At 47.8% G+C, this 42,555-nt stretch carries 37 protein-coding genes and 1 riboswitch; of the genes, 19 read left to right on the top strand and 18 right to left on the bottom strand.

What is annotated here, in order from left to right; genetic code table 11:
• Positions 1 to 63 precede the first annotated feature (63 nt).
• A complete protein-coding gene (locus tag DWW52_RS19900) occupies positions 64 to 1,194 on the bottom strand; it encodes a tyrosine-type recombinase/integrase (protein WP_172884490.1) in 1,131 nt (376 codons plus the stop codon).
• 277 nt (positions 1,195 to 1,471) lie between these two features.
• On the opposite strand from DWW52_RS19900, the gene DWW52_RS19895 reads away from it, so the two are divergent.
• The 5 genes from DWW52_RS19895 to DWW52_RS19875 all read left to right on the top strand — a co-directional run bounded on the left by DWW52_RS19895 (position 1,472) and on the right by DWW52_RS19875 (position 7,234).
• The gene (locus tag DWW52_RS19895) at positions 1,472 to 2,992 is read left to right on the top strand and encodes a DUF4099 domain-containing protein (RefSeq protein WP_118717632.1); all 1,521 of its coding nucleotides are present in this window, start codon (positions 1,472 to 1,474) and stop codon (positions 2,990 to 2,992) included.
• Between the two features lie 89 nt (positions 2,993 to 3,081).
• Positions 3,082 to 5,184, top strand: a complete 2,103-nt coding sequence (locus DWW52_RS19890; protein ID WP_118717630.1) for a type IA DNA topoisomerase — start codon at positions 3,082 to 3,084, stop codon at positions 5,182 to 5,184.
• Positions 5,181 to 5,657 (top strand): hypothetical protein, encoded by a 477-nt coding sequence (locus tag DWW52_RS19885; protein WP_008627641.1) that lies wholly within the window; start codon positions 5,181 to 5,183, stop codon positions 5,655 to 5,657. Before DWW52_RS19890 ends, DWW52_RS19885 begins: the two co-directional genes overlap by 4 nt.
• A gap of 109 nt (positions 5,658 to 5,766) precedes the next feature.
• Positions 5,767 to 6,849: a type II toxin-antitoxin system RnlA family toxin gene (locus tag DWW52_RS19880; protein WP_009040055.1), complete on the top strand. Its 1,083-nt coding sequence runs from the start codon at positions 5,767 to 5,769 to the stop codon at positions 6,847 to 6,849.
• Position 6,850: 1 nt separating this feature from the next.
• Entirely contained in the window at positions 6,851 to 7,234 is a 384-nt protein-coding gene (locus tag DWW52_RS19875) for a type II toxin-antitoxin system RnlB family antitoxin (RefSeq protein ID WP_005647599.1), read from the top strand.
• Between the two features lie 248 nt (positions 7,235 to 7,482).
• Here the strand turns inward: DWW52_RS19875 and DWW52_RS19870 are convergent, their stop codons facing one another.
• The 8 genes from DWW52_RS19870 to DWW52_RS19830 all read right to left on the bottom strand — a co-directional run bounded on the left by DWW52_RS19870 (position 7,483) and on the right by DWW52_RS19830 (position 14,342).
• The gene (locus tag DWW52_RS19870; protein ID WP_008627633.1) at positions 7,483 to 7,974 is read right to left on the bottom strand and encodes a dihydrofolate reductase family protein; all 492 of its coding nucleotides are present in this window, start codon (positions 7,972 to 7,974) and stop codon (positions 7,483 to 7,485) included.
• A gap of 410 nt (positions 7,975 to 8,384) precedes the next feature.
• Positions 8,385 to 8,744, bottom strand: coding sequence for a helix-turn-helix domain-containing protein (locus DWW52_RS19865; RefSeq protein WP_004327328.1), 360 nt, complete (start codon positions 8,742 to 8,744; stop codon positions 8,385 to 8,387).
• Complete coding sequence (locus tag DWW52_RS19860; RefSeq protein WP_032854687.1) at positions 8,719 to 10,818, bottom strand: bifunctional DNA primase/helicase; 2,100 nt, start codon at positions 10,816 to 10,818, stop codon at positions 8,719 to 8,721. The genes DWW52_RS19865 and DWW52_RS19860 overlap by 26 nt, the downstream gene beginning before the upstream one ends.
• Positions 10,781 to 11,209, bottom strand: coding sequence for a helix-turn-helix domain-containing protein (locus tag DWW52_RS19855; RefSeq protein ID WP_004327326.1), 429 nt, complete (start codon positions 11,207 to 11,209; stop codon positions 10,781 to 10,783). Before DWW52_RS19855 ends, DWW52_RS19860 begins: the two co-directional genes overlap by 38 nt.
• A 229-nt stretch (positions 11,210 to 11,438) precedes the next feature.
• On the bottom strand, positions 11,439 to 12,275 hold the full coding sequence (locus DWW52_RS19850) for an RteC domain-containing protein (RefSeq protein WP_004327325.1): 837 nt from the start codon (positions 12,273 to 12,275) through the stop codon (positions 11,439 to 11,441).
• Positions 12,276 to 12,422: 147 nt separating this feature from the next.
• Positions 12,423 to 13,268, bottom strand: a complete 846-nt coding sequence (locus DWW52_RS19845) for an AraC family transcriptional regulator (RefSeq protein WP_029427377.1) — start codon at positions 13,266 to 13,268, stop codon at positions 12,423 to 12,425.
• Between the two features lie 222 nt (positions 13,269 to 13,490).
• Complete coding sequence (locus tag DWW52_RS19835) at positions 13,491 to 14,009, bottom strand: hypothetical protein (RefSeq protein ID WP_008627612.1); 519 nt, start codon at positions 14,007 to 14,009, stop codon at positions 13,491 to 13,493.
• A gap of 30 nt (positions 14,010 to 14,039) precedes the next feature.
• Positions 14,040 to 14,342: an immunity 17 family protein gene (locus DWW52_RS19830; protein ID WP_118717628.1), complete on the bottom strand. Its 303-nt coding sequence runs from the start codon at positions 14,340 to 14,342 to the stop codon at positions 14,040 to 14,042.
• A gap of 259 nt (positions 14,343 to 14,601) precedes the next feature.
• On the opposite strand from DWW52_RS19830, the gene DWW52_RS19825 reads away from it, so the two are divergent.
• The 3 genes from DWW52_RS19825 (at position 14,602) to DWW52_RS19810 (ending at position 17,895) form a co-directional block, all read left to right on the top strand.
• A complete protein-coding gene (locus tag DWW52_RS19825; RefSeq protein ID WP_224262758.1) occupies positions 14,602 to 15,228 on the top strand; it encodes a WG repeat-containing protein in 627 nt (208 codons plus the stop codon).
• A gap of 962 nt (positions 15,229 to 16,190) precedes the next feature.
• A complete protein-coding gene (locus DWW52_RS19815) occupies positions 16,191 to 17,195 on the top strand; it encodes a sensor histidine kinase KdpD (protein WP_158582680.1) in 1,005 nt (334 codons plus the stop codon).
• 7 nt (positions 17,196 to 17,202) lie between these two features.
• Positions 17,203 to 17,895 carry a response regulator transcription factor gene (locus DWW52_RS19810; RefSeq protein WP_118717622.1) on the top strand — a complete coding sequence of 231 codons (693 nt, stop codon included), beginning with the start codon at positions 17,203 to 17,205 and terminating at the stop codon, positions 17,893 to 17,895.
• Between the two features lie 440 nt (positions 17,896 to 18,335).
• Here DWW52_RS19810 and dnaG read toward each other — a convergent pair whose 3' ends face one another.
• Positions 18,336 to 20,261 (bottom strand): DNA primase, encoded by a 1,926-nt coding sequence (dnaG, locus tag DWW52_RS19805; RefSeq protein ID WP_118717620.1) that lies wholly within the window; start codon positions 20,259 to 20,261, stop codon positions 18,336 to 18,338.
• Positions 20,262 to 20,653: 392 nt separating this feature from the next.
• Here dnaG and DWW52_RS19800 point away from each other — a divergent pair, with 392 nt between their 5' ends.
• The 5 genes from DWW52_RS19800 (at position 20,654) to DWW52_RS19780 (ending at position 27,329) form a co-directional block, all read left to right on the top strand.
• Entirely contained in the window at positions 20,654 to 21,286 is a 633-nt protein-coding gene (locus tag DWW52_RS19800; RefSeq protein WP_158582679.1) for a TetR/AcrR family transcriptional regulator, read from the top strand.
• Between the two features lie 104 nt (positions 21,287 to 21,390).
• A complete protein-coding gene (locus DWW52_RS19795; protein WP_233556997.1) occupies positions 21,391 to 22,677 on the top strand; it encodes a TolC family protein in 1,287 nt (428 codons plus the stop codon).
• 33 nt (positions 22,678 to 22,710) lie between these two features.
• Positions 22,711 to 23,748: an efflux RND transporter periplasmic adaptor subunit gene (locus DWW52_RS19790; protein ID WP_118717615.1), complete on the top strand. Its 1,038-nt coding sequence runs from the start codon at positions 22,711 to 22,713 to the stop codon at positions 23,746 to 23,748.
• A 66-nt stretch (positions 23,749 to 23,814) separates the two neighbouring features.
• Positions 23,815 to 26,967: an efflux RND transporter permease subunit gene (locus DWW52_RS19785; protein ID WP_118717613.1), complete on the top strand. Its 3,153-nt coding sequence runs from the start codon at positions 23,815 to 23,817 to the stop codon at positions 26,965 to 26,967.
• Positions 26,968 to 27,032: 65 nt separating this feature from the next.
• Positions 27,033 to 27,329 carry a PG0541 family transporter-associated protein gene (locus DWW52_RS19780; protein WP_118717611.1) on the top strand — a complete coding sequence of 99 codons (297 nt, stop codon included), beginning with the start codon at positions 27,033 to 27,035 and terminating at the stop codon, positions 27,327 to 27,329.
• A gap of 133 nt (positions 27,330 to 27,462) precedes the next feature.
• Here DWW52_RS19780 and DWW52_RS19775 read toward each other — a convergent pair whose 3' ends face one another.
• The 6 genes from DWW52_RS19775 to DWW52_RS19750 form a co-directional block, all read right to left on the bottom strand.
• Positions 27,463 to 28,377: a YitT family protein gene (locus DWW52_RS19775; protein ID WP_118717609.1), complete on the bottom strand. Its 915-nt coding sequence runs from the start codon at positions 28,375 to 28,377 to the stop codon at positions 27,463 to 27,465.
• Positions 28,378 to 28,627: 250 nt separating this feature from the next.
• A riboswitch (cobalamin riboswitch) is annotated at positions 28,628 to 28,815 on the top strand.
• A gap of 162 nt (positions 28,816 to 28,977) precedes the next feature.
• Positions 28,978 to 30,525 (bottom strand): sialidase family protein, encoded by a 1,548-nt coding sequence (locus DWW52_RS19770; protein ID WP_118717607.1) that lies wholly within the window; start codon positions 30,523 to 30,525, stop codon positions 28,978 to 28,980.
• 3 nt (positions 30,526 to 30,528) lie between these two features.
• Positions 30,529 to 31,128: a nicotinate (nicotinamide) nucleotide adenylyltransferase gene (nadD, locus tag DWW52_RS19765; protein WP_118717605.1), complete on the bottom strand. Its 600-nt coding sequence runs from the start codon at positions 31,126 to 31,128 to the stop codon at positions 30,529 to 30,531.
• A 2-nt stretch (positions 31,129 to 31,130) separates the two neighbouring features.
• A complete protein-coding gene (gene gmk, locus DWW52_RS19760) occupies positions 31,131 to 31,694 on the bottom strand; it encodes a guanylate kinase (protein WP_118717603.1) in 564 nt (187 codons plus the stop codon).
• Between the two features lie 39 nt (positions 31,695 to 31,733).
• On the bottom strand, positions 31,734 to 32,078 hold the full coding sequence (locus DWW52_RS19755) for a four helix bundle protein (RefSeq protein WP_118717601.1): 345 nt from the start codon (positions 32,076 to 32,078) through the stop codon (positions 31,734 to 31,736).
• A 39-nt stretch (positions 32,079 to 32,117) separates the two neighbouring features.
• Positions 32,118 to 32,996: a YicC/YloC family endoribonuclease gene (locus DWW52_RS19750; protein WP_118717599.1), complete on the bottom strand. Its 879-nt coding sequence runs from the start codon at positions 32,994 to 32,996 to the stop codon at positions 32,118 to 32,120.
• A 116-nt stretch (positions 32,997 to 33,112) separates the two neighbouring features.
• Between DWW52_RS19750 and DWW52_RS19745 the strand changes: the two genes are divergently transcribed.
• From DWW52_RS19745 to lepA, 4 genes are all read left to right on the top strand, one after another.
• Complete coding sequence (locus DWW52_RS19745; protein WP_118717597.1) at positions 33,113 to 34,300, top strand: uracil-xanthine permease family protein; 1,188 nt, start codon at positions 33,113 to 33,115, stop codon at positions 34,298 to 34,300.
• Between the two features lie 111 nt (positions 34,301 to 34,411).
• Positions 34,412 to 34,657 (top strand): hypothetical protein, encoded by a 246-nt coding sequence (locus DWW52_RS19740; RefSeq protein ID WP_148315415.1) that lies wholly within the window; start codon positions 34,412 to 34,414, stop codon positions 34,655 to 34,657.
• A gap of 459 nt (positions 34,658 to 35,116) precedes the next feature.
• Positions 35,117 to 36,178 (top strand): phosphate ABC transporter substrate-binding protein PstS, encoded by a 1,062-nt coding sequence (gene pstS / locus DWW52_RS19730; protein WP_118717591.1) that lies wholly within the window; start codon positions 35,117 to 35,119, stop codon positions 36,176 to 36,178.
• Positions 36,179 to 36,359: 181 nt separating this feature from the next.
• Complete coding sequence (gene lepA, locus DWW52_RS19725) at positions 36,360 to 38,147, top strand: translation elongation factor 4 (protein ID WP_118717589.1); 1,788 nt, start codon at positions 36,360 to 36,362, stop codon at positions 38,145 to 38,147.
• 107 nt (positions 38,148 to 38,254) lie between these two features.
• On the opposite strand, the gene DWW52_RS19720 is transcribed toward lepA, so the two are convergent.
• Both DWW52_RS19720 and DWW52_RS19715 read right to left on the bottom strand, forming a co-directional pair.
• On the bottom strand, positions 38,255 to 39,700 hold the full coding sequence (locus tag DWW52_RS19720) for a DUF4365 domain-containing protein (RefSeq protein ID WP_158582678.1): 1,446 nt from the start codon (positions 39,698 to 39,700) through the stop codon (positions 38,255 to 38,257).
• Between the two features lie 198 nt (positions 39,701 to 39,898).
• Complete coding sequence (locus tag DWW52_RS19715) at positions 39,899 to 40,687, bottom strand: nitrilase-related carbon-nitrogen hydrolase (RefSeq protein WP_233556996.1); 789 nt, start codon at positions 40,685 to 40,687, stop codon at positions 39,899 to 39,901.
• A gap of 269 nt (positions 40,688 to 40,956) precedes the next feature.
• On the opposite strand from DWW52_RS19715, the gene DWW52_RS19710 reads away from it, so the two are divergent.
• On the top strand, positions 40,957 to 42,252 hold the full coding sequence (locus DWW52_RS19710; protein ID WP_233556995.1) for an amidohydrolase family protein: 1,296 nt from the start codon (positions 40,957 to 40,959) through the stop codon (positions 42,250 to 42,252).
• A 132-nt stretch (positions 42,253 to 42,384) separates the two neighbouring features.
• On the top strand, positions 42,385 to 42,555 hold a 171-nt coding region (locus DWW52_RS21330; RefSeq protein WP_199692024.1), incomplete at its 3' end, for an arginase family protein.

Genomic DNA, 42,555 nt, shown 5'->3' with positions numbered 1-42,555 from the left:
TTCATTTCTTGTTCTTTTCAGGTCGATAACATGTAATTATCAGCGGTTTTCGCTGTTATTTTCTTATTTAACTATCTCATTATCACCTTCAAGAATATCATCCAATGGAGTGCGGATGCTGCTCTTGAAAGTGTCGGCTATATGCACGTACATTTCCGTCGTTTTCAGTTGGTTGTGCCCCAACAGCTCTTTTACGATTTTCAAGTCCGTGCCTTGCTCGATCAGATGCGTGGCGAACGAGTGTCGCAACAGGTGGGGGTACACCCGCTTGGTGATTCCGGCTTCCTTCGCCGCCTCTTTCAGCTTCTTCGACACGATGCTCTCCGTGAACGGCTCGCCCTTGTACCGCTCGAACAGCCATTCCTGCGGCTTGTACAGCTTGGCGTACTCGGTCAGCTTCCTGACAAGGGGCTTCGACAGCAGCGTGTAGCGGTCTTTCCTCCCTTTGCCCTGCCGTACCCGTATCAGCGAACGGCTCACGTTGATGTCGTGGGGCTTCAAGTCCAGCAGCTCGCTGATTCTCAACCCGGCGGAGTAGAGCAACGAGAACATGCAGAACAGCCGGATGTCCGGACCGGTTGCGTCAAGGATGGATTTTATCTCCTCCTTGCTCAGCACGTCGGGCAGCGTCCGTTCCCGTTTGGCTCGCTTTACCTCGTAACATTTCCGTTCCTGTCCCAGCACCTTCTCGAAATAAAACTTGATCGAGTTGATGCGCAAGTTCTGTTGGCACGACGAGATCCTCCGTGTGTCAATCAGGTGTACGATGTAGGCGTTGATTTCTTCCGGTCGGATGTAGCGAAGGTTTCTTCCCGCAAAGTATTGCTGGAACTCCCTGAAATAGACAGTGTACGCACGGACGGTATGCTCGCTGTACCGCAGTTGCCGCAGCGTCTCGGCATAGCCGGGCGGGATGGCGGGGCTGGTTTTCCCGCTCTTCTTGGGCAAGGTGTTTTTCAGGGCGGAGTAATTGATATACGCCGTTTCCACATGGCGGTCGAAAAAGCCGGACAGGTCGAAGCCTTCTTCCGGCAGGTAGGCTCTGTCCCCCTCGAACCGCACGCCCTTCTCTTTCGACAGCGACAGCCGGATGGCATCGTCCTCGTCGAACTCCACTTCCACGTATTTCTGCCCGTCACGGATGGCAGGTGAAAGCGTTATTCTCGGTTTGCTCTGATAAACTTTCATACGCATCGCATGGGTGGCAATGACAGACCGTGTCCCTCATTACCCATATTTTACAAATATAGAGAAAACAACGAATTATCGCCGTTTTCCGGAGGAGAAAAATGCGTGTGGGGCATGATTTTTTTGTATTTTTCACAGGAAAGGGCTGCGACAAACCTGCGAACCGGACGACAAGTGCGGACAGCCCGCCCCGGACTTGCACGTTCCCCGTGTTTCTCCCTCTATATTTACGCCCGGTTTCACTTGAGAACCAATAGTATTCACCATTTAAAAACATTAGATTATGGACGAACGACCGGACAGCAGCCAGCAGTTGATGGACATCCTGCTCGTCATGGACGAGAAAGGCACGCTCCAAGCCGTCAGCGGAGTAAAGGACGGCGAGTTACAGACCAAGAACCCGCTGGAGGACAACAACGACCTCCTGCGGGTGGATCGCCACGGCGATATGTTTTCGAATTTCTTTTCCAACCTCTGGAACCAGTTGAAAGACCCGACCCGCTTCCACTTCTTCCGTGTGCCGGAAGAGGAGGTGCAGCGGGTAGCCGCCGATTTCCGGCAACGGGAGAGCCAGTCCGTCAAGACGGGCGAGCCGCTCGTTGCGCAGTACGAGGTGCAGCCGCCCGTGCAGGCGCAGCAGCAGACCCAAGCCGGGCAGCAGCAACAGCCGGAGGGTGCGCCGCAGCAGTCCGCCGGGCAGACCGAACAGAACCCGCAGTACAAGTACCGCCCGGAGGACATCGACTGGAACAGCCTCGCCGCCCTCGGCGTGCAGCGGGAGCAGATCGAGGGCAACGGGATGCTCGACCAGATGCTCCGGGGCTTCCAGACCGACAAGACCGTCCGGGTGCATTTCCACTTCGACGGCATCTCGCACAGCAACGACAGCCAGCTCTCGCTCAAGCCCGGCACGGACGGCAGGCTGACCGTGTGCAGCCACGGCATCCTCGACCCGGAGAAGATGCAGAAGCAGTTCTTCGGCTACGACATCACCGACTCCGACAAGCAGGTGCTCCGGCAGACGGGCAACATGGGGCATCCGGCGACTGTCACCAACCGGGCGGGCGAGCAGGTCGAAGCCCTTGTCAGCCGCAACCTCAAGACCAACGAGCTGGTCGCCTTCCCGCTCTCCAAGGTCAATATCCCGGCGGAGAAGAACGGGCATACCTTCACCCCGGACGAGATAGCCCGGCTCAAACAGGGCGAGGCGGTGGTCTGCCAGTTCCTTTCCAGAGCCAAGGAGGGGGAGCAGCCCAAGCTCTACCCGGCACCCGTGCAGTTCAGCGCAGCCAAGATGCAGCTCGAATTTCTCTTCGGCGACCGGGGCAGGCTGGCGATGGATGCGTACAAGGCGAACCTGAAACAGACCGCCAATCAGGAGGTGCCGAAGACCTTCCGCAAGCAGGAGCTTACCGAGAAGTCCCGCCTCGAACTCGAAGCCGGGGGAACGGTCAAGGTCTCCGGCTTGGTGGACAAGAAAGGAAAAGCCTACCAAGGCTACATCACATGGAAGCCCGGCGAGAAGCCCGCCTTCATGTTCCCCAAGGACTACAAGGCGGCGCTCGAAGAGGGGTGTGTCAAGCCCGCCGTGGAGAACGAGGTGCAGGTGGCGGTCAATTCCGAGGGCAAGACCGTCGAGGCTACCCGCAACCTGAAAGAAGCCCTGCAATCCGCACAGCAGCGCCCCACCGGGGAGCAGAAACAGCAGCAGGAGCGCAGGCAGGAGCAGAAAGAGGACCGGAAACAGGCACAGAAGCAGGAGCAGCCCGACAAGCCCAAGCGCAGCCGGGGTGTCCGCCGATGATTTCCCCCGCCATTCTGTAAATGAATTACCCGGTTATCCCGTCCGAGCGGCGGGATAACTTTTGTCAAACCGTTAAAAATTAAAGAAATATGATTACAGCAGTCATCGCTGAAAAGCCTTCCGTAGCGAAGGATATAGCAAACGTGTTGAATGTCCGGGAGCGGCACGATGGCTACCTCTCAGGTAACGGCTACCTCGTTACCTGGGCGTTCGGCCATCTCGTCCAGCTCGCCATGCCCGAAGCATACGGCTACACGGGCTTCCGGCGTGAGAACCTGCCCATTCTGCCGCAGGAGTTCAAGTACATCCCCCGCCAGATACGGGAGGGCAAGGAGTACAAGCCCGATCCCGGTGTGCTCAAACAGTTGAAGGTCATCAAGGAGGTTTTCGACCGTTCCGACCGTATCGTCGTGGCGACCGATGCCGGGCGTGAGGGCGAAGCCATTCATCGGTACATCTACAATTACCTTGGCTGCCGCAAGCCCTGCCTGCGCCTCTGGATCTCCTCGCTGACCGACCGTGCCATCCGGGAGGGGCTGGATAACCTCAAGCCCGGCAGCGACTACGACAACCTCTACCGTGCCGCCGAAGCCCGTGCCATCGCCGACTGGGAGATTGGATTGAATGCGACTCAAGCGCTTTCCATCGCCGCCGGGCAGGGCATCTACTCCCTCGGACGGGTGCAGACGCCCACCTTGATGATGATCTGCTCCCGTTATCTGGAGAACAGGGATTTCACCCCGCAGACCTATTTCCGGCTGAAGGTTACGGCGGAAAAGGACGGCACGCCCTTCGCCGCCATCTCTGAATTGCGTTACGAAACCCTTCCGGCGGCAAACGCCGCCCTCGCCGCTGTTACCGCAACGGGGACGGTGCAGGTTGCCGACGTGCAGCGCAGGGAAGTGAGCCAAGAGCCTCCCTTGCTCTACGATCTGACCGCCTTGCAGAAAGAGGCGAACGGCAGGTACGGCTTCTCGGCGGACAAGACCCTCTCCGTCGCCCAGTCGCTTTACGAGAAGAAGGTGTTGAGCTATCCCCGTACCGGCTCCCGCTACCTCTCGGACGATGTGTTCGACGAGATACCCGACCGCATCGCACTGCTGAAGCGGTACCCGGCTTTCGCCGCCCATGCCGCCGCCCTGAAAGGAGCTTCGCTCAACCGCCGCAGCGTGGATGCGGGGAAAGTTACCGACCACCATGCGCTCATCATCACCGAGTGTCTGCCCGGCGAGCTGTCCGCCGACGAGCGCACGGTGTACGACATGGTAGCCGCCCGCCTGCTCGAAGCCTTCTCCGCCCGTTGCCTCAAGGATGTTACCACCGTCTCCTTCACGGCGGGAAACAGCGTGTTCACCGCCAAGGGAACGGTCGTCAGGTCTGCCGGATGGCGTGCCGTGCGGAACGAGCGGGACGAGGACGACGAGGGTACAGCCGCTTTGCCGCCCTTGCAGCCCGGCGAGGCTTTCCCCCTGCAATCGGCGGAGTGCGTGGAGAAACAGACCAAGCCCCGTCCCCTGCACACCGAGAGCAGCCTCCTTTCGGCGATGGAGCATTGCGGCAGGGAGTTGCGAGACGACGAGCTGCGGGACAGCCTGAAAGGGAACGGCATCGGCACGCCCGCCACCCGTGCCTCCATCATCGAGACCCTCTTTGCCCGGGACTACGTGCGCCGGGAGAAGAAGAGCCTCGTACCGACCGGCAAGGGGCTTGCCGTGTATCAGATAGTGAAGGACAAGCGCATCGCCGATGTCGAGATGACCGGGCAGTGGGAGACCGCCCTCGCCAAGATCGAGAGCGGGGAGATGAATCCCGACACCTTCCGCAAGGGCATCGAGGTCTATGCCGCCCAGATTACCGAAGAACTCCTGCAAGTGCAGGTATCGGTGGCGGACGGCGGACATATCCCGTGTCCCAAGTGCCGTTCCGGTCGCATCCTCCTTTACCCGAAGGTCGCCAAGTGCAGCAACGTCGATTGTGGGCTTACCGTCTTCCGCAACAAGGGGGAGAAGCAGCTCACCGACAGCCAGATTGCCGACCTCGTGACCAAAGGCAAAACATCCCTTATCAAAGGCTTCAGGAGCAGGGACGGCAAGCCCTTCGATGCGTACCTCACCTTCGACAAGGACTTCCGCACCGTGTACGGGTTCCCGCCCCGCACGGACAAGCCCAAAGGAAAGGAGCGCAGGCGATGAACGGCATCGGTTGGATCACCGTGGCGGAAGCCGCCCGGCTCTGCGGCACGGACGAGCTGCGCATCACCCTCTGGATGAACGGCAACCACATCGCCTACGCCCGTTTCGACGGCATCCTGATGATCGACGGCGCATCCCTTGCCGCCCTGTTCAGCCGCAACCGGGTCGCCACCATCTACGAAGACGTGGCGCAACAGCGGGGCAAGCCCGGCAGACCGGGCAGGCTCCGCCGCCTGCTCGATACCCCGCTCGACACCTTCGGCTTGTCGCAGCGCATCGTCCGGGCGTGCCGGGAGTTGGGCGTCTTCACCGTGGAGCACCTGCTCGTCCACCTCCGCCGCTTCCGCTTCTCCCGCCTGTACTGTGTCCGCAACTTCGGCAGCGGATCGGCAGCCGAGACCCTCCGGCGGCTCCGGCAGGACGGCTTGACAGACGGCGGCAGCCCACGGGATTTCAAGGTCTTGTACCCGTAAAGGCTTTTAAGCACAATTGTTAAAAAACAACCATGTAGTTCTCTTGTAAATTAATAATATAGTTAATAATATACTGATCTACATTGTAATATAAATAAAATGTATAACTTTGCAGACCAATTTGAATGTAATGGCGACTAAAAAATACTCTCTGGCTATTGAGAAAATAGATGAAGTAGCAAAAGAATTTATTGCTGCCCGCCCTGCTTATACGCTTCACATAAAGGAATGTAACCAAGGAAAGCAAAAGCAGATAGAGATTATCAATATAAAAAATCAGGAAAAAAGCACATTAAATTGTTTTATTACTGGTGGACAAGTTTCTCATAATATACAAGGCAAAAATGGAACTTTGAATGGAATTTGCAAGGATTGTTGGGAGTATATTGTGGAACAGACTGCGATACCGGATATGGATCAAAAATGCTTCAAATTGAAAGGTGTAAGGAGCGATGATTTTGATACATTGATTTCAGCGGTAAAAGAATATAATAATGTTGTTGTTTCCGAAGTAAACACGGATAAGAGTCCGAACATCCGGAACCAATATCATCTGAAAGGGAAATACGATGCTAAGGTTTCTGTTATCTTTTATAATAACGGAACATTAATGGTACAAGGATGTATCACATCATTTTATGTGGAATTTATAACCGAAGTGTTGCAAGCTATATCTTCCATTCCTTCCGAAGCTATAGAAGAAGTGTTTGCTATCCAAGCACGTGCTGGCTATGCATTAGACAACGACCTTAGCAAGTATATTGGAAACAGAGAGCATATTGATGGAAGTGTGATAGAAAACTTTATCAATACTTCAATCAATTTGGCTAACTCTGCGGTTAAGGTGGATGATTATGGATGTTATACTTTTGGCATTTTGAAAGCGTTAGATGCGGTATTGCGCACTCGTCTTTTGGAAGATGCGCCTGATTTTGACGAATACGGGACATATTTTCAGAAAAATAATAGTGGGGCGTATTGCTTTAAAAGTGGTATCGGAACGTATGACAACAATCTACATTTGAAGCAGGCTTTGGAACAAGGATATTCATTCTTCAATCAACATAGGCACTCGACATTCCATGTGGACAGTTTTAATGTGGAAACAAGTAGAACCCTTGAATACGATGAAGCCGTAAACATTATTAAGGACTGCCTTGTTATTATTAATAATATATGTAATAATTGGTAAAATGGAAAATAAAGAATTTCAAATAATCCCCTTGCAAGGACGGAGCTTGTTAGTGGTTATTTTATCGTCAGAAATGACGAACTACTACTGGAAAGAGCTTCAGACTGAATTGGCAAATCTCAACATTGCCGATGCAGAGGTCTATTTTGATTTTCTGTACCGCAATGGATTAAAAAATAGATTCTTTAAGTCTAAACTTAAAGGGATGATGTTAATTTCCAATTCATTAAGAAAATGTGAGGCACCCAAAGAATATATCAAGGTTGCCGATACTTTTTTTGCTTCACATTCTAAATGGATTGACAGTAGTGTATTGTCTTCTTTCCAAAAAATCTTTTATAAAAAGAGAATTATTGACACTCAGTCATTGCCAACGGCATTGTAATGTTTGTCAGTTACATATTATACAACAAAGGTGCATCATTGATGCACCTTTGTTATTTTGTACCTCAAATTTAGGCAACGGTATTACCTAAATTTAATATTCTTTTGTCTTTCAAAGAATTTACCTTATCTTTGCACCAATAGAACCCGCCAAGCCTCTTGATAATGCTCAAATCGGCGGGTCGTTTTTTTATAACCCGTCATCCTTTCCTGAATGACCCAAGCCACTTTTCAGTGGCTTTTTGCATTTCATGGGCATACCCTTCCGTACACCGTCCGGATTTTCCCGTCCTCCAATACCTTGCTCGACCGCACGACCCACGTCCTGTCGTCATTCAGCCCGCACTCCAGTGCCTTCTCACCGCCGCCGACCAGTACCGGCACGGTTATCACCACGATTTCGTCCGCCAGCCCGTTATCCAAGAGCAAAGCCCCGGTTTCCGCTCCGTAAGCCGTTACCGTACCTTCGCCGTCCGCTTTTATTCCCCGCAGTTCCGCTGCCGCATCCCCTGTAACAAACCGCACCCGTTCCTTCTCCGTCAAATCAATACAGCCGTCCGTCACGACCAAAGTTTCTTTTGCCGTGAGCGGCCAGCCCAGATGGTTCAGGTAAATGCGCAGGTAGGTTTCCTCGTCGATCAGCACGCAGCCGGAGGCGTCCACCGCCGCATCGAAATACTTGTCCGATCTGACCGGACAACCGTCAATGGATTGGTACACGTGCAAGGTAATCTGTTTCATATCAATGTGTTTTTAAGGATTATGTCCGCCTCGCACCCAAAAGAACAGCGTGAACTCACGCTATTCCGAAGTAAAGGTACTGGTATTACCCGATAAGCAGAATAGGCAAGCCCACGCCGTATAAGCATACAGCATGAACATTGCGCCATTCGTCTTGCTTATCAAAAATTACCAGTTTTTTACTTCAAGACGTTCAGCGAACGTACAATATGTATATCAATCCCCGCCTGCTTCCAAGCCGGGCATGAATCTTCTATGTCACGACAGCGACCGTGCCCGAGAGCACCGCCTTCTGTCTTCGTGCGAACAAAGATAATGAAACTTCCCGAATAACAAAACAATAGCCCCGCCTAATCTCACGATCCGGCAGGGCTTCATCCACTAAAAGCACCGTCAGAAAAATGTCATTCTCACGGGAACAGCCCCCTTTTCCTGCGCCTTTCCTCTTTCCGGGCTTCCTTCTCCTTGCGTTTCGCAGCCCGTTCCTCCACGTCGGCGAAACGGGTGCGGATGAACTCGTGCACGTCCTTCGTGCGGTAGAACACCTTGCCGCTGATGGTGAAGTACGGCAGCACCCCGATGGCACGGTAGCGTTGCAGCGTGCGGATGCCCACCTTCAGCAGCAGGCACAGGTCTTGGTTGTCCAGCACCTCCTCGCCGTCGAGCGTGTTGTTCTTCTTCAGCACCCTTTCCAGCAATTTCTCCGTCCGGTCGAAGCGTTCCATGATGCGCTCCATCCAGCCCTCAAACTCTTCCCTGTCCGTGTACATAGCAGTCGCCCTCCTTTTCGATGATTTCCTTTTCCCGCATATAGCGGATGTAGCCTTTCGCCGTCCGTTCCTTCACTTCCAGCATCTCCTGTATCAGCTCGCACAGTTCGATGTAGCCGTACTTCTCCTGCCGGGCGAACGCCTCCCGTGCCATCTCCGCCAGCTCCTTTTCCTTGCGCTTCTCTTTCTCCGCCCTCGGCTTCTCGCCCACATAGACGGGCATCCCGGCTTGCTTGTCCCATCTGAACTGCATCAGCGGAATATCCAGCGGGCTGCCGTCCCTGACCTTCAACGCCTTCACCACCGACACCTCCGGGTTCTCGTCCTTCTCGATGGAGAGGATGGCGGCGGACTTGCGTTGCAGCTCGCTGCCGAGGTGTCCCCGCAGCTTCAGTCCGTTCGGCACGAAATGCACCACGGCGGCGATGCACGTGCGGTAGATTCCCGCCAGCCGGTAGATCTCGTCAATCAGCGCCACGCTCTCCGCCTCGTCGTTGGCGCAGCGGATCAGGTCCGCCACCCCGTCGATGACGACCAGATGGATGCCCCCGTGCAGGTAGTGGTACCGGTCCATGCTCTGCACGATGGCGGTCAGCCGCTCGCTTCTCGACATCCCCGTCAGGCAGTACACGTGCAGGTACTCCGGCATCCGCTCACGCCCGGCACGGCGCAGCAGCCGCCCCGTGTTCTTGTGGAGCTGTTGCTCGCTCTGTTCCGTGTCGTAGAGCAGCACCGCACGCCCCTTGCGGTTCGGCTCCACCCGCACCCCCAAGAGATCGGCGTCCGTCTCCCGTTCCATGATCGCCCCGGCGACCAGTGCGGCGGTGTAGTTGCTCTTGCCCGTCCCTTCGCCGCCCGTGATGCAGAGGATGTTCTCTTCCGAGCCTAACGGCACGTCCCCGGCGGTAACGATGGCGACCGCCTGTTCGGGCGGGTGGTCATAGTCGATCTCGCACGATTTCAGCATCGCCAGCGTGTCCCCGTACAGCGTGTCGAGCAGTTTCAGGAACAGCCCCATCAGCTCCTCCCTCGTGTGCCCGGCTTTGAAGTAGTCCGTCACGTCCTTCTCCGCCTTCGTCCCCGGCAGCGGCAGCACCAGCCGTTTCACCCCGTACTCCGCCAGTTGCGCACGGTGCTTCTCCGAGCATTCCAGCCCCGTCTTGTCCGTGTCGTACAGCAGCACGATGTGCTTGAAGCGATAGACCAGCTTGCGCACGGTCTTCGCCGGGATGACCGAGGTCTCCGAGTTGAAGCAGATGGCGTGGAAGCCGTGCGCCGCCAGCGTCAGCACGTCCTTCTCGCCGCCCGTGAGGAAGAGCAGGTCGCCCTTCGAGGGCAGTTGCTCCAGCCCGAAGCAGTAGTTGTCGCCCGTGTGCCCGCCATAGACGAAGCGCACCTCCGACATCGGGCGATAGACCTTCACGCCCCATTTCCCCCTGTACCCGAACATCGGTTCCGCCGGGGTGGAGCTGAAGCCGAACGCCTTGCCCTCCCTCGTCTTGCCCCGGTACTCGGCGAGCGATACCGTCCCGTAGCGGCGCAGCACCTCCACGGTGATGCCCGATGCGCCCCAGTAGGCAAGCTCCCCCTCGGTGAAGGGCTTCTCCGCCGCCCGGTAGGGCTTCGGCTCGGGACGGTCGGCGGACACTGCCGCCTCTTCCGTGTCCGTTCCGGCTTCCCCGGCACCGCCGCCCCTTGCGCCCGGCACGGGCCGCAATCTCCGGCAGCCCCCGGTTCCCACCGTCCCGTCGGTCGGGCTGTCCCCGTCCAGTCCGAGGCACAGCTCCCGGTCGATGGTGTGCAGCACCTCCACGAAGTCGGCGGCGTTCCGGCAGTCCAGCCCTTTCAGCTTCGCCACGAGGAAGAAACAGTCGCCCGAATAGTCCCCGTTGCCGAAGTCCTTCATCCGGTACGTACCGCTCCGGCGGTCGTAATACACGTTGCACGAAGCCTTGCTGTCGGCGTACAGCGGGTTCAGGAAGTTCCTGCCCACCCGCCACTTCACGGGCAGGTAGTGGCGGAACACGTCCAGCCCGTTACTGGTTCTTGCCAGCACTTCTTCCTTTCTTACCATAGCTGCCGTTTTTTCGGTTATGCAGGGGATGTTCCGCTATCATCCGGTCGATCTTGGCGGCGGGCGTCTCCACCATCCACCGCTCACGCAGGCTCTCGACAGCCTGCCGGGGATAGCGTATCTGCCGCCCGATCATCGAATAGGGAATGATATGCTTCTGCCGGTAGCGTTGCAGGGTGCGGTGGCTGATGTCCAGCGCCTCGCACACCTCCTTGTGCGTCATCCACTTCGGGTCGGCTTTCCGTCCCTTGGTCGCAGGGCTTTCCGCTTCCTCTTTCCGTTTGCGCTCCGTTTCCTCCCGGTTCCGGGATTCCTCCACGTAGGCGGTTATCTTCTCGATCTTCTCCACGAGCAGGCGGTAGGCGTTGCTCTCGATGGTCATTATTTCCATTGTCGTACTCATTTTTAGGTTTCTGCCGCAAATGTCGCCCGATTCGCCGGTTTTTCCTGCCACTATATCAGCACCTTGGCAAAGATTTTTTTTCGGGGCGCATTTTCGCCCTTGCCGCCGTTCCGGGCGGTAAAAAGGACCGAGACGGGGTAAAAAAGAGCGTCCGGAAGGCTCTTTCCAGCCCTTCGGACGCTCCCTTCCCGTGTCCTGCCGCCCCGTTGCCAACTTGCTACCGGCTATCCATGTCCCGCATCTTTTTCAGCAGCCTCTCCTTCATCTCGTCCAAGAACGCCGTCGGGTTCTGTTGCCCCCGCAGCCTGCCGAAAGCGTGGTACACGTTGCCCAGATCCACGTGGAAATGCTTCTCGAACAGCGCAGCCAGCTCGCCGATCTCGGCGTTGCCCTCGTCCACGCTTCCCGTCACGTGTATGCCATAGACGAGCAGTATGGCGGCAACCTTCGTGTTCGTCCAGCGGTGTTCCTTCTCCGGCACGGCTTCCGTTTCCGTCCCCTGCGCCGCACGCTCCATCCGGCGGCTCAGGTGTACCAGCAGCATCTCCACCGAGATCAGCCGTGCCGCCAGTATGTCGTAGCCCGTGGAGAACTCCGCCTCCTCGTCCAGCACGAAGCTGCCGCTCTCGGGGCTTAGCTCGCCCTTCGCCCGCAGGAAATAGTAGCTGTCCCGGTACGTCGCCCCGCTGTGGTAATACTGGTAAAAGGGCAGGTAGCGTTCCATCATCCGCTCGGCACGCTCCATCGCCTTGCGGTAGTACGGTTCGGCGACACGCAGGCAGGCGGGGCAGCCGCTCTCTATCTGGTACACCCGGTAATAGTACAGCAGCCTGCCCGTCAGGGCGGGCTTGTAATACTTGAAGTAGAGGATCTCCTTTGCGTCCCCGGCGAACGGATGGGCGAGGGCGTACTCCTTCAGTTCCCGGTTCTTGCCTTTCAGGTACGAGACCATCTCACGGCAGACGCCTATCACCTCCTTGCCGTCCATGCCGGGGGCTGTGGTCGCCATGCGCTGATCCACCTCCTTCAGCAGCCCGTTAAAATATTCTTCCATATAAATCTTGTTTCATGTTGTTTATAAGGGCGCAAAGTTAGCGGACGGCAGGGAAACGGGCGTTCTGAATCTTCACCGCCGGATTCGGATTGTCCGCCAATCGGCTCCGGACGGTCGTTTTTTCACGGCAGGGCTGGAAAAGGGAGGCTAAACTGTACGGGCGCACCGGGCGATTTCACGGATTTCGGCAGGAGTAGCCTTCAGGTGCTTCTTGCAGAAGTCCCACAGGTAGCTCGGAGTGGCGAAGCCGCACACGTCGGCAATCTCTTGAAGGGGCATGTCCGTGTCCGCCAGCAGGGAGGTCACGTGCGCCTTCCGCTGTTCCGTCAGCCAGCGGTGCGGAGTGGTGTTCAGCTCCTCCTTGAAACGCCGTCCCAGCGTATTGACCGACATGGCGCATTCCCGTGCCAGTTCCTCCACGTTCTTCACCTTGGGCAGAGCCAGTGCGATTTCTTCCCGGAACGAGCAGCCCCGCAGGTGCGGCAGGTACTTTTCCACCTCCTGCAAGTCCGCCTTGCCGAACATCGGCGGTATGCCCTTGCGGTACTCGGACGCCCGTTCACGGCGGAAGCGGAACAGCAGTCCCGCCAGACGGTTGCAGAGCACGTTCAGGTGCGGGTATTCGTCGTAGGCGTTGATGCTTGCCTGCATCCGGCAGAGGAACAGGAATCCTCCGCAGTCCCTTTCCCGGAAATACGCCTCCGCCGTTTCCAGCAGGAAGTCTGACGAGCTTCCGTGGCGGTGATAGGCGACCAGTATCAGCAGTCCGGCTTCCTCCTTCACCCGGTACGAAAGTACGGGGCGGTGTTCCCGCAGCAGCTCCACCAGCCGCACCATCCGTCCGTTCTCCCGTGCGAGCCGTTCCGCCGCAATCCATGTCACCGGACGCTCCGCATCCGTTTGCGGCAATACCCTGCGTACCTTTTCCATCCATTCCCGCCATCCCTCCCGGACGGCTTCATTCATTAGAATTAGTGTAAGATTCTGTTTCATTTTGTTTCAATACGATATTAAATAATACAAATCTTACACGAAATTACAAATTGTTTGCAATAGATGTCCTGCCGACACCCCGTATCGGTCACGATATTTCCTTGAATTACAGATTCGGATTTTGCTCCATAGGTCCGGATATTCAATCGTGAAAAACAGAAAGGCTGTACCGGTTCCACCCGCAGAACGGCATGACAGTAAGCAGGGGGAGCCGGAAGAAAGTCATTCGCCGGTTGGTGAGTGCGTCTTTTCAACGGGATATTTACCGTCCCGTATCTCCTGCAACCTTTCGATCAGTGGTTGCTCCTTGGAATGGTTCTTTTGTTCGGCTATAATGAAGAACGATGCAAAACTGCCGATAACATACAGCCAGAACAGGCATTGACCGAGCAATTTCCGGTATTCGCCCACTGTCTCGTACTTCGCCTGCATCGCTTTCAGCTTCGCAGGACGGTAATACAACTTTCTGGCAATCCAGATAAAAGGAGCGAGCGTCGCTGCGGCGAACAGATAGGCAACCGGGTTGAACCTGCTCCATTCCACCTTGTCCGTCAGGGAAGAGAACCAGCCCGTCAGCATATCCCATCCCCATGCCTCGAACAAAAGATGGAGAGCCATCAGGTTAAGAAGCCACAGGATTGCCATCGTCCACGTGGCATTGGAGATAACCGCCTTGTCTTTCCTTGCACGTTTGTTCTTGCTCCAGAAGTAATACATCCAGTATGCCGGTTCCTTGAACATAGCTTCCTCCTTTCCTTGTTTTCCGCTTGCTTATCCCGTTACGAAGAACAGCAACAGGGCGCATCCCGTTGCGGCGGCAACGATCAGCCCCAGCCAGAAACGGTAACTCCTTTCACCCAGCGTACCCAGCCAGAAATTCCCTTCCCAACTTCCCGGACGGGAGTACGTCCACCGCCATCCGCAGGCAATCCCCACAAGCCACAGCAGCAGGATTCCCGCCACGATCAGGTAGCCGTACCTCGGATGCGCCTGCAACCACTCCGGCAGACCCTCCATAAACTCGCTTATCTTATCGAACCATTCCATAGCAATAACAGAAAAAGCCAAATTCATACCTTACGGACGAACCGTTATACATCAAAGCAAAAATAGTGAAAAGTCCAATCACTCAAAAAGTTTCACCGCAAAAATCTTTTCCGTTTGGAAGAAATACGTTTTATTTGCACCTATATAGCCGCAACGTATGAAGAAAGCCTCCCCACATAAAAGAACCAGTCGGCCGAAGCTCCCCGGATTCTTCGACCACCTCTTTTATTAGACGTGGCGCAGTTGTCGGCACGGCTTCCCGGATCGTAGTTTTGCGGTCATCAGTGTGGTCCAGTTCGCCTGCCTCCTGTTTCCTGTCGCCATCGCTTTACAGTTCTTGGGCACTCCGGCTGTCCGCTTCCTTTACGAAACAGACGACCGCCTTACGCTTTTCCCGCTGATACTGCCGTTCCCCGTATTGCTCTGGAGGAATATGCGCATCTATACCGAGGAGCGTTACCGCATGATGCACGACTATTACGGGGCGTTCCATGTATCGGTACGGCAACGCTATCGCCTCCGTTTCCTTGTCTGCACGGTGCTTGCAGTCCTTGCCATCCTGCTTGAAATACGGCTGTTCACCCTTTATCATGACCGCTGCACGGCCATATCCTCCGGCAACAGCCATCCCGCAAGCCTCTATGTCCCGTACCGGTATGACAACGGCAACGACCCCGTGCAGGAAGGCGTTTACCGCATCGTCGATGAAAAAGGGCGTATCGGATATGCGGACGAGCATGGCAATACCCTCGTAGAACCACGCTTCGCTTTTGGCTTTCCTTTCGAGAACGGGAAGGCGAAAGTAACCGACACGGGAGAACTGGAAGAAGCTCCCGGTTCGGATGGGGAATACCACTATTGGGAAAGCGATGATTGGTATTACATCGACCGCAAAGGGCAAAGGATTGAATAAAAGCCCCAAGACTGCCCTAAGCCCGACATTCCAGCCACCCCACCTGCCAAGCCCTTGCAGGGCAAACACGAAGCCGCCAAGCCCTATCGGAACATCCCGTTCATCCCACCTTTCCCCCGAAACAAACACCAAAACTCAAAACCAACTCATTTACAGAAACTTAAAAGAATATCGGTGCAAGCCGCAAAACAGCCCTGTGTGGCTGGTGCAAGGTGCAGCTATATATATAAATATAGCTGCACCTTGCACCACAGAAATACACACTGAAAATCAACATTTTACACTTCGAGTAAAACCACGGGTGCAACCTCGTTTTTTGCACCGCCTCCTGATTTTATGCTTTTCCTGTAATCCGGTAATCCCGAAAAATAAAAAATCCCCGAAACATTTCCCTTTTTCGGTCAAAATTCCTATATTTGCATCAGTTCCAAGAGCAGAGCGAAGCAATGCAGCGAAACCCGCACAGCTACCAAATCGCTACCGGCTACCGAACTTTCTACTCTTTAAGTCTTATCTACCAACCGATTACAAAAAAACGATTGTTTTTTACAAAAAAAAGAATAAAAAGGTTGCATTGAAGTTGCAAATTTCATAACTTTGGAATATAACAAACACAAAATATGGATCGCCGTTTACGATATGTTATCATTCTTGCTGTTTGCATCATCTTAGGTAACCAGTTTATCCACTTGTATCGTTTATACCAAGAAGAAAAAACTCAATATTTACATTGGTATAACAATATAATTACCGGAGCTGTCTACCAGTTCAACATGAAATCCTCAAATAATAATGATATTGTCAGTTACAATGAATCAATCAAAAAATTAATATATCGAATCAATCAAAAAACAATAAGTTTTCAATTAAACGAAAAAGACGATATCCGGCAAATCTCCGAAGTAAGTGACTATGACATCCGAAACTCAGAATCATGGACTTTAAAAAATTTCTACACCCTTTTGCAGACAAAGTTAGATTCCGTGCAACTAAAAACTCTCGCATTGCAATTTGTCATCGGAGACAGTACCGGACAAATAAAAGATTCCTACCCTGGACACCACGGGAAACTCCCTTCTTCCCCGGAATATCACGAACCCCTCGGCTTTATTTCCGGTGATACCCTGTATGCCACGTACAACTACCCTGCCATCTTGTTTATTCAAGTGGCTATTTGGCCTATTATTTTAACTATAATCATTTCCGCCCTGTTCATCATTTGTATTGTCAACTTCTACCGAACGATTCGCAACGAGAAAAAGAGCGGGGAATACCGGAAATCATTCATTGACAACCTGGTACACGACCTAAAGCGACCGGTTGGTAACCAGATTAAAGCCTGTTATCTCCTCCCGACCTTGCCACCCGACGAGCAAGAATCATTCCTCGAAGACAACCGGAAACAACTCAACGAGATGTTACAATCGATCAATCGGATGTTGCTCCAATCCACGGATGCCCACGGGCTACAGCTAAACGTCAAGGAATTTAACCTCAAGGAAACATTGGAAGCATTGAAACAAAAAGATCGTTGGAATACCCAAAACAAACAATTTGATATCGACGTCGATTTCCGGTCCGACAACCCGATCATCACGGGGGACTATCATTTCCTGTTCGCCGTTTTCCAGAATCTCGTGGACAACGCATTGAAATACTCCGGTGATCAGGTAAAAATACAGATCACGTGCACAGACCAGGATGCCCAACACGTGCTAATCCAAATCGAGGACAACGGGTTCGGAATCCCTCTCAAGAACCTGAAACACGTGTTCGAACGCTACAACCGGGGAGACCACCAGGGTAACAAGAAAATCAAGGGGCACGGGCTGGGATTACATTATGCCCGCATCGTGATTCGCGCACACGGGGGAAAAATTGATATCCAAAGCGAGGAAGGCAAGGGCACCACGCTATTCGTCACCTTACCCCGCAAAGCCAAGATCAAAAACAAATACAAACAATAACACGACCATGGACGAAACGAAGGTAAAAATACTTTATGCCGAGGATGATGAAATCGGGGCTAAATTCACAAAAATGATTCTTGAAAAAGAGAACTTCGAAGTCATGATCGCACCGGACGGGGCAGAAGCATGGAAGATATACAAGGAGTGGAAACCGGATATCATCCTTACGGACCTGGATATGGGGGAAAATGGTGGGTTGAAGCTGACACGGAAGATCCGGGAACACGACCAGCAAATCCATATCATCGTGTACACCTCCCACGGCGAACCCGCTAATGAAGTGGCCGTACTGGATGCCGGAGCCGACACATTTATCTGTAAAGAACGGCCCGAAGTCCTGATCTTATACATAAATCGTGTGCGGGATAAAATAAAAAAATGCATGAATATCCCTCACTTGTATACACTCTCGCCACACACGACATACAACAGCGTAACCCGAGAACTCTCGATCGACGGGCAAACCACACGACTAAAAGGCATCGAAGGACGTCTTCTGCAATTATTGTGTGCAAAGAATCATGAAGTGGCCAATAGAACTTATCTAGTTCAAGGAATATGGAACAAATCAAACGAGGGTAAAGACTCAGAACTGAAAAAATATATCAGCTTGCTACGTGCTAACCTGAAAGCCGACCCCACGCTACAAATCGAATGCAGGAATGGCAACTACATACTCATGGTACTTTCCCAATAAAACAAACAACTCCCCCCGAATTTAATTCTTACACGAAGGCGTGTCAAGAGTCATTTTTGTAAATAACTTTTGACACATGCTATTCTATTCATCGTGATTTCAATATGAAATACAATATAAGTACTTGTTGACTACTGTATCAATACCGTATATAAAATTTTAATTAGTATATAATACATATATATGAACCCTATTCTAAATAGGGTTTATATAGGGTTCGTATAAGGTTCATATAGGGTTCATGACAGTATTCATAAGGTAGTCATCACCTAGTAAAAATGCATTCCTATTTGAACTCACACACAACAATCCATTATATATCAACGTATTGAACAAACACACCCCGTTATCGCCGGTATTAACTTTCAAACCTGCTAACTTATAACTTGTAACCTGTAACTTGTAACCTGCTAACCTGCAACTTTCGCCTCTGGCGAAAATCAGTGAATCCCTGTACGCCCGAGTTTCTCGTTGAGTTTGCCCCGGATCTTGTTGATTGTGTTCTTACGTTTCAAGAGTTCCAAAATTTGTTCGGAATTTTTGTTGTTCTGCATTTCCAATATGCGATTGTCGATATCTCGTGAAAGCATTTCCACTCTTCGCATCTTGTAGTTATCCAAAATCTTGGGAAGAAGCTCACCCAGCTTCATTTGCTCGGTTTCGACAAAACTTTCCATTTTATACCAAATTTTGCTTAACTCGTAAGGCTCGCTTAGGATATTGGCCGCCATGGAACTGATCTTGATATCGGGGTGAGAGATAAAATAGCGAGCCGGGATAAATGACGGTGATTCGTATTGCCGTTGATATTCTAGTTGTATGGAACGGAAAACGGGATTCAATAACTCCAGATCGTCCTCCGACAATTCACGAATGATAAACTCCCCGACACTCACGCTTCGCATGTAACCGTTACGTTCCTCCTCATATAGCTCGCTATCGCCGAATAGAAGCAGGTAGCGAATCAACACGCTCTCCTCGATATCACAAGGTGTTGCCCCTCTCGTTACGTTAGTTACCTGCATTTCGGGCATGGAAACCGGGGTTTTCGAGGGTTGCTCGTCATTCTTCAGCCGGACTTTAGCAATCTCGGTGTACAGCACCCGTTCCTCCACGTCCATCTGGTGGGCGGTTTCACGCACGTAAACGGAACGCACGATGTTGTCGGGGATTTTGGCTATACTTCGCACGATATCCGTGATCAGGCGAGCACGCTCGACCGGATCGTCTCCCGCTGAACCTAACAATAACTTAGTTTTGAAATTAATAAAATCGGTCTCGTTGTTCGCAATAAAATCGGACAACTCCTGCGGGGTATGACTCCGGGCAAAAGAGTCGGGGTCTTCACCGTCCGGTAACAGGAGTACCCGTACGTTCAAACCTTCCTCCAGCACGAGATCAATTCCCCGCAAAGATGCCTTGATTCCCGCGGCATCCCCGTCATAAATAATCGTCACGTTGGGAGTCAGACGCCGGATCAGGCGGATTTGTTCGATCGTCAAAGAGGTCCCAGAGGAAGCCACCACGTTCTCGATTCCCTTGGCGTGGAAGGAGATCACGTCGGTGTAACCCTCCACCAGTATACAACGATCCTGTTGCACGATGGATTTCTTGGCAAAGAATATCCCGTACAGGGTTTTACTCTTGTGATAAATCTCGGACTCCGGAGAATTCAGGTATTTTGAAATCTTCTTGTCGGAGGTCATCGTCCGACCACCGAAGGCGATGACTTTACCCGCCAAATCGAGGACAGGAAACATCACGCGCGCCCGGAAACGGTCAAAAAGTCCTTTCTCGTTCTCGATAGTCAATCCCGTTTTCACGAGGAATTCTTTCTTGTAACCTTTTTCCTGAGCCGCTTTCGTGAAGGCGCCCCAGCCCTCCGGGTTGTAGCCCAGACCGAATTTACGGATCATCTCGTCGCTGATTCCCCGCTGGCGCAGGTAGCCCAGGCCGACGGAACGTCCCTCGTCGGTATTCCACAATTGATACTGGAAATACTCGTTGGCATGGGCCGACACAATCAACATGCTCTCCCGCTCGGTCTTTTCCTTGATTTGTTCCTCGGTCAATTCTTTCTCTTCAACCGGGATATGATATTTCTCGGCCAAGTATTTCAAGGCTTCCACGTATGACATCTGCTCGTGTTCCATGATGAAATTCACGGCGTTTCCCCCCTTCCCGCAACCGAAGCATTTGTATATGCCTTTCGCCGGGGAAACAGTAAAAGAACCCGTTTTCTCGTTATGGAACGGACACAATCCGAGATAGTTCACCCCCCGTTTTTTCAAACTCACGAAATCGGAAACCACCTCGTATATGTCGGCCGCATCAAAAATTTTTTGTATAGTAGCCTGATCAATCATGATGCAAAGATACGATTTATGTAATTGAAAATGGGAAAAGAGTCCATAAAGTTTATAAAGTCCATAAGGTATATAAGGGATGTATTCCCCCGTGAAATACCTGATATACGGCAGTTTACACACCGAATCACGATATTGAAAACCACCTCATAGATGTCTGCATGGTAGCCAGACCAAGCATAGTAGAAATGATAAGATTTGTATTTGCGAACCAAGAACCCGTAACCTGCAAACCTACAATTTGTAACTCGCCTTGGGCGATTTTTTGATTTTAACAATAAATTAACAAACAGGCATCACGAATGGATCAATATTTGTATACTTTTGCACGTGGAAACGAATCACCCACGAAACGTTTCCGAGTGATAACAGATAAAATTTTTAAATCGCCTATGGAAGAAAATACGAATCAATTCAAAGAGGAGCTATTAGCCAGTATTTCGGAGCTATTCCTAAAATACGGGCTGAGAAGTACCTCCATGGACGACATTGCAACACACTTGAAGATATCCAAGAAAACGCTTTACCAGCAATTCACGAATAAAGATGATGTTGTAGAACAGGTTATGCTCTACCGAAGAAGGGTCAGGATCAAGAACGCGAACACGGAAGGGCTTGACAAGCTGAACCCGATCGAGGTGATAAGCCGGATTAAAGATTTCATGGAAAGTGATTTGGGTAGCCGTATCCCGGCAAACTATTACGACATGAAGAAGTATCACCCCGCCGTGTACCAGAAGGTCGTGGAACAGGACGCGACCCTCACGAAAGAGTTCCTGGTTACCTTACTAGACAGCGGGATCAAGAAAAAATATTTCAAGGATGATGTCGATAAAGAATTGCAACTGTATCTCTTGGGTAAACAACTCCAGTTCTTGAGGGAACCGGAGGTCATAAGCCAGATCATTTACCCGTTATCTGTTATCATCACCACGATTTTTGTCAATTTTATCTATGCCGTTTCCACGGAAAAAGGAATAAAAGAGTTTGAACGATTAAAGAAAGAAGCGAAAATGATAAAATAATGTATAAATACAACATGAGACATATTTTTGGTATGAGTTTTGCAAAAGAGAAAAAAACACGTGAGAATTTCCCGGAAAAAATAAATAATTAAATCTAACAGTCTATGAAAAAAGGAATGACACTCTTCCTCCTAATGCTTTTCGTGCCATGGATGCTCCGCGCCCAGGATGCACCGCAAACGATATCGCTGCAGCAAGCGATAGAGTTCGCCATAAAGCACAACAAAGAACTGCAATCTTCGCAGATGAATATTGATTTGTACCGCCAAAAAGTACGGGAATCCGTATCGCAGGGGTTACCCCAGATTAACGGTACGGTCGATTACAACACGAACTTCGGATACAAGATGGATTTCGGAGGAAACGCGATTAAAATGAAAGATCAATCTAATTTGAAATTAAACTTGCAACAACTATTATTCAGCGGTCAATGGATTTTAGGTTTGCAAACAAGCAAGATCGCGGTACACTTGACGGAACAAGAGGTGGGGATTACCGAATTGGATATCACAGAGAATATTTACAACTCGTATTATACCGTGCTTGTTACCGAGAGGATGCTGGAGATTTTACGCCAGAACCTAGAGAACATGAACAAGATTTACGAGCACACGAACAATATGTACAAGGCCGGAACGGTCGAGATTACCGACGTGGATCAGATTCGTATCAACGTGGGCCAACTGAAAAACAGCATGTTGTCGATGGAGAGAACGGTTGCCGTTAATTACAACTTGTTGCGTCTCCAATTGGGTCTGGAAGCGGGCACGCCGATCACACTCTCGGATGGTCTGGATTTCTTCCTGAAAAACGATAAATCGGTCCGCCTGAGTCTGGAAAAATTTGATATTAACAATAATGCCGAATTCCAACTGGTGACAACACAAACCGAGTTGAACAAGAAGATGCTGGGATTGGAGAAATGGAGTTACGCGCCCACCATTTCCGGATCTTACTCTTTCAATTACAAGATTCTGAAACCGGAACTGGACATGAGCCCGAAACACACGGCCGGTATCACGATGAGTATCCCGATTTTCTCCGGCCTGCAACGTGACTCGAAAGTGAAACAAGCAAAGATCACGCTGGAACAAACGTACTTGCAAAAGAGCCTGTTGGAGGACCAGCTTAACGTGCAAGACGAACAGTTAAAATTTAACCTGAAGAACGCGATGGAAAATTATGACTTGCAAAAGGAAAATATTGACGTCGCCACACGGGTTCTTGCAAACTACCAACGGAAATACGAGCTGGGAGCGGTTTCAAGTCTTGACCTGACGCAAGCCAATAACAACTATCTGCAAGCCGAAACGAATTACACGGACGCAATACTCACGTTGTTGCAAGCACAAGTAAGCTTGGAAAGATTATACAACCAGCTCTCACGCTAATTATTTGAATAATAAAAACAAAAAAGAAATACAATGGTAAAGAATCTTATTTTATCGACAATAGCATTGGCTATCCTTGCCAGTTGTTCCGGCAAAAAAGATAAAACGTCGAACGGAGATGCGGTGGAAGTGATCCCCGTGAAAGTACAAAAGCTAGAAAAAACAGATATAGCTAAAACACTGGACTACACGGCAAATTTGGAAGCAGACGAACAAGTATTTTACGCTCCGGCCTCTACCGGAAGAATCGAGAAGATTCACGTGGAAGTAGGCGACCGGATCAAGAAAGGTCAATTACTGGTGGAAATGGACAAAACGCAATTGCACCAGGCAGAAGTCCAGTTGAAAAACCTTGAAACGGAGTATAATCGTGCCGTTCAGTTGAACGAGACGGGAAGTATCTCGAAACAGGCTTACGATGCAGCCGTAACGCAATACGAGGTTGCCAAATCAAACGTTGATTTCCTGAAAGAGAACACCAAGATGGAAGCCCCGTTCGACGGTATCGTTACCGGGAAATATTTCGAGAACGGAGAACTTTACACGGGTGCCGCATTCGGTGGAGCTACCAAACCTTCGGTTATCGCTATCGAGAAGATCAACCCCTTGAAGGCTAAAATCAACTTGTCAGAACAATATTACCTGACCGTGAAAAAAGGAACCAAAGTGGAGTTGAAGAGCAACATCTTCCCGGATCGCACGTTCGAAGGTACCGTGAATATCGTTTACCCGACGATTGATCCCGCTTCCAGAACGTTCACGGTTGAAGTGCTGATCCCGAACAAGGACGAGGCCCTGAGACCGGGTATGTACGGTATTATCAACTTCTTCATCGGTAACACGGAGACTATTGTTGTTCCCGCTATTGCCGTGTTGAAATTGCAAGGTTCAAACGATCGTTACGTGTTTCTGAACAAGGACGGCAAGGCGAAACGTGTCGCTGTAACCCTGGGTAGACGTTTCGAGGATCAGGTTGAATTGATCAGTGACGAGCTTCACGAGGGAGACGAGCTGGTTGTCGTGGGACAAGGTCGATTGGTTGACGGAACACCGCTTTCTATCACGAAATAAATGATTTAGATTATGATTCATGACTTATAATCTAAAATTTAAAATTTAACATTTAAAATTCGAAATATGAGTATATACAATACAGCGGTCAACAAACCTATCTCGACCTTAATGGTTTTCCTTGCCATTATGGTATTGGGTGTTGCCTCTTATATACAATTGCCGGTGGACCAGTATCCCAAAATGGACCCGCCCTATATCACGGTAATGGCAACTTACCCCGGAGCTAACGCTGCCGATATTGAAGAGAACGTGACCAAGATTCTTGAGGACCAGTTAAACTCCGTGGATGACTTGAAGGAGATGACATCCACCTCTTACGATAACCTGGCGGTAATTTCGCTGGAGTTCGAGTGGGAAGTGAATCTCGATGAAGCGTCTAACGACGTCCGGGATGCCGTGGATAAATCCATGTCCGGGCTTCCGGATGATATCGACCGACCGACGATCATGCGTTTCAACACGTCTATGATGCCGATCCTGATCTACGCTATCACGGCAGAAGAGTCTTACCCGGGTATCGACAAGATTTTGGACGATAAGTTAATCACCCGTTTGAATCGGGTTGACGGGGTGGCCTCCGTTATCGTTGCCGGAGCACCGGAGCGGGTTGTTTACGTCGATCTTGACCCGAACAAGATGGAAGCTTATAACCTGACGTTGGAACAAATCGGGAACAAGATTCTCGCTGAAAATAAAGATATCTCTTCCGGTAACGTGAAAATGGGTCAGATGGACTACACGTTGCGCGTGGAAGGAGAATTCGAGGAGAGTGACCAGATCAAGAATATCGTGCTGGGGACTCAAAATGACAAAGTGATTTACCTGCACGATGTTGCTTCTGTCCGCGACACGTTGAAAGATATTACCCTAGAGCAAACGATTAACCGGGGTAAAGGTGGCGTGTTGATGGTGACGAAACAAACGGACGCTAACGCTGTTGCCGTTGCCAAACAAGCCAAGAGCGAAATCGAGAAAACGATGAAAGAGTTGCCGGCGGATATCAAATTCCAGATTATCTCGGATAACTCGGACTTTATCGTGAAGTCTATCAACAATCTTCAGGACTCTTTGATGTACGCCTTGATTTTCGTGGTCTTGATCGTGTTCCTATTCCTGGGACGCTGGAGGGCAACCTTTATCATTGCGCTGACGATCCCGATCTCGTTGATCGTGGCCTTTATCTACCTGTTTGCAACGGGTGAATCATTAAACATTATCTCGCTGTCCTCGCTCTCCATAGCGATCGGTATGGTGGTGGACGACGCGATCGTGGTTCTGGAGAACGTCACGAAGCATATCGACCGCGGTAGCCGTCCGCGAGAAGCTGCCAAGTACGGAACGAACGAGGTTTGGTTGTCGGTTATCGTGACCACCCTGGTAACGGTTGCCGTGTTCTTCCCATTGACCTTGGTAAGCGGTATGACCGGAATCCTGTTCAAGCAATTGGGATGGATCGTTTGTATCACGGTATGTACGTCAACCGTAACGGCTATTTCGTTGACCCCGATGCTTTGTTCCCAGTTGATGAAGATTCAGGAGAAAACCGACTCGAGCAAGTTCAGTTTCTACCGGTTTGTTTCCTCCATGTTGGATAAACTGGATTCGGTTTACGAGAAATTGATCCGCTGGGTACTTGTACACAAGACGGTCACAATTTTATCTATGTTCGCCCTGTTCTTCGCATCCATGTTCTTGGCCAAATTGATCAAGACAGACTTTATGCCGCAGAATGACCAGAACTCATTGACTGTATATGCCAAAATGCAATCCGGCCAACGCGTGGAAATAACTAAAGAGGTCGCCTTGGATATCGACTCGATTATCCGTAAAGAGATTCCCGAAATCACGCTGATCAACCTGTCATACGGTAGCGAGGAAGAGGCTTCTTTCGCATCCATGATGAACAGCACGGGTAACAATATCCTAAACATGCGTTTGAGAACGCTTGATTTAAAAGATCGTAAACGTAGCGTGTTCGAAATCGCCGACCAAGTCCGCGGTATCCTGAAACGCTTCCCGGATATCTTGCAATACACCGTAACGACATCCAGCGGAGGTTCCATGGGTAGCAACTCGGTGGATATCGAAATCATGGGACATGACTTTAACACCACGACGAACCTGGCTCACAAGATCGCAACAGAGGCTCGCACGATTCCGGGAGCAGAGGATATCAAGATCAGTCGTGACGAGGATAAATCCGAATTGCGGGTGGTACTTGACCAGGATAAACTGGCCCGTCACGGGTTAACGACCTCGGAAGTCGGTTCTTACTTGCGTAACCGTATCTACGGATTCCGAAACAGTAAGTTTAAAGAGAACGGGGAGGAATACGATATTATCGTTCGTTTCGATGAGAAGTATCGTTCATCTATCACCGAAATCGAAAATATCCTGATCACTGATGGCAAGGGACAACGGGTTCGCTTGAAAGAACTCGGAGAGATTAAAGAGTACTTCTCTCCGCCAAATATCGAGCGTAAGAGCAAACAACGTATCCTGAAAGTGTCGATCACCCCGGCTGCCGGAGTAGCCATGGGAGATATCGCCGGAGCAGCCCAACAGTTAATTAACAAGTTGGAAGTTCCACAAGAAGTTTCCCTGTACATCGGAGGAGATTACGAAGACCAACAGGAGTCGTTCAGTTCTTTGATCATGTTGTTGCTTCTGTCGTTGATGTTGGTTTATATCGTGATGGCCGCCCAGTTCGAGTCATTCAAGATGCCGTTTATCATCATGTTGGCTATCCCGTTCGCCTTTACCGGAGTCGTTCTGGCCTTGTTGATCACGAATACGACGTTGAGTATCGTTGCCGCCTTGGGAGGTATCATGCTGGTGGGTATCGTGACCAAGAACGGTATCGTGTTGATCGACTTTATCAACTTGATGCGTGAAAGAGGTATCCGCCTTTACGATGCTATCGCTCAGGCTTGTCGTTCTCGTTTGCGTCCGGTGTTGATGACCTCGTTGACCACGATCCTGGGTATGGTGCCGATGGCATTGAGCGTGGGTGAAGGTTCCGAGACATGGCGCCCGATGGGTGTTGCCGTGATCGGTGGTATGATTTTCTCCACGATTATCACGATGGTGATTGTACCCGCCGTTTACGCAGCCATGGACAAGAGTGGTAGCCGCGACAAGAAGAAAGCTCTTAGCAAACAATTCAAGTTTATGAGTGATTTCAACGCGGAAAGAGACCTACCGAAAAAGAAATAAATAATTTATGATTTTAGATTCACGATTCTACTTATCGTGAATCTAAAATCAAAATCAAAAACAGTATGAAGAAAGCAGTATTTATAACTTATAATCAAGCCCTAACCGAACGGGTTGCCTTTATCCTTGATCAGTTGCAAATCAGAGGATTCACGCAATGGCCCCTGGTTAACGGAGCCGGGACGGTAGACGGGGAACCGAGAATGGGAACCCACACCTGGCCGGAAATGAACTCGGCCACGTTGACGATCGTGGAAGAAGAGATGGTTCCCTTGGTCCTGAAGTATGTTAAAAACCTGGACGAGGTGAATAAAGAAAACGGTATTCGAGCCTTCGTCTGGGATATCACGGATATGTATTAAAAAAGAGCCGAACGGCTCTTTTTTTGGTCCATAAAGTTTATAAGTCTGTAAGTCCAATGGCCTGTCGGAAGGAGTATCGTGACCCTACGGACGTTCAGACGATGAATAAAAAAAGAGCCTTCCGGCTCTTTTTTTATTCATCGTCTTTCAATGACTTAAATCCTCGCCCTAATATCTCTCGCGAATCGATCACGTTAATAAACGCTTCCGGATCAATTTCACGAATACGATGACGCAGAATCATCATTTCACGGCGAGTTAAAATAGTATAGATAATCTCACGGGAATCACCGTTATAAGCACCAATGGCGGGTAATATGGTTGCACCCCGATTGATATCTTTCAGAATAATATTTTTCACGGTTTCCACTTCTTTCGTCACGATCATCAAGGTCTTGTGAACAGAAGCTCCTTCGACGATCAAGTCGATGACCTTACCCTCGATGAACACGATAATCCAGGAATACATCGGTAATTTCCAGTCTCCGAAAGCCACAACAGTAGTCAGGGTAATGGTACAGTCAACAATGATTACCAATGTACCTAAAGAGATATGCGTGTACTTGTTCAGGATCATGGCGATGATGTCCGATCCTCCCGAAGTTGCACGAGATTTAAAGATCATACCGATACCGATACCGTAAACGATACCCCCGAAGATAGAGGATAATAATGGTTCTTGAAGCATCGCACGTTCTGTAATTCCCGGTTCGAGCAAAGCGTCAAAACCGTAAGTGTGGTGAATCAACCACATGAAGCCCGGAATAGCGAACGTACAGATAATGGTCTTAATCCCGAATTTTGCTCCCAGAAAATAAATTCCTAACAACAATAACGGAATATCCATACAAAGAGCCGCAGCCTCGGTTCTCCACCCCCACAAGTGATGGAATACCATAGACAAACCATAGGTCCCTCCCGGCGCGAACCCGTAAGGTTCGGCAAACATCACGGCACCCACGGCAAACACGAAACAACCACCCAGCAACCAAGCATAGGTAATAAAGAAGTCCTTAGAGAATAATTTCTCCTTAGTTACAAATCCCATACTAAATTTATTTTTATTTGAATTATTAATTTCACTTATTTTTAGCGGCACAAAAGTACAACTTGTTTTCGACTTTTTACAACGTTTTCGACTTCTCAAAATTTAATTTAACTATCTGATTTACATTATACTATAATTTAAAAATCATGCATAATTATACAGCTCATGTCATAATTATTCGAAAAACACAAACTACCCCCCGGAAAAAATAATTTTCAATTTCCAACTTTCAATTTCCAATTATTTTCTCTATGTTTGTGAACGTATTGGAGTGTTAATGTTTTCGTAACATTACGAGGGAATCCCGTGAGAGTCGGGAACTGTACCCGCAGCTGTAAGCTTCGTAACTTTAGTCTCTACTGCCACTGTCTGTACATGGATGGGAAGGCGACGAAAAGGGAGCAAGTCAGAAAACCTGCCAAGACGTAACTGTTTATGTAGCTTTCGGGAAGTGAAGCTGGCAAGATGTTTATCGTGAGTATCCACGATTTTCCTCTACCCCAATTTTCCAACAAGCATTGTTCTGTGAAATAAGTGAGCACGTGGTGAAGTGTAAAATATCTCTGCCAATTTTGTTTTACATTTGCATGACAAGCTCACTTATTTTTTTAGCAAATCTTCTAATTTTATTGCCTGAAAGATCAAATGAGCCTGAGAACTCTCGTACAAGATTCCCACGGTTTCTTCATCTATTACCGTCAAGCATGAATATCCCCAACTTCCCCCACTATCCAGCAAAAGACCGTCAGACCAAGTCAATCCCTGATCGCCGCTCCATTTGACGGAGATATCCGTTCGTGCTCGTGAGTTCGCAGGATTACTGAAGAATAACAAATCCCGGTAAGCGATTAAACTCGCCATACAAACCGGTTCGACAAGCGCCTTTCGGGAAGATGGGTGATCTTGCCATGTTTTACCCATATCCGAAGTGGTCATCACGGCACGCGTTCCTCCCCGGTTATCTCGCATATTTAACATCAAATCACCATTCTTGAGTTCCACTACTTGCGCCTCGGTCGTGTTGTCCCGTGCAGGAGTACCAATTTTCCACGTTTTCCCCCGATCACCGGAATAAACAATCGTTGCGTGAGGCATGTCATTCTTATCTACGAACTGGAAAGGAAATACCATCATTCCACTCTTCATCGTAATTCCCCGACCGGGCCCCTGTAAGAGTATACCCCAAGAAGGGTCCTTGATCTGTGAAGTTATATTTATCGGTTTTTCCCAAGTCTGTCCGTTATCACGGCTACGAGCCACAAGTACCTGAGCTGCTTGTTCCCCCGGCATCATGGCATTCTTACGGCATCCCGTCCATGCTCTCTGCCCGCCCATGCCATGCGTCCAAAGCGCCATGATCCACAAATCTTCACCCGTCGACAGGATGGCCGGATCTCCAACTCCATTCTGAGCATCCGGTAACCCGCCATATCCTCGCATATCCATAGCAACCTGCATCGGCAGCCAAGTTTTCCCCCCATCCCTACTACGAGAAACCCCGATTTGAATATCTTCCTGCAAGTCGGCAGAGTTATTGCGCCGGATATCGTAAACCGCAACCAATGTACCATCAGGAGCCGTTACCAAGCCGGGTATTCGATATGCCCGCACACCATCATCTCCCGCATCACGAACGATGACTGCCGGACGATGAATCGCTTGATTGTGCTCGTTCACCTTAATGGAGCCATTACTAGAAACCGCCGCCGTGACAGTCATTACAAATTTTTCGGTCAAAGGGGTATTCCGCGCCAATTTCAAACTGATCCAGAAGTAATTCACGAAATGAGGAAATAGTGTTTGTTTAAAATTCAAGGTCAGTTCCCGCTCAACTTTATCCTCCCGGGCTACAAAGATAGAATACGAAGAATTATCGTTCTTTACCGAATTGAGAGGCTTCGCCGTCCCCGCGTAATAAAAACTTACGTTTTCCACGTATTCCAGTGGCGTTTCCGGTGTAAATTTCAAGGTAATACTTTCCAACGCTTGGTCACCGGCACGCGTCTGCAGACACAATTCTGCTACCATGTTATTCTCCCGGTTGATCACAATCGGCAACGTAGGCTGGTAAACTGAAAGGATATCCTCCTGGCCTTTTGCCGAAAAGAGGGATAACACGAGAGTCACGAGAAATAAGAATCTTAACATTTCTTATATATTTTTCCTGTAATATTTTTTCACCAAAGGTAGAGCTTCACCCGGGACCAAGCCGGTAATATCTTTGTCCGCTACGATCATTTCCCTTATTGCTGTGGCAGACAAGGGAAATAAAGGAGCCTGTATCAAACGCATACCCGGCAACAAGTCTACTTGTTCTCCCAAACGAGGATAGACGAAAATAGGACAGTTTTTCAATATCCAACGAGCATCTTTCCACTTCGGAAAGGCCGACACGTTGTCTCCACCGATAACCAGGATAAATTCCCGATCAGGATGTTTGTCAAACAAGAGACGCAAAGTATCCACCGTGTAGGATGGTTTCGGCATGGTAAATTCAACATCACAAGCCTGCATCCGGGTATCATCCCGGATAGCAGCCTTGACAATCTCCAAACGTTCTGCCTCGGGCAATAAAAAGCGATCTATTTTAAACGGGTTACAAGGACTCACGATAAACCACACCTCATCACATAGCCCTTCTTCCAACAGGTAACGAGCAATCCCCACGTGCCCCTCGTGGATCGGGTTGAACGATCCGAAAAAAAGTCCCGTCACCGGTCGAGCGTGTTGTCTTGTCCCTTGAAATTCCATGTTTATTTTAAAAAATCCCGTACTGCTTTTTCTGCCTCGGCTAAAGCCGTTTCCAAATTGTCGTTCACGATAACCACGTCAAATTTATCTGCAAAGGTCAGTTCATATTCCGCCTTGGCTACCCGTTGTTCTATTTTTTCCATGGAATCCGTTCCCCGGCCGATTAACCGCTGGCGCAAGGCTTCTACCGAAGGGGCCTTCACGAATATGGAAAGCGCCTGCTCCCCGAATATCTTTTTGATATTCACCCCGCCAACAACATCTACGTCAAATACCACGGCATGCCCGGCTTTCCAGATCCTCTCCAATTCACTCTTCAATGTCCCGTAGAAACATCCCGGATACACTTCCTCCCACTCCAAAAAATCATCCTTTTCGATCCGCTGTTTAAACTCATCTGCCGTGAAAAAATAATACTCTTTCCCATGTCTCTCTTCCCCCCGAGGTGCCCTGCATGTCGCCGATACCGAAAACTCCAATCCCAAATCTTTCGCCAACAAATAATTGACAATCGTACTCTTCCCCGATCCACTGGGAGCTGAAAAAATAACTACCCTCTTTTTCATTAGTTCATAAAGTTTATAAGGTTTATAAAGTTCATAAAGTTATAATTTCTTTATAAAGTTCGATAGCATTTTTGATATTGTTTCAGTTTCCGTCAATAGCTCAGAGAAAGTATTTTCACCCATTATAGAAATTTCTTTCGCCAAATAAAGCATCGAGCGTACTTCTCCACAGGATCCTTTAGCGATATAAAGAAACTGTTTGAATTCAAGATTAGATTTTCTCTCATAGCCTTCAGCAATATTGTTCATCACAGACACTGCAGCCCTTTGAATTTGATCTTTAAAGCTATAATCCCTGCAATCACCAAAAAGATCATAAATTCTTTTAGCCAAGTCCCGAACTTTCTGCCAAGCAAGTATATCCTCAAACCTCTCAATCTTCATTACTTTATAAACTTTATAAACCTTATGAACTTTATAAACTCATAGTACATTAAGACTCTGCTCCTTAATTTTTTCGAGTTCGTCTTTCATGCGGACTACCAGCTTCTGGATATCGTGGTCGTTGGCTTTGGAACCCATGGTATTGATTTCACGACCGATTTCCTGAGCGATAAAGCCGAGTTTGCGTCCCGGGGCTTCTTCTTTCTCCACGGTCTCGATGAAGTATTTGCAATGATTGGCCAAACGAACTTTTTCCTCCGTGATGTCGAGTTTTTCCAGGTAATAGATGATCTCTTGTTCCAAGCGATTCTCGTCGATATTCTTGATCTCTCCCCACTCTTTCATCTTGTCTTGGAGGCGTTGTTTAATCGTGACAACACGTTGTTTCTCGAATTGAGGGACTTCCGCAGACAAACTCTTGATTAAATCCACCCGTTTCAGAATATCCGCGATCAAAACTTTTCCTTCTTGAATCCGGAATTGATCGACATCAGACAAAGCTTTCTCGATCGCCTCCCTCAAACAATTCCAAGCCTCCTCGTCCAATTCTTCCATCCGGGCTTGCATCGTGTCCGGGAAACGCATGATCGTTTGCAATAATTCTCCTTTATTTACTTCCACTCCCAATGAAGTGGCAACCTCCAGCATCTGATCGTAATACTGCTTTACGACCGACCGGTTCACGGCAACATCCTTGTCATCCTCTGCGTTATCGAAATAGATATACATATCCACCTTACCACGTTCCAAAACATTCTTTATCATGTTTCGGATCTCAATATCTTTTTCTTTGAAAATACTCGGAGTCCTTAGATTAATATCCAATTGTTTTGAATTCAGACTTTTTACTTCTACAATCACTTTCTTTGTGCCGCAGTCTACCGTTGCTTTACCGAAACCGGTCATTGATTTTATCATATACTCTTGTTTTTTATACAAACATTTAGCTACAAAAGTAAGGCTTTTTTTGAAAATCCCCTGTCGAATATCTACCTTTGTTCGATTTATTGAATAATCGAAAAATTATAGTAATCATGGATGCAAATCATCTCTCTGCTTTTCAAAAAGGAGTTGTCGGAGTTCAATTTCTCTTTGTCGCTTTCGGATCAACCGTACTTGTCCCTTTACTCGTGGGATTAGACCCGTCAACCGCACTTCTCACGGCAGGGATCGGAACCTTGATTTTTCATCTGGTTACAAAAGGTATTGTCCCCATTTTCCTCGGAAGTAGTTTCGCGTTTATCGCACCGATTATTAAAGCCAGTGAATTATACGGCATGGCAGGCGCCCTCTCAGGTATGATCGCTGTCGGGGCCGTGTACGGACTTATGAGTTTACTCGTGAAATTGCGAGGAACTGATTTCATCAAAAGGTTATTTCCCCCGATCGTGATCGGTCCGGTGATCATCCTGATCGGGCTATCCCTGGCCGGTTCCGGGGTCAAGATGGCAAGTGAAAACTGGTTGTTGGCACTAATATCTCTAATTACTGCTGTCGTTGTCTCCTTGAAAGCGAAGGGGTTGTTGAAGTTGATTCCTATCTTTTGCGGAATTATTGTCGGGTATCTCGTTGCCCTTTTCTTTTTCGACGTGGATACCACCCCGATCAAGGAAGCAGCCTGGTTTGCCATGCCTCAATTGGTAACCCCGAAGTTCTCCTGGGAAGCCATCATTTACATGCTTCCCGTGGCGATCGCTCCCGTTATTGAACATATCGGTGATGTCTATGCCGTGAACAGTGTTGCCGGAAAAGACTTTATCAAGAATCCCGGACTGCATCGCACCCTGTTAGGTGATGGTATCGCCTGCGCTTTTGCCGGACTGATCGGGGGACCTCCCGTAACAACTTACTCCGAAGTGACGGGGGCGGTCTCCCTGACGAAAGTGACCAATCCTGCAGTGATTCGTATTGCCGCTATCACGGGTATCATATTTTCCGTCTTCGGCAAAGTGAGTGCCTTGCTAAAATCCATACCACCTTCCGTTTTGGGAGGTATCATGTTGCTCTTATTCGGGACGATCGCCTCCTTGGGCATGAACAATCTCATTCAAAACAAGGTCGATCTTTCCAATACCAGAAACATGATTATCGTTTCGCTTATTCTCACTTTCGGCATCGGCGGCGCAGCTTTCGAATGGGGAAATTTTTCCATGTCGGGTATCGGTCTTGCCGCTCTACTGGGGGTTGTCTTGAATCTAGTTCTACCGATGAAAGAATCGTAAGAACAGTGCTTTATGAATAAAAGATTTAGCACTCTTTGACATACGGGAAACAGAAATAATGCTTATATTTGTAATATCCTTTAATTGAAAGGAGATAATATCATGACCACAATGGAATTAGATGCTCGGAAAGCCAAATTAGTTAGAGAAATTTTAACTGAGGTGAACAGCATTGAATTACTGGAAAAAATTTCCAAGTATTTGCATAAGCATCTACAACAAACCATGAATCGCCCTTGTCAATTTACAGTAGAAGAACTTGAGCAAGTTTTGGAACAAAGTCAAGAAGATATCAAAAAAGGAAATATCAGTACACACGAAGATATGGTAAAAGAAGTGTTCAGCAAATTTCGTTGATACATGAAAATTATCTGAACTCATATAGCCAAAATTCAAGCTTACGAAATTCTTTTATACGGGAAACAAGTATTCGGAGTGGTTGTTGCCTCCAAATTGGCAAGAAAGATGGAAAAAAATGATTCTCTTCTTATTGCTAATCCCCTTTTAGGTTCTATCGAACCTGTACTTGAAAAACATCCCCTTGGGTACCGATATCTAATGATAAACTCAATCTTTAAAGAAATCTATTATATCGACAAAGATTCCATCTATATCGTGGCGATCTGGGATTGTCGCCAGAATCCAATTACATTACAAGACATACTTCCCGAATAACATATTTTCTATTTCCTTTTATTATCAACATTCCCCATTCTGTAACAAAAAGATAATCGTTTTGCAACATTAGGTTCATATAATCAGCGGAACTTGCAGTTGCAAAAAAGCAAGAAAATATTGAACTAAAATTGATAGAAAATGAGAAATTTATTATTTACATCTATCCTTATTTTGGCGGTTATTTTTAATTGTAACGCCACTTCAGAAGGAAACAAATCCACGAAAAAAGCAACTCTTTCGGGTGCGGGTGCTACTTTTCCACTTCCTTTTTACAACCTGGCATTCAAAACCTACCAAGAGAAAACCGGAAACTCCGTGACTTACGGCGGTATCGGTAGTGGCGGCGGTATCCGGAGCCTAAAAGACAAGATCGTTGACTTCGGGGGATCTGATGCCTATCTTTCTGAAAAAGAGATGAACGAAATGCCGGCCGCCACCATTCATATCCCAACTTGTATGGGAGCCGTGGTTTTAGCCTATAACCTTGCGGGTGTGAAAGATTTAAAATTAACAGGCGACATCGTTGCCGATATTTACTTGGGTAAAATCACGAAATGGAACGATAAACGCATCCAAGAAATCAACTCCGGCATAAATCTACCTGACAAAGAGATCCATCCGGTTTATCGTTCTGACGGCAGCGGGACCACGTTTGTTTTCAGCGATTACATGACAAAGGTAAGCCCGGAATGGGCTGAAAAGATCGGAACCGGAAAATCATTGAAATGGCCCGTCGGGATGGCTGCTAAAGGAAATCCCGGTGTTGCCGGAGTCATCAGCCAAACAGCTGGAACTATCGGTTACGTGGGTTCGGAATACGCTTTTGCCCTGAAAATCCAGTTCGCCCAAATGAAAAATGCTGCCGGGAACTATATCACCCCGAACACGGAAAGCATTTCTGCCGCAGCCAAGGGAGACATGCCCGCCGATACTCGTACCATGATCACGAATTCAGCCGCACCGGATGCTTACCCGATCAGTTGTTTTACCTGGATTCTTCTCTACAAAGAACAGGCTTACGCGGACAGAAGTATCGATCAGGCTGAAGCAACGTTAAAATTACTCGATTGGATGTTAAGCCCGGAAGCCCAAGCTCTGACGACAAAAGTAAACTACTCACCACTCCCTCAGAAAGCCGTGGAGAACGCTAAAACTCTTCTGAAATCAGTTACCTATAACGGAAAAACCATTTTAAAATAACAATATTCATTTATCGAACATTGTTATTTATAAAACTATTTTTCATCCTGGCAGGGCTGTCTATAAAATGACAGCCCTCTCCTTGTATAAATATATAGAAAACACCTCGAAGTTGATATTTTCCATTATATTTTGAACCGGAAAATCATTATCTTTGCAACCTAAATCTAAAATTTCATAGATGAAGAACATTAGGAATTTCTGTATTATCGCACATATTGATCACGGCAAGAGTACACTTGCCGACCGTTTGTTGGAAACGACCGGAACTGTCGTGGGGAAAGATCTACAAGCACAGGTGCTTGATGACATGGATCTGGAACGAGAACGAGGGATCACCATCAAAAGCCACGCGATACAGATGGATTATATCTATAAAGGGGAGAAATACGTTCTTAACTTGATTGACACCCCGGGACACGTGGACTTCTCTTACGAGGTTTCTCGTTCTATCGCTGCCTGCGAGGGGGCTCTACTGATCGTGGATGCCACACAGGGAATCCAGGCCCAAACGATCTCGAACCTCTACCTTGCTATTGATAATAACTTGGAGATTATTCCCGTGTTGAATAAAATGGATATGCCCAACGCCATGCCCGAGGAGGTAAAAGATCAAATTGAAGAATTGATCGGTTGTGAACGGGAAGATATTATCGAAGCCAGCGGGAAAACCGGACTGGGAGTCGATAAAATTCTGGAAGCCGTGGTAGAAAGAATACCCGCACCTACCGGGGACCCTGATGCCCCTCTTCAAGCGTTGGTTTTCGACTCGGAATTTAACTCGTTCCGGGGAATTATCACCTATTGCCGGATCATGAACGGCAGCCTGAAAAAGGGCGATAAAGTTAAGTTCGTGAGCACGGGCAAAGAATATGATGCCGACGAGATCGGCGTGTTGCGTCTGGAACAGGAACCACGAGCCGAGTTAAGTACCGGTAACGTGGGATATATCATTTCCGGAATCAAGACCTCCTCTGAAGTTCGCGTGGGAGATACGATCACGCATGTTGAACGTCCCTGCTCGGAAGCGATTGACGGGTTCGAGGAAGTAAAACCTATGGTATTTGCCGGAATTTATCCCATTGACTCGGAAGATTATGAAGACTTGCGTGCTTCCATCGAGAAATTACAGTTAAATGATGCTTCCCTGACTTTCGAGCCGGAATCATCTGCCGCATTGGGATTCGGATTCCGTTGCGGATTCCTCGGTATGTTACACATGGAAATCGTGCAGGAACGTCTGGACCGGGAATTCGATATGAACGTGATTACCACGGTCCCGAACGTGATGTATATCGCCCATACCACGAAAGGAGAAGTTTTCGAGATGCACAATCCTTCCGATATGCCTTCCCCAACCGTACTTGATTTCATCGAGGAACCCTATATCAAGGCGCAAATCATCACCCCGACAGATTATATCGGGCAAATCATGACGCTTTGTTTAGGTAAACGCGGTGTACTGATAAAACAGCACTACCTGACGGGAAACCGTATCGAATTGAATTACGAGATGCCATTGGCTGAAATCGTGTTCGACTTTTACGATAAATTGAAAAGTATCACGAAAGGATACGCCTCTTTCGACTATTTCCAAATCGGTTATCGCCGGGCAAATCTGGTGAAACTGGATATCCTGTTGAATGGAGAATCGGTAGATGCCTTATCAGCCTTGATTCACTTTGATAACGCTTATTCTTTCGGAAAACGGATTTGCGAGAAACTAAAAGAACTTATTCCCCGCCAACAATTCGATATTGCCATACAGGCGGCTATCGGGGCGAAGATCATTTCCCGCGAAACGATCAAGGCTGTTCGCAAGGACGTGACTGCGAAATGTTACGGTGGCGATATCTCCCGTAAACGTAAGCTGTTGGAAAAACAGAAAAAAGGAAAGAAGCGAATGAAACAAATCGGTAACGTGGAGGTTCCGCAAAAAGCGTTCCTTGCCGTGCTGAAACTGGATTAAAAGTCTTCGGATTGATCAATAAAATAAAAACCAGTATTCATTACTGAATATTGGTTTTTATTTTATTGCTTTTCTTGTATAAAACGAACAACTATTTCAATACATGATTACTCATCTTGCTCTTTTATATAAAAGAATTTCCCTTCATCATTATTATCAAGACATATTGATTTCCATGTTACACCACCATAAAATTCACATTCGCAATACTCCTCATAGCAACACTCCCGATCAAAAATATTCATCATGGTCAACACAGCTATCGGATACAATTCCATATCGCCAAGTTCCCAAGCATATCGAATAATATCGCCAATATCATCATACCCAGCTTCAAAAATTTGAAATCGTTTCCATGAACTTTCTTTCATACTATCCAGATGACTCGTTTCTCCCACATTCTCTTCCACTTGCCGATATAATTGATCCCAATATCTCTCCCATTGCTCAAGCATTTTAGGAATAAAATCTATTTTTTCAATACCGCCATCCAAATATATTTCACTCCAAATATACTCATCTGTCTCTGTATAAATCTCCTCGTAACATTCATTCTCTATAAGAGTCTTTAATTCCCAAGTTTTTCCTTGATAAGTATCAATTACATATTTCTTATTATTTGTTACAAATTCTACTGTTTGCCCTACAGTCCTAACTTTATACCGCCCTTTCGATAATCCTGAAAATTGTTCAAAAGCCCGAACAAAATCTTTGTATTTATATATATCCTTCCCTAGATTATCCCAATCAAACAATACTCCTGCAAGCTTTTGAATCCCTTCTTCTTCTACGATAGATTCTATTTCATATTTAATACTCTCAAGTATATTTGAAACATCTTTCAATTTTAAAGATAAATATTTATCCCTTATAAATTGCTTCAAATCCCAAAGAGTGTAATAATAAGGATCTTTCCAGTCTAATTCTTCCTTTTCTTTATCCCAACTATTTACATCCGGATTATATCCTAAAACAATATTTATCTTGTTTTTTTTCTCTTTCAAACAACAAAGTAGTCCCTTCTTAACATCAATCTTATAAAATATTTCCAGATCAAAAGGCGTATTTTTTATTGACTTATTATCAGATAAAACCTTGTCGTCTTCATCCGCTTCAAAAGGATAATTAACAAGTATATTTTCAAATCGCTCTCTTGCATCGACATTTAACAAATTCTCATACGGAATAATCACCTTGAATTCTTTAGAAGTTCTAACAATTTTCTCTTCCGTCAATAAAAACCAATATATCTTACCTTCAGAAAAATCATCCAGAATAATGAAAAAAGGGTTCCGTTCACCAAGAGTAAGCCAATAATCTTTATGTTCTTGAGAAAAATAGAATGTAACCCCATGACGTCCACGATAAAAATTACTTTCCCCTCCTTTTATTTGAAGAAAACCCACTTTTCCAGTGAGTCTTTTTTGATATGCCATCTCTATTAAAACATCAAATCCCCAATCTTGATTCTGCTCTTTAAATCCCCATCCCCACTCTGAAAAAATCAATGCTACTTCATGAAAGGCTTTTCTTTCTTCTCTTATTGTTATCATTTGTAAAAGCATTAAAATAATTAATCACAAGCCATTCAATTACACCCCGCCCTCAAATAATTGCTTGAAATATAAAATAACAAAACGCTGTAGTTCTCTCTTCAAAGATAGAATATTTATATCACATTTTCTTCTTCAAAATCATTTTTCTTATAGAATATCGCTAACAAAAACTTCTCTGAACGAGCAATGAATCTACTAATTAACTTCACAAACTACTATACTATCCCGATAGTCTCCACATTTTGCCTGCACCTCTCCATCCGGCGCAATCACACAACTTTCTCCCTTGTAAGTAATTCCGGTAAAATCAGTCCCGGCACAGTTAACGGCAATAACATACGCCTTGTTTTCCATTGCTCGTTCACGCAGAAGTTCGTTCCAATCCGCACTTCGGGATTCCGGCCAGTTGGCGATATAAATTGCAGCATCGTACTCTCCATTATTCCGGCTCCATTCCGGGAAACGAAGATCGTAACAGATATACGTAGAAAAACGCAATCCTTTCCAAGATAAGGTCAAATGTTTATCTCCCGGTGAAAAACTTCCTTTTTTAAAACAATTATGCTTGTCATAGTATTGATAATTTCCATCGGGAAAAACTGCCAGCAAACGGTTATAATATTTCCCATCTTCCTTATAGATCGTAGAGCCGATAATCAAAGCCTTGGAACGTTTTGCCCATTTTTTCATTCTCCGGATCACTTCCGGATAATAAGAAGCTATCTTATCCTTTGTACGATCAGCCTCTTCCCGATCCCGCTTCTTCATCTCGCACCCGGAAGTGAAAAGTTCAGGGAACACGATCACATCGCATCCCTCGCAAAGAGGAACCCGCTTATCAAAAGCGAACAAATTCGCTTTCACATCTCCCCATATCAAATGTGCCTGCACGAGAGCGACCTTGACGGGTTTCATTTCTTGACCTTTTACCATTGAAGGTAAAATAGATAAAACGACAAATAATATACAAGACAATATTTTCATGATTTCATATCTTAGTTTCCTTTATGATTTTCCTCCATAAACAATTCTTTTTACAAAACTACAACTAAAAAGTTAAATATACTCGTTTTACAGTTTTTAGCAAATATGTAAAAACGTCTCGTCAAGCTTTTTTCCTTTTCGGTAGAAAACTTCATAAGACGCATTATTTAGCAAATATTTGTACCAATTATACAAATGTTTGTTTACAATTCAAAGCCATACTGGAAATATCTCAGATTATCTCTAACTTTGTCAAAAAAAAGAACGCTATGCCAAATACAATTATATTCAACGCTCGTATCATTACCATGAACGAGAACATGGAGATCATCAAAAACGGTTCTATCCAGATAGAAGGAATGCAAATTCAAGAAATACGTCCCGGTAAAATAGAATCCGTCGACGCGGAATATTTTGACGCGGAAGGAATGATCGTGATGCCCGGATTCATCAACACGCACACACACGTTCCCATGACCATGCTGCGCGGATATGCGGATGATCTTCCCCTTCACACGTGGCTAAACGATCATATCTTCCCGGCCGAGGCTCGTTTGGTGACTCCGGAAAATGTTGCCGTGGCCACTCGACTCGCTTTCATTGAAATGATTAAATCGGGAACAACCTGTTTCAATGATATGTACTTCTTTGAAAATATCATCGCCTCGGAAGCCAAGAAAGTCGGAATCCGGGCTGTTGTCGGAGAATCACTTATCGACTTCCCGACACCTAGTTTCCGCACGCTTGATGAAGGCATTGCCCGTTGTGAATCCCTTATCCAGCAATGGTATGGAGACCATCTCATCCACCCGACGGTTTGCGCACATTCACCATACACTTGCTCCAAAGAGACCTTGCGAAAAGCAAAAGAAATAGCCGAGAAATATAATATACCCCTCCACATACACGTGGCCGAAACCCGCAAAGAAGTTGAGGATATCACGGCACAAACAGGCGCCTCTCCCGCCGAATATCTCTACTCCATCGGCTTACTTGACCGGAACGTGATCGCAGCCCATTCTGTCTGGCTTAACCCGAAAGAGATCGAATTATACGCCCGGACTCGAACCTCCGTGGCCCATTGCCCGAAAAGTAATCTAAAACTCGCCAGCGGGATGGCCGACACAGACTCTTACCTGAAAGCCGGAATAAACGTGAGTATCGGGACCGATGGTACAGCAAGCAACAATACTCTCGACATGATCGAGGAAATGCGTTTCGCCGCCCTTCTCCCGAAAGGCATCCATTATAATCCGGAAGCCGTTAACGCTCGTACTGCCCTTCGCATGGCGACTATTAACGGGGCAAAAGCTCTCGGAATCGACCATATTACCGGATCACTCGAAGTGGGCAAACGGGCCGATCTGATCCTACTCCATGCCAACGCCAGCAACATGATTCCTGTCTACGACGAGTACTCCGCCATCGTTTACGCATCCAACAGCAAAAACGTCCGTTCCTCCATGGTCAACGGGAAATGGATCATGCGAAATCGGGACGTATTGCACATCGACAAAGAAGAAACCATGAATGCCATGCAACACATTGCTGAAACCGCTGTATGACAGCCACAAAACGAAGTAATAGATTAATTTTTCATTTTCAATTATCCATTTTCAATTCTCAATTATATTCGTTAGTTTTGCAAACCTTTTTACAAAGAAAAGAGTTTATAAATACTATAAACCCAATTAGATATGGAAAATAAAAATTATGGAGGACTCGACAACGAGTTTACGGCATACGAAACTGCCGAGATTGTAGTATTACCTGTACCTTATGACGGGACAAGCACGTGGTTAAAGGGGGCAGATAAAGGTCCCGATGCAATCCTTGAAGCATCGGCAAACATGGAACTCTACGATATT

Source organism: Odoribacter sp. AF15-53, from assembly GCF_003479425.1.
In the GTDB taxonomy this organism is placed as follows: Bacteria; Bacteroidota; Bacteroidia; order Bacteroidales; family Marinifilaceae; genus Butyricimonas.
This window is presented reverse-complemented; position numbering and strand designations above follow the sequence as displayed.

Excerpts from the sequence above, each read along its gene's own strand:
- DWW52_RS19785 (WP_118717613.1), top strand. The coding sequence starts at position 23,815 with ATGAGTATATACAATACAGCGGTCAACAAACCTATCTCGACCTTAATG.
- DWW52_RS19885 (WP_008627641.1), top strand. The coding sequence starts at position 5,181 with ATGAACGGCATCGGTTGGATCACCGTGGCGGAAGCCGCCCGGCTCTGC.
- DWW52_RS19860 (WP_032854687.1), bottom strand. The coding sequence starts at position 10,818 with ATGGTAAGAAAGGAAGAAGTGCTGGCAAGAACCAGTAACGGGCTGGAC.
- DWW52_RS19870 (WP_008627633.1), bottom strand. The coding sequence starts at position 7,974 with ATGAAACAGATTACCTTGCACGTGTACCAATCCATTGACGGTTGTCCG.
- dnaG (WP_118717620.1), bottom strand. The coding sequence starts at position 20,261 with ATGATTGATCAGGCTACTATACAAAAAATTTTTGATGCGGCCGACATA.
- DWW52_RS19720 (WP_158582678.1), bottom strand. The coding sequence starts at position 39,700 with ATGATAACAATAAGAGAAGAAAGAAAAGCCTTTCATGAAGTAGCATTG.
- DWW52_RS19900 (WP_172884490.1), bottom strand. The coding sequence starts at position 1,194 with ATGCGTATGAAAGTTTATCAGAGCAAACCGAGAATAACGCTTTCACCT.
- DWW52_RS19750 (WP_118717599.1), bottom strand. The coding sequence starts at position 32,996 with ATGATAAAATCAATGACCGGTTTCGGTAAAGCAACGGTAGACTGCGGC.
- DWW52_RS19830 (WP_118717628.1), bottom strand. The coding sequence starts at position 14,342 with ATGAATTTGGCTTTTTCTGTTATTGCTATGGAATGGTTCGATAAGATA.
- DWW52_RS19855 (WP_004327326.1), bottom strand. The coding sequence starts at position 11,209 with ATGGAAATAATGACCATCGAGAGCAACGCCTACCGCCTGCTCGTGGAG.
- DWW52_RS19775 (WP_118717609.1), bottom strand. The coding sequence starts at position 28,377 with ATGGGATTTGTAACTAAGGAGAAATTATTCTCTAAGGACTTCTTTATT.
- DWW52_RS19895 (WP_118717632.1), top strand. The coding sequence starts at position 1,472 with ATGGACGAACGACCGGACAGCAGCCAGCAGTTGATGGACATCCTGCTC.
- DWW52_RS19740 (WP_148315415.1), top strand. The coding sequence starts at position 34,412 with ATGGAATTAGATGCTCGGAAAGCCAAATTAGTTAGAGAAATTTTAACT.
- DWW52_RS19845 (WP_029427377.1), bottom strand. The coding sequence starts at position 13,268 with ATGAAACAGAATCTTACACTAATTCTAATGAATGAAGCCGTCCGGGAG.
- lepA (WP_118717589.1), top strand. The coding sequence starts at position 36,360 with ATGAAGAACATTAGGAATTTCTGTATTATCGCACATATTGATCACGGC.
- pstS (WP_118717591.1), top strand. The coding sequence starts at position 35,117 with ATGAGAAATTTATTATTTACATCTATCCTTATTTTGGCGGTTATTTTT.
- DWW52_RS19875 (WP_005647599.1), top strand. The coding sequence starts at position 6,851 with ATGGAAAATAAAGAATTTCAAATAATCCCCTTGCAAGGACGGAGCTTG.
- DWW52_RS19810 (WP_118717622.1), top strand. The coding sequence starts at position 17,203 with ATGGACGAAACGAAGGTAAAAATACTTTATGCCGAGGATGATGAAATC.
- DWW52_RS19710 (WP_233556995.1), top strand. The coding sequence starts at position 40,957 with ATGCCAAATACAATTATATTCAACGCTCGTATCATTACCATGAACGAG.
- DWW52_RS19790 (WP_118717615.1), top strand. The coding sequence starts at position 22,711 with ATGGTAAAGAATCTTATTTTATCGACAATAGCATTGGCTATCCTTGCC.
- DWW52_RS19890 (WP_118717630.1), top strand. The coding sequence starts at position 3,082 with ATGATTACAGCAGTCATCGCTGAAAAGCCTTCCGTAGCGAAGGATATA.
- DWW52_RS19755 (WP_118717601.1), bottom strand. The coding sequence starts at position 32,078 with ATGAAGATTGAGAGGTTTGAGGATATACTTGCTTGGCAGAAAGTTCGG.
- DWW52_RS19745 (WP_118717597.1), top strand. The coding sequence starts at position 33,113 with ATGGATGCAAATCATCTCTCTGCTTTTCAAAAAGGAGTTGTCGGAGTT.
- nadD (WP_118717605.1), bottom strand. The coding sequence starts at position 31,128 with ATGGAATTTCAAGGGACAAGACAACACGCTCGACCGGTGACGGGACTT.
- DWW52_RS19865 (WP_004327328.1), bottom strand. The coding sequence starts at position 8,744 with ATGTACACGGACAGGGAAGAGTTTGAGGGCTGGATGGAGCGCATCATG.
- DWW52_RS19715 (WP_233556996.1), bottom strand. The coding sequence starts at position 40,687 with ATGAAAATATTGTCTTGTATATTATTTGTCGTTTTATCTATTTTACCT.
- DWW52_RS19850 (WP_004327325.1), bottom strand. The coding sequence starts at position 12,275 with ATGGAAGAATATTTTAACGGGCTGCTGAAGGAGGTGGATCAGCGCATG.
- gmk (WP_118717603.1), bottom strand. The coding sequence starts at position 31,694 with ATGAAAAAGAGGGTAGTTATTTTTTCAGCTCCCAGTGGATCGGGGAAG.
- DWW52_RS19795 (WP_233556997.1), top strand. The coding sequence starts at position 21,391 with ATGAAAAAAGGAATGACACTCTTCCTCCTAATGCTTTTCGTGCCATGG.
- DWW52_RS19770 (WP_118717607.1), bottom strand. The coding sequence starts at position 30,525 with ATGTTAAGATTCTTATTTCTCGTGACTCTCGTGTTATCCCTCTTTTCG.
- DWW52_RS19780 (WP_118717611.1), top strand. The coding sequence starts at position 27,033 with ATGAAGAAAGCAGTATTTATAACTTATAATCAAGCCCTAACCGAACGG.
- DWW52_RS19800 (WP_158582679.1), top strand. The coding sequence starts at position 20,654 with ATGGAAGAAAATACGAATCAATTCAAAGAGGAGCTATTAGCCAGTATT.
- DWW52_RS19835 (WP_008627612.1), bottom strand. The coding sequence starts at position 14,009 with ATGTTCAAGGAACCGGCATACTGGATGTATTACTTCTGGAGCAAGAAC.